Source organism: Ruegeria sp. BE3 (assembly GCF_056538865.1).
This window is the reverse complement of sequence record NZ_JBQFTW010000006.1, coordinates 169925-226028: the sequence shown is the minus strand read 5'-3', so window position 1 is coordinate 226028 and position 56104 is coordinate 169925. Positions and strand designations below refer to the sequence as shown.

The 56104-nt window shown below is 58.4% G+C and carries 55 protein-coding genes, 1 tRNA gene, 3 pseudogenes and 1 riboswitch (2 of these 60 cut by a window edge); of the genes and pseudogenes, 40 read left to right on the top strand and 19 right to left on the bottom strand.

Annotated features, from left to right (window positions below; genetic code table 11):
• Positions 1-891: the 5' portion of a Gfo/Idh/MocA family protein gene (locus ACR0AZ_RS15345; RefSeq protein ID WP_480667798.1), read on the bottom strand. Its footprint begins 213 nt before the window's first position; 891 of the gene's 1104 nt are visible here — the first part of the coding sequence; it begins with the start codon at positions 889-891; its stop codon lies beyond the left edge, outside the window.
• A 129-nt stretch (positions 892-1020) separates the two neighbouring features.
• On the opposite strand from ACR0AZ_RS15345, the gene iolD reads away from it, so the two are divergent.
• The 9 genes and pseudogenes from iolD to ACR0AZ_RS15300 form a co-directional block, all read left to right on the top strand.
• Positions 1021-2889: a 3D-(3,5/4)-trihydroxycyclohexane-1,2-dione acylhydrolase (decyclizing) gene (gene iolD / locus ACR0AZ_RS15340; RefSeq protein WP_480667797.1), complete on the top strand. Its 1869-nt coding sequence runs from the start codon at positions 1021-1023 to the stop codon at positions 2887-2889.
• Positions 2889-3728, top strand: a complete 840-nt coding sequence (locus tag ACR0AZ_RS15335) for a phytanoyl-CoA dioxygenase family protein (RefSeq protein WP_480471494.1) — start codon at positions 2889-2891, stop codon at positions 3726-3728. The genes iolD and ACR0AZ_RS15335 overlap by 1 nt, the downstream gene beginning before the upstream one ends.
• Entirely contained in the window at positions 3725-4702 is a 978-nt protein-coding gene (gene iolC, locus ACR0AZ_RS15330; RefSeq protein WP_480667796.1) for a 5-dehydro-2-deoxygluconokinase, read from the top strand. The genes ACR0AZ_RS15335 and iolC overlap by 4 nt, the downstream gene beginning before the upstream one ends.
• Before the next feature lie 12 nt (positions 4703-4714).
• A complete protein-coding gene (locus tag ACR0AZ_RS15325) occupies positions 4715-5572 on the top strand; it encodes a 5-deoxy-glucuronate isomerase (RefSeq protein WP_480471492.1) in 858 nt (285 codons plus the stop codon).
• Complete coding sequence (locus ACR0AZ_RS15320) at positions 5569-6399, top strand: class II fructose-bisphosphate aldolase (RefSeq protein WP_480667795.1); 831 nt, start codon at positions 5569-5571, stop codon at positions 6397-6399. Before ACR0AZ_RS15325 ends, ACR0AZ_RS15320 begins: the two co-directional genes overlap by 4 nt.
• Position 6400: 1 nt before the next feature.
• Positions 6401-7390: an inositol 2-dehydrogenase gene (gene iolG, locus ACR0AZ_RS15315; protein ID WP_480667794.1), complete on the top strand. Its 990-nt coding sequence runs from the start codon at positions 6401-6403 to the stop codon at positions 7388-7390.
• A 376-nt stretch (positions 7391-7766) separates the two neighbouring features.
• A complete protein-coding gene (locus tag ACR0AZ_RS15310) occupies positions 7767-9737 on the top strand; it encodes a glycosyltransferase family 2 protein (RefSeq protein ID WP_480667793.1) in 1971 nt (656 codons plus the stop codon).
• Positions 9688-9975, top strand: a pseudogene (locus ACR0AZ_RS15305) (integrase core domain-containing protein); the annotation flags it as partial. The gene ACR0AZ_RS15310 and the pseudogene ACR0AZ_RS15305, both read left to right, overlap by 50 nt.
• Positions 9976-10029: 54 nt before the next feature.
• A pseudogene (locus tag ACR0AZ_RS15300) lies at positions 10030-10351 on the top strand (transposase family protein); the annotation flags it as partial.
• Positions 10352-10375: 24 nt separating this feature from the next.
• On the opposite strand, the gene ACR0AZ_RS15295 reads toward ACR0AZ_RS15300, so the two are convergent.
• Positions 10376-11833: a stealth family protein gene (locus tag ACR0AZ_RS15295; RefSeq protein ID WP_480471488.1), complete on the bottom strand. Its 1458-nt coding sequence runs from the start codon at positions 11831-11833 to the stop codon at positions 10376-10378.
• Positions 11834-12098: 265 nt separating this feature from the next.
• Between ACR0AZ_RS15295 and ACR0AZ_RS15290 the strand changes: the two are divergent.
• Positions 12099-12413 (top strand): annotated as a pseudogene (locus tag ACR0AZ_RS15290) (transposase family protein); the annotation flags it as partial.
• A 413-nt stretch (positions 12414-12826) separates the two neighbouring features.
• Here the strand turns inward: ACR0AZ_RS15290 and ACR0AZ_RS15285 are convergent.
• Positions 12827-12902, bottom strand: a tRNA-Lys gene (locus ACR0AZ_RS15285).
• Positions 12903-13113: 211 nt separating this feature from the next.
• On the opposite strand from ACR0AZ_RS15285, the gene dapF reads away from it, so the two are divergent.
• Positions 13114-13956 (top strand): diaminopimelate epimerase, encoded by an 843-nt coding sequence (gene dapF / locus ACR0AZ_RS15280; RefSeq protein ID WP_480471941.1) that lies wholly within the window; start codon positions 13114-13116, stop codon positions 13954-13956.
• On the top strand, positions 13953-15209 hold the full coding sequence (gene mtaB / locus ACR0AZ_RS15275; RefSeq protein WP_480660693.1) for a tRNA (N(6)-L-threonylcarbamoyladenosine(37)-C(2))-methylthiotransferase MtaB: 1257 nt from the start codon (positions 13953-13955) through the stop codon (positions 15207-15209). Before dapF ends, mtaB begins: the two co-directional genes overlap by 4 nt.
• 141 nt (positions 15210-15350) lie before the next feature.
• Here mtaB and ACR0AZ_RS15270 read toward each other — a convergent pair whose 3' ends face one another.
• From ACR0AZ_RS15270 to petA, 3 genes are read right to left on the bottom strand one after another with little or no spacing between them, the layout of a single operon-like run.
• Positions 15351-16136, bottom strand: a complete 786-nt coding sequence (locus ACR0AZ_RS15270; RefSeq protein WP_480667792.1) for a cytochrome c1 — start codon at positions 16134-16136, stop codon at positions 15351-15353.
• Positions 16137-16153: 17 nt separating this feature from the next.
• The gene (gene petB / locus ACR0AZ_RS15265) at positions 16154-17485 is read right to left on the bottom strand and encodes a cytochrome b (protein WP_480667791.1); all 1332 of its coding nucleotides are present in this window, start codon (positions 17483-17485) and stop codon (positions 16154-16156) included.
• 14 nt (positions 17486-17499) lie between these two features.
• Complete coding sequence (petA, locus tag ACR0AZ_RS15260; protein WP_480471484.1) at positions 17500-18084, bottom strand: ubiquinol-cytochrome c reductase iron-sulfur subunit; 585 nt, start codon at positions 18082-18084, stop codon at positions 17500-17502.
• A 458-nt stretch (positions 18085-18542) separates the two neighbouring features.
• Here petA and ACR0AZ_RS15255 point away from each other — a divergent pair, with 458 nt between their 5' ends.
• Positions 18543-18989, top strand: coding sequence for a c-type cytochrome (locus tag ACR0AZ_RS15255; protein ID WP_480471483.1), 447 nt, complete (start codon positions 18543-18545; stop codon positions 18987-18989).
• 13 nt (positions 18990-19002) lie between these two features.
• Here ACR0AZ_RS15255 and ACR0AZ_RS15250 read toward each other — a convergent pair whose 3' ends face one another.
• Together ACR0AZ_RS15250 and ACR0AZ_RS15245 are read right to left on the bottom strand one after the other, a co-directional pair.
• Positions 19003-19611: a glutathione S-transferase gene (locus ACR0AZ_RS15250; RefSeq protein WP_480471482.1), complete on the bottom strand. Its 609-nt coding sequence runs from the start codon at positions 19609-19611 to the stop codon at positions 19003-19005.
• 56 nt (positions 19612-19667) lie between these two features.
• Complete coding sequence (locus ACR0AZ_RS15245; protein ID WP_480471481.1) at positions 19668-20291, bottom strand: FMN-binding negative transcriptional regulator; 624 nt, start codon at positions 20289-20291, stop codon at positions 19668-19670.
• A 55-nt stretch (positions 20292-20346) separates the two neighbouring features.
• A riboswitch (FMN riboswitch) is annotated at positions 20347-20546 on the top strand.
• Positions 20547-20673: 127 nt separating this feature from the next.
• On the opposite strand from ACR0AZ_RS15245, the gene ACR0AZ_RS15240 reads away from it, so the two are divergent.
• The 5 genes from ACR0AZ_RS15240 to cobO all read left to right on the top strand — a co-directional run bounded on the left by ACR0AZ_RS15240 (position 20674) and on the right by cobO (position 24602).
• Entirely contained in the window at positions 20674-21114 is a 441-nt protein-coding gene (locus ACR0AZ_RS15240; protein ID WP_480471480.1) for a 6,7-dimethyl-8-ribityllumazine synthase, read from the top strand.
• A 94-nt stretch (positions 21115-21208) separates the two neighbouring features.
• Positions 21209-22309, top strand: a complete 1101-nt coding sequence (gene aroC / locus ACR0AZ_RS15235) for a chorismate synthase (RefSeq protein ID WP_480667790.1) — start codon at positions 21209-21211, stop codon at positions 22307-22309.
• A complete protein-coding gene (locus ACR0AZ_RS15230) occupies positions 22293-22955 on the top strand; it encodes an HD domain-containing protein (RefSeq protein ID WP_480667789.1) in 663 nt (220 codons plus the stop codon). The genes aroC and ACR0AZ_RS15230 overlap by 17 nt, the downstream gene beginning before the upstream one ends.
• A gap of 54 nt (positions 22956-23009) precedes the next feature.
• Positions 23010-23945, top strand: coding sequence for a DMT family transporter (locus ACR0AZ_RS15225; protein ID WP_480471477.1), 936 nt, complete (start codon positions 23010-23012; stop codon positions 23943-23945).
• Positions 23946-24002: 57 nt separating this feature from the next.
• Complete coding sequence (gene cobO, locus ACR0AZ_RS15220) at positions 24003-24602, top strand: cob(I)yrinic acid a,c-diamide adenosyltransferase (RefSeq protein ID WP_480471476.1); 600 nt, start codon at positions 24003-24005, stop codon at positions 24600-24602.
• Positions 24603-25055: 453 nt separating this feature from the next.
• Here the strand turns inward: cobO and ACR0AZ_RS15215 are convergent, their stop codons facing one another.
• From ACR0AZ_RS15215 to ACR0AZ_RS15205, 3 genes are all read right to left on the bottom strand, one after another.
• Complete coding sequence (locus tag ACR0AZ_RS15215) at positions 25056-25421, bottom strand: SPW repeat domain-containing protein (protein ID WP_480471475.1); 366 nt, start codon at positions 25419-25421, stop codon at positions 25056-25058.
• A gap of 111 nt (positions 25422-25532) precedes the next feature.
• Positions 25533-26483, bottom strand: coding sequence for an AraC family transcriptional regulator (locus ACR0AZ_RS15210; protein WP_480667788.1), 951 nt, complete (start codon positions 26481-26483; stop codon positions 25533-25535).
• Between the two features lie 115 nt (positions 26484-26598).
• Positions 26599-27465, bottom strand: coding sequence for a branched-chain amino acid aminotransferase (locus ACR0AZ_RS15205; RefSeq protein WP_480471473.1), 867 nt, complete (start codon positions 27463-27465; stop codon positions 26599-26601).
• Positions 27466-27623: 158 nt separating this feature from the next.
• On the opposite strand from ACR0AZ_RS15205, the gene ACR0AZ_RS15200 reads away from it, so the two are divergent.
• From ACR0AZ_RS15200 to ACR0AZ_RS15135, 14 genes are all read left to right on the top strand, one after another.
• Entirely contained in the window at positions 27624-28136 is a 513-nt protein-coding gene (locus ACR0AZ_RS15200) for a MarR family winged helix-turn-helix transcriptional regulator (protein WP_480471472.1), read from the top strand.
• Positions 28133-28834 carry a response regulator gene (locus ACR0AZ_RS15195; protein ID WP_480667787.1) on the top strand — a complete coding sequence of 234 codons (702 nt, stop codon included), beginning with the start codon at positions 28133-28135 and terminating at the stop codon, positions 28832-28834. The genes ACR0AZ_RS15200 and ACR0AZ_RS15195 overlap by 4 nt, the downstream gene beginning before the upstream one ends.
• Positions 28835-28900: 66 nt before the next feature.
• Positions 28901-29827 carry a histone deacetylase family protein gene (locus tag ACR0AZ_RS15190; protein ID WP_480667786.1) on the top strand — a complete coding sequence of 309 codons (927 nt, stop codon included), beginning with the start codon at positions 28901-28903 and terminating at the stop codon, positions 29825-29827.
• Positions 29824-30066: an exodeoxyribonuclease VII small subunit gene (locus tag ACR0AZ_RS15185; RefSeq protein ID WP_170484940.1), complete on the top strand. Its 243-nt coding sequence runs from the start codon at positions 29824-29826 to the stop codon at positions 30064-30066. Before ACR0AZ_RS15190 ends, ACR0AZ_RS15185 begins: the two co-directional genes overlap by 4 nt.
• Complete coding sequence (locus ACR0AZ_RS15180; protein ID WP_480471469.1) at positions 30067-30933, top strand: polyprenyl synthetase family protein; 867 nt, start codon at positions 30067-30069, stop codon at positions 30931-30933.
• A 14-nt stretch (positions 30934-30947) separates the two neighbouring features.
• On the top strand, positions 30948-32876 hold the full coding sequence (gene dxs, locus ACR0AZ_RS15175; RefSeq protein ID WP_480471468.1) for a 1-deoxy-D-xylulose-5-phosphate synthase: 1929 nt from the start codon (positions 30948-30950) through the stop codon (positions 32874-32876).
• 140 nt (positions 32877-33016) lie between these two features.
• Complete coding sequence (gene napF, locus ACR0AZ_RS15170; RefSeq protein ID WP_480667785.1) at positions 33017-33526, top strand: ferredoxin-type protein NapF; 510 nt, start codon at positions 33017-33019, stop codon at positions 33524-33526.
• Complete coding sequence (locus tag ACR0AZ_RS15165; RefSeq protein ID WP_480471466.1) at positions 33523-33795, top strand: chaperone NapD; 273 nt, start codon at positions 33523-33525, stop codon at positions 33793-33795. The genes napF and ACR0AZ_RS15165 overlap by 4 nt, the downstream gene beginning before the upstream one ends.
• 17 nt (positions 33796-33812) lie before the next feature.
• Positions 33813-36305 (top strand): nitrate reductase catalytic subunit NapA, encoded by a 2493-nt coding sequence (napA, locus tag ACR0AZ_RS15160; RefSeq protein ID WP_480667784.1) that lies wholly within the window; start codon positions 33813-33815, stop codon positions 36303-36305.
• 27 nt (positions 36306-36332) lie between these two features.
• On the top strand, positions 36333-37151 hold the full coding sequence (gene napG / locus ACR0AZ_RS15155) for a ferredoxin-type protein NapG (RefSeq protein ID WP_480471464.1): 819 nt from the start codon (positions 36333-36335) through the stop codon (positions 37149-37151).
• Positions 37148-38059 carry a quinol dehydrogenase ferredoxin subunit NapH gene (napH, locus tag ACR0AZ_RS15150; protein ID WP_480471463.1) on the top strand — a complete coding sequence of 304 codons (912 nt, stop codon included), beginning with the start codon at positions 37148-37150 and terminating at the stop codon, positions 38057-38059. Before napG ends, napH begins: the two co-directional genes overlap by 4 nt.
• A gap of 12 nt (positions 38060-38071) precedes the next feature.
• Positions 38072-38506, top strand: a complete 435-nt coding sequence (locus ACR0AZ_RS15145) for a nitrate reductase cytochrome c-type subunit (RefSeq protein ID WP_170398181.1) — start codon at positions 38072-38074, stop codon at positions 38504-38506.
• Positions 38507-38532: 26 nt separating this feature from the next.
• Positions 38533-39225, top strand: a complete 693-nt coding sequence (locus tag ACR0AZ_RS15140; protein ID WP_480471462.1) for a NapC/NirT family cytochrome c — start codon at positions 38533-38535, stop codon at positions 39223-39225.
• Positions 39226-39238: 13 nt separating this feature from the next.
• Positions 39239-39496 carry a hypothetical protein gene (locus ACR0AZ_RS15135; RefSeq protein ID WP_480471461.1) on the top strand — a complete coding sequence of 86 codons (258 nt, stop codon included), beginning with the start codon at positions 39239-39241 and terminating at the stop codon, positions 39494-39496.
• Between the two features lie 27 nt (positions 39497-39523).
• Here the strand turns inward: ACR0AZ_RS15135 and ACR0AZ_RS15130 are convergent, their stop codons facing one another.
• Positions 39524-40225 carry a Crp/Fnr family transcriptional regulator gene (locus tag ACR0AZ_RS15130; RefSeq protein WP_480471460.1) on the bottom strand — a complete coding sequence of 234 codons (702 nt, stop codon included), beginning with the start codon at positions 40223-40225 and terminating at the stop codon, positions 39524-39526.
• Positions 40226-40411: 186 nt separating this feature from the next.
• Between ACR0AZ_RS15130 and hemA the strand changes: the two genes are divergently transcribed.
• Positions 40412-41635, top strand: coding sequence for a 5-aminolevulinate synthase (gene hemA / locus ACR0AZ_RS15125; RefSeq protein ID WP_480471459.1), 1224 nt, complete (start codon positions 40412-40414; stop codon positions 41633-41635).
• A 55-nt stretch (positions 41636-41690) separates the two neighbouring features.
• On the opposite strand, the gene ACR0AZ_RS15120 is transcribed toward hemA, so the two are convergent.
• The 7 genes from ACR0AZ_RS15120 to ACR0AZ_RS15090 form a co-directional block, all read right to left on the bottom strand.
• Complete coding sequence (locus ACR0AZ_RS15120) at positions 41691-41933, bottom strand: cytochrome C oxidase subunit IV family protein (protein WP_480471458.1); 243 nt, start codon at positions 41931-41933, stop codon at positions 41691-41693.
• A gap of 50 nt (positions 41934-41983) precedes the next feature.
• The gene (locus tag ACR0AZ_RS15115; RefSeq protein WP_480471457.1) at positions 41984-42532 is read right to left on the bottom strand and encodes a cytochrome c oxidase subunit 3; all 549 of its coding nucleotides are present in this window, start codon (positions 42530-42532) and stop codon (positions 41984-41986) included.
• Complete coding sequence (locus tag ACR0AZ_RS15110) at positions 42529-44451, bottom strand: nitric oxide reductase activation protein NorD (RefSeq protein WP_480471456.1); 1923 nt, start codon at positions 44449-44451, stop codon at positions 42529-42531. Before ACR0AZ_RS15110 ends, ACR0AZ_RS15115 begins: the two co-directional genes overlap by 4 nt.
• A 9-nt stretch (positions 44452-44460) precedes the next feature.
• Positions 44461-45276 (bottom strand): AAA family ATPase, encoded by an 816-nt coding sequence (locus ACR0AZ_RS15105; RefSeq protein WP_480471455.1) that lies wholly within the window; start codon positions 45274-45276, stop codon positions 44461-44463.
• A complete protein-coding gene (locus ACR0AZ_RS15100; protein ID WP_480471454.1) occupies positions 45276-46643 on the bottom strand; it encodes a cbb3-type cytochrome c oxidase subunit I in 1368 nt (455 codons plus the stop codon). The genes ACR0AZ_RS15105 and ACR0AZ_RS15100 overlap by 1 nt, the downstream gene beginning before the upstream one ends.
• Positions 46644-46658: 15 nt before the next feature.
• The gene (locus tag ACR0AZ_RS15095) at positions 46659-47108 is read right to left on the bottom strand and encodes a c-type cytochrome (RefSeq protein ID WP_480471453.1); all 450 of its coding nucleotides are present in this window, start codon (positions 47106-47108) and stop codon (positions 46659-46661) included.
• A gap of 121 nt (positions 47109-47229) precedes the next feature.
• Positions 47230-48417, bottom strand: coding sequence for an NnrS family protein (locus ACR0AZ_RS15090; protein ID WP_480667783.1), 1188 nt, complete (start codon positions 48415-48417; stop codon positions 47230-47232).
• Positions 48418-48648: 231 nt separating this feature from the next.
• Between ACR0AZ_RS15090 and ACR0AZ_RS15085 the strand changes: the two genes are divergently transcribed.
• From ACR0AZ_RS15085 to ahbB, 7 genes are all read left to right on the top strand, one after another.
• Positions 48649-50325 carry a cytochrome D1 domain-containing protein gene (locus ACR0AZ_RS15085; RefSeq protein WP_480471451.1) on the top strand — a complete coding sequence of 559 codons (1677 nt, stop codon included), beginning with the start codon at positions 48649-48651 and terminating at the stop codon, positions 50323-50325.
• A 124-nt stretch (positions 50326-50449) separates the two neighbouring features.
• A complete protein-coding gene (locus tag ACR0AZ_RS15080; protein ID WP_480667782.1) occupies positions 50450-52234 on the top strand; it encodes a NapC/NirT family cytochrome c in 1785 nt (594 codons plus the stop codon).
• Positions 52235-52288: 54 nt separating this feature from the next.
• Positions 52289-52690, top strand: a complete 402-nt coding sequence (locus ACR0AZ_RS15075; protein WP_480667781.1) for a cupredoxin domain-containing protein — start codon at positions 52289-52291, stop codon at positions 52688-52690.
• A gap of 189 nt (positions 52691-52879) precedes the next feature.
• A complete protein-coding gene (gene cobA, locus ACR0AZ_RS15070; RefSeq protein ID WP_480660756.1) occupies positions 52880-53641 on the top strand; it encodes a uroporphyrinogen-III C-methyltransferase in 762 nt (253 codons plus the stop codon).
• Positions 53634-54005, top strand: coding sequence for a c-type cytochrome (locus tag ACR0AZ_RS15065; protein ID WP_480667780.1), 372 nt, complete (start codon positions 53634-53636; stop codon positions 54003-54005). Before cobA ends, ACR0AZ_RS15065 begins: the two co-directional genes overlap by 8 nt.
• Positions 54002-55147, top strand: coding sequence for a cytochrome D1 domain-containing protein (locus ACR0AZ_RS15060; protein ID WP_480667779.1), 1146 nt, complete (start codon positions 54002-54004; stop codon positions 55145-55147). The genes ACR0AZ_RS15065 and ACR0AZ_RS15060 overlap by 4 nt, the downstream gene beginning before the upstream one ends.
• 1 nt (position 55148) lies before the next feature.
• Positions 55149-56104: the 5' portion of a siroheme decarboxylase subunit beta gene (gene ahbB / locus ACR0AZ_RS15055; RefSeq protein WP_480667778.1), read on the top strand. It continues 34 nt past the right edge of the window; the window shows 956 of its 990 coding nt (coding positions 1-956); its start codon is at positions 55149-55151; the stop codon falls past the right edge of the window.

Genomic DNA, 56104 nt, shown 5'->3' with positions numbered 1-56104 from the left:
AGCGGGGCCGGTCAGAATCTTGCAAAATCCACGCTCAGCCTCGGGGCCATCCATGCGATAAAGCCACAATGCGTTCTGATCCTCCTGATCAAAACGTATCGCACCTTTGGTGCCGCTGACCTCATATGCGTAACCCATCTTACGCCCGGTCGCGATACGGCTGAAATACATCGATCCCATCGCGCCGTTCGAAAAGCGCACCATCATCTGAGCGTGGTCGTCGTTATCAACCTCACCACCCGGGCGGCTTTTGTGCACGGTTTCGACCTCTGCCATCACGCGCTTAATAGGCCCAATCAGCGCCAACGCCGCGTTGATCATATGAGGCGCCAGATCGCCAATCGTTCCGTTCGACATTCCCGTCGTGCGCCATGTCGCCGAGGCCTGCGGGTCGGCATAGAAATCTTCGGTATGCTCGCCCCTAAACCATGTTACGTCACCAATCTCTCCATCGGCGATCAACTGGCGGGCATATTGGCTGGCGGGGGTGCGAATATAGTTGAAACCAACCATGTTGGCCATGCCCGAGACCTCGGCCGCTGCTGACATCGCGGCGCCATCTTCCATCGACGCGCCCAATGGTTTTTCACACAGCACCGACTTGCCTAACGCAAAGGCCGCCAGAGCAATTTCGCGATGCGTTTCCTGAGGGGTGGCAATCACGATGGCCTCGACCTTCGGGTCATTCACAAGCACACGCCAGTCATCCGTCGCGCGTGCGAACCCATAGGCCTGACGATACCGTTCAGCGCTTTCTGGCGAGGATGCACACACCATCTCCAGCCGTGGACGCAAGGCCGTGTTGAACACCGCCCCGACCGAGGACATGGCGACCGCATGGGCCTTACCCATATATCCGCCGCCCAGAATGCCAATGCCGATTTCTGCCATTCCGACGCCCTCCCTCGCTTTTTCTTGAAAACCATTTGCAACCGGTTGCAAAACTTGTATCGTGAGAATAGGACTCTCGCAAGCTGCATTCGGCACTGCATCTCAATTTTCCTAAAGGAGCCCGCAGACATGTCCGCGCAACACGACACTGTTTACCTGACAACGGCGCAGGCGATCATTCGCTGGCTGTCGAACCAGTTCATCGAGATCGATGGTCAGGAATATCGCCTATGTGGCGGGGGTTTCGGGATTTTCGGCCATGGCAATGTGACCTGTCTGGGCGAGGCGCTGAATACGGTGCGGGATGAGCTGCCGCTCTATCGTGGACAGAACGAACAGAGCATGGGATTCGCCGCCGCCGGATATGCCAAACAGTGGCTGCGTCAGCGATTCATGTTCTGCACCGCCAGCGCAGGACCCGGCACTGCGAATCTGCTGACCGCCGCCGGACTGGCCCATGCCAACCGTCTGCCCATGCTAATGCTGTGTGGAGATACCTTCATCACGCGCCTACCTGACCCGGTTCTTCAACAGATGGAGAACTACTACGACCCGACTTTCGGCGTGAATGACGCTTTCAAGCCGGTCAGCCGCTATTGGGATCGCATCACACATCCGGCGCAGGTCATTCAATCTCTGCCCGCCGCCATTGCGACGATGCTGGACCCGGGCGATTGCGGGCCTGCGTTCCTCGGGTTACCGCAAGACGTGCAAGGGTGGACCTATGATTACCCGGTGAAGTTCTTCGAGAAAAAAGTGCATCGCATTCGCCGGCAAGCGCCTGATGCGGATGAAATTGCAGACGCGGCAAGTGCTCTGGCTGGGGCGAAACGCCCGATGATCATTGCAGGTGGTGGCGTTCAGTATTCCAAAGCTGTGGCCGAGCTGACCGATTTTGCCGTGAAACATCAGATTCCAGTGGTCGAAACCATCGCGGGCCGTGCCAATATGCTGGCAACCCATCCGCTGAACATTGGCCCGATCGGTGTCACCGGTTCGGACAGCGCCAACGCAATTGCGGAACAGGCGGATGTGATCGTTGCCATCGGAACCCGGCTACAGGATTTCACAACTGGATCTTGGACGGCCTTTGCGAAGGACGCTCAGTTCATCTCAATCAATGCCGCACGACATGATGCGGGCAAACATATGTCTTTGCCGATTGTTGGAGATGCCAAGTTGTCGATTCAAGCTCTAACGCAAGCAGTTGACTATGCGGCCTCATCCGATTGGGTCTCGCTCGCGCAGGAGGAACGGCGCAAGTGGGACGCCTATGTGGCCGAGAATGTGTCTTACGGGAACCGTCAGAACTCTTACGCGCAAGCCATCGGTGTAGTGAACGAATTGTGTGACACGCGCGACCGCGTGGTCGCCGCCGCCGGGGGCCTGCCCGCAGAAGTCACCGCCAACTGGCGTACATTGGATATCGGCACGGTCGATGTGGAATTCGGCTTTTCCTGCATGGGCTATGAGATCGCAGGCGCCTGGGGCGCGCGCATTGCCCAATCCGAGCGGGAGCCGGAGAAGGACACCATCACCTTCTGCGGTGACGGCTCTTATCTGATGCTGAATTCGGACATCTATTCTTCGGTTCTAAGCCGTAAGAAGATGATCGTTCTGGTGCTCGACAATGGCGGCTTTGCGGTCATCAACAAGCTGCAGAACAATACCGGCAATGAAAGCTTCAACAACCTACTGGAAGATTGCCCGACGATCCCCGAAGCCTTCGGCGTCGATATCGTGGCCCACGCGGCCTCGATGGGGGCAACCAGCGAAAAGGTTGCGAACCCGGCAGAACTATCTGAGGCCTTCAAGCGCGCCAAGGCCAGCGACAAAACCTATGTGATCGTGATGGATGTGGACGCCTATGAAGGCTGGACCACTGAAGGCCACGCATGGTGGGAAGTTGGTACACCCCATACCTCGTCGGATGAGAGAGTTCGCGATGCGCATGTCGAGTGGGAATCCACCCGCGAAAAACAACGCAAGGGCATCTGATGAAACGGTTCACGGCAGAAACATCTAATCCTGAGGTCATCGTCGATGAGCTGCTGAATGGTGGCGGAGCTGTTACCATCTCGGGCCTGTTCACGCCCGAGGAAGTCGCCGAAGCCCGCGCGATCATCATGGAACATTCGGAAGCTGCGGCTGAGAAGGTGACCCACTTTCAGGGGGCAGCCGAAGAAGATGGCAAGCTGAACCTACAACGAAGGGTTTGGAATCTGTTGGCCAAGGGTGACGTATTTTCCCGCATGGCCGCACATCCAGTTCTGATGGATATCCTCCGCAAATTTCTGGGAACAGAGTTCATCATGGGCTCGATCGCTGCCAATCGCATCCTGCCGGGCGGGCCGGGGCAGGAGCCGCATGTCGACTATCCCTATTGGGACTTTCACAGCCCCGAAACGCATCCCGTCGGTCTGAATGGTTCATTTCCAATGAATGCACAGGTCTCGGTTTTGCTGGACCCGTTCACCAAAGAAAGCGGCGCGACGGGCTATGTGCCGGGATCGCAGAAAGAGCTGCGGTATCCCACGCCCGAAGACAAGTTCTATGACAAATGCGAGCAGATGACCGGTGAGCCTGGCGATGTTGCTCTGTTCTATGGCGTGACGTGGCATTGCGCGATGCCGAACAAAGCGGATCACGACCGCAGCGCGATTCTGATCCAATACCTGCCCAAATGGGTCAAACCGATGGAAGATATGCCCGCTGCGCTACCGCAGGATTTCCTCGATCAGGCAAGTCCCGATATGCGGCAGTTGCTGGGTCTGCACTATCCCTACCCCGAGGTGCTTGATGCCGCCCGGGCAGGCAATACTGAGGGACGCACGTGACTCTGATCGAAGGGATAAAAGGCAATCGCTTTGCCGTGTTTGGCCGAGCCGGGATGGACATGTTCGCAGATCCGGTCGGGACCAAAAGCGAAGATGCTAAGGTCTTTCGCGCCGATCTGGGCGGTTCGAGCGCCAACATTTGTGCGGGACTGGTTAAACTGGGATCGCAAGCGGCGCTGGTCACATCAGTCTCGGATGACGCAGTGGGGCGGTTCTGCGTGAACCGTCTGCAGGACTATGGCGTAGAAACGCGATATGTCCGCGCTGTGGGTGGCGAGGCGCGCACCTCTCTGGCCGTTTACGAAAGCTGCATCGAGGATTTCCAGAACGTCATCTATCGCAACGGTGCCGCCGATTTCCAAGTGACCGAGGCGGATATGGATGAGGTGGACTACAGCGCCTTCTCAGCCCTGATCACGGCGGGCACGGTGTTTGCGGCGGAGCCTTCACGCTCGGCCACGTTCCGCGCGTTTGAAAACGCGCGCACCGCAGGTCTGCCAGTGATCTTCGACATCGATTACCGGCCTTATAGCTGGCCGTCGCCGGAAGTGGCCTCGGAGGTTCTGACCCGCGCAGGTAGCGAAAGCGATCTGATCGTCGGAAATGACGAAGAGTTCGGCTTTATGGCGGGCGGCATCGAAAAGAGCCTCGACAAAGCCCGCGAGCTGGCCGCCAATGGAAAAACGGTGATCTACAAGATGGGTCACGAAGGGGCCATCACGCTGACCGATGGGCAGGAGATTCGTACCGGTATCTATCCGGTCACCGCGGTGAAACCCAACGGCGCAGGCGACAGTTTTCTGGCCGGCCTGCTGGCCTCAATCGCGGCGGGGCATGACCTGCGCGAAGCTGTGCTGCGCGGTTCGGCCTGTGCCTCGATCGTGGTCTCGCAGCCCGGCTGCGCCGGGGCCATGCCCACCACGCCCCAGCTTGACGATTTTCTGGCCCAGCACCCGGGCCCCACGGATACCTGAAAGGAGACGCAGATGCATATCGCGCCCCATGACAACCAGAACAAACCCATCGTTGATGCCGACCATGATCTGGTGCCGCTGAACTATTTCAACATCGTCAAACTGAAAAAGGGCGAGGTGTTCGAATATGCCGTACCGGGCTATGAGACCTGCATCGTGCCCGCCACCGGCACCGTGGATGTCGATGTGGATGGGGCAGTGTTTACCAATCTGGGCAACCGCACCATCGACGTCTGGGATGGTGAACCCGAAGGCGTCTATGTTCCCGTCGGCGCAAAGGTGCGTATCACCTGCGTGACGGATGAAACCGAAACTTTCATCGCGGGCGCAAAATTCGACCGTGTGCTTGAACCTTTTGACGTCCGCGTGCCCGAGCTGGATCTGGTACAATACGGCTCGGACGACACCAAAACCCACCGCAAGATCAAACATATCCTTGGGGCAAACCATCACGACAAGGTGGGCCGCCTGCTGGTGTCCGAGCTTTACACCGTCGGTCAGGGCGGCTGGTCCGGATTTCCCAGCCACAAGCACGACACCGACCGCAAAGGCGACGATGGCGATATGATCGAGACTCGCCATGACGAGACGTATAACTTCCGCTTCCGTCCGAACTATGGCTCGGGTGTTCAGATGCTGCAGCGCGAGGATAACAAGCCGGGTGATGCTTATCACATCATGGATGGCTCAACGATCCTACTGGACAAGGGCTATCACCCCTGCGCGGTTCTGCCGGGGTACGAGATGTATTATTTCACCATCCTCGGCGGGCTTAGCCAGCGCTCGCTAAAGCAGTATTTCCAGCCGACCCATGCGGATCAGTTGCACACGATCCCGGGTATCATGGACATGGTGGCCAAGTTCAAATGAGCCTCGTGACATTATCGGACGTGCTGCAACCCGCGCTGCGTGACGGATATGCCGTGGCCGGTTTGGTAACGCTGGGTTGGGAGGATATGCGTGCCTATGTAGCCGCGGCCGAAGCCGAAGGCGTGCCCATCATCCTGCAAGCCGGACCATCCTGCCGCGAACACACGCCGCTGCCAGTTCTGGGCAAAATGTTCCGCCATCTGGCCGAAGGAGCCAGCGTTCCTGTCGTGGCCCATCTGGACCATGGCTACACTCATGAGGAGTGCCGCGTCGCCATCGACAGCGGCTTCACCTCTGTCATGTTCGATGGCTCGCGCAAGCCTTTGGAACAGAATATCGCTGAAACCGCTGCGATTGCCGAGATCGCCCATACCGCTGGTGTCTCCTGCGAGGGGGAAATCGGTTTTGTCGGCTATTCGGGTGGTGAAGGTTCGGACGGGACCACTCCGGAGGAAGCCGCGCAATTCGCCCGAGAGACCGGCGTGGATGCAATGGCGATCTCGGTTGGAAATGTCCATCTGCAGCAAAACAAGGAAGGCGGTCTGGACGAAGCCCGTATCCGCGCGATAGAAGCCGTGACCGAGATACCTCTGGTGATCCATGGCGGCTCGGGCGTGCCGGTTGCGCAACGTGCTGCACTGGCACGTGGATCGAAAATCTGCAAATTCAACATCGGAACCGAATTGCGGATGGCCTTTGGGAATGCCCTGCGCGCTGCCGTAAACGCCGACCCGGACAGGTTCGACCGAGTTCTTATTCTTAAAGACACACATGAGCCGGTTGTCGAGGCGACCCGCCGGGTTCTGCAAGCGTTCAAAGGGGCATGACATGCTGAATATCGGGCTATTGGGGTGCGGACGCATCGGGCAAGTCCATGCACGCTCAATCGGGCAGATCGACGGAGCTCGGGTCAGCGCTGTGGCAGACGCATTTGCGGAGCCGGCCCGGATGCTGGCCGACAAATCCGGCGCACAGGTTCTGCCGGCAGAAGACCTGATCGAAAGCGCTGATGTCGATGCGGTGATCATCGGAACCCCAACCGACACGCATTACGAACTGATCCATCAGGCCGCGCGTGCAGGCAAGGCGATCTTCTGTGAGAAGCCTGTGGAAATGTCCGCCGACCGTATCCGCGACTGCATCAAGGTGGTCGAGACCGCAGGCGTTCCCTTCATGACCGCCTTCAACCGCCGCTTTGACCCAAATTTCGCCAATATTCAGTCCCGAATCGCTGCTGGTGAGATTGGTGACGTCGAAATCGTGACCATTCTGTCCCGCGACCCCTCGCCGCCGCCGATCAGCTATATCGAAAGCTCGGGCGGGTTGTTCCGCGACATGATGATCCACGACCTGGACATGGCGCGCTTCCTGCTGGGCGAGGAACCCGTCAGCGTCTATGCGGTCGGCTCTTCTCTGGTCGACCCCGAGATCGGCAAGGCCGGAGACGTCGACACTGCCGCCGTCACCCTGACCACCGCCAGCGGCAAGATCTGCCAGATATCCAACTCGCGCCGCGCCAGCTATGGCTATGACCAGCGGATCGAGGTGCATGGCGAAAAAGGCATGTTGCGGGCTGAAAACATGTTAGAAAACACGGTCGAGAGCGCCACTCCGGCAGGCTTCCGAAAAGCGCCCGCGCAGCATTTCTTTCTTGAGCGCTATGAGGCTGCGTATCGCCACGAGATGGCTCATTTCATCGCCGCAGTAGGCGGAGCTGAAACGCTATCACCCGGAATCATTGACGGCTTGCGTGCTCAGATACTGGCCGACGCAGCAGACGCATCTTTGAAACAGGGAACAGTAGTGAGCCTCACCTGAGACACCAACCATGCCGTCAGGTTTAAAGGTACGGCGCGCCAAAACTCGTACCCCCTCAAGAAATCGTCAGACATCTTCTCGACGCGCCGCAGTTGCTTGGTATCTGCATGAGATGTCCGGAATGTGTCTGACAGATTAAATTTCTTGAAGACGCGAAGTGTATTTGATTGTTGGTGCGCATTGCATATGGAGCAACGCTATCGTACCAAACTGGGTGCATGAGGTACCTGTCACACTCTCAGCATGTTCAATGGAAGACCGTTGAGCGGAACCTCTGCAAGAGCGGTGACAACAGGCTTACGACCCTGCATCGTACGATCATGAAACTCTATATGCAGGCCACCATCAGGACTGATGCAAAATTCGAGAGCGTGACTTGACTTTGAAACCTATATCCGGGCTTTGGGTTGGCGGACCTCTTACGTATCTCGAGAAGCTGTGTCTGAAATCATTCCTCACTGCTGGACATGAGTTTCACCTTTATACTTACGGGCCGGTTTCAGGTGTGCCGAACGGCGTAGAGATCAAAGATGCCAAGGCGATCCTGCGGCTCGAAAGCGATCCTGCCGACTATACCTATAACCAAATTGAGGTTCTTGCGGATCGATTTAAATATCAGCTACTGTTGCAGGCTGCGACGATCTGGGCGGATCTGGATATGTATTGCCTCAAGCCCTGGGATTTTCCATCGGGGCTGATTTGCGCCTGGCAGAAGAGTGAGAGGGTCGTCGGCGCTGCAGTTTTAGGTTCAGACAAAGAGAGCACCCTAATCTCTGAACTTAATCGATTTGCGCAACAAGAGGCTCCCACTCCTCCTTGGATGAATGAGCACGACATCCAGGATATCAGAGAACGGCGCGTGAGCGGGCAAAAGGTCGATGCCGCCGATCTGAAACGCGGTTCGCTCGGCGTTCATGCATTGAGTTACTTCGTCAAGAAACTGAGCCTTACACAGGAAGTGATGGCGAGGAACAGCTTTTACCCGGTCGAATTCAGCGACCGCGGTCTTCTCACCCAACCCGAAGACACCCTGACCGATTTGCTTGGCGAAGAAGTTTATGGCGTACACCTTTGGGGCAGACGGCTTAGGCGTAGTATTTCTTCAGGTGAGATGCGAATCCCGCCAGCGACGTCTTTCGTCGGAAAACAGCTTGAAAACCACCAGATCAGCGTAGATGAGGCGACGACCGATAACGCGACCGATGCGGGATTGATCAAGCAGAATACTGATGTAAGCGCGCTTGATATCATCGAGCTAAAGCGCTCGATGGCGGAGCTGGAGAAGAAGGCCGCTCGGAAATTCCCAAAGCTTGCGCCGCCCGAGCAGATACCGAAAGCTGATCCGGAGATTCTTGTGATCTCATCGATGAAGAACGAAGGTCCATTCATCCTGGAATGGATCGCCTATCATCTGTCCGTCGGCGTGACTAAATTCCTGATCTACACGAACGACTGTAGTGACGGAACAGATCAAATTCTTGATCGCTTGCAAGCGCTTGGCATCGTTGTTCACCTGCCGAATCCCTATAAGAAGGACAAAGGGCAAAAACCGCAGCGCGGTGCCTTGAATGATGCCGTTCTGCAACCCTGTTACGCCCAGGCGGACTGGACGGTCTGCATAGATGTTGATGAGTTCATCAATATTCATACCGGCGATGGCACGATCCCGGAACTGATCGAAGCTTCGGGTTATCCAAATGTTATTTCAATGACGTGGCGGTTCTTTGGCAACCAGAACGTCCCGAAGTATATGGATGAATTCATAACCGAGCAGTTTACAAGATGCGCCCCGGAGTATCTGCCAAAGCCCCGATTGGGTTGGGGGTTCAAAACGTTGATCTCGAAAGGGGCGCCCTATCAGAAACTGGGTGTTCATCGTCCTTTGCAGATCGAGCCGAACAGCGTCGAAAAAGTCCGGTGGACCAACGGCTCTGGCCGCGTCATGCCCGAGATGCTGCTGACTGGTAACGGTTGGAGATCAACCAAGCGGTCGATCGGCTATGACCTCGTGACGCTGAATCACTATGTCCTTCGCTCTGCAGAGAGCTTTCTCGTGAAACGTGAACGCGGCAGGATCAATCATGTAGATCAAGACCAAGGACTCGAATATTGGCGCGCCCGAAACTACGTCACGGATTTTGATGATCGAATTATTTCCCGGTTACCGAAAGCAAAAGAGACTTGGCGTCAGTTGATGGAAGACTCTGAGCTGGCTGCGCTTCACGATGCCGCAACCGCGTGGCACGCAAACAGGATAGCGGACTTGCTTCAACAACCGGACTATCAAACCTTGTTCGATGCTATTGCTTCAGACAACTCAGGCGCACCCGAATCTGAGATGGGCTAAGTCACTAAATGTACCGAGTTACCAACAGAGACACTTGCTCCCCAACCAATACCACGATGCGGGAGTAGTCGAATTCTCTACTCTTTATCATCAACAACGTAGGGAAGAGATAGAATTGGAGCGAAGCTCACTGCAATCGCGACCACTTTGGGAATCCGAATACAACGAACGGTTCAATGAAACACTGCGACGGGAGTTCTTGAATACCCTGTGGTTTGCAACGACGCAACAAGCTCAGATCGTCATCAATCGCTGGATCAAGCAGTATAGTCACACCCATCCGCACCAGGCGCTCAACCTGTTCGTGACTGTGGGACAGATTAGCGATTACATCGGGCATGGGCATTGTTGAATAGCCTGCTGGATGTAGAGCGGTTACATGGGGATCGCGGCTATAACGCGGATTGGTTCAGAGAAGCATCAGGCGGCAAAGGTATGTGCGCGTGATCCCTCGTAGCAAACAGCCCAAGGCACCGGTGACGCACGAAAAGCGCAGTTGTAAATGGCGCAACTGGATTGAGATCATGTTCAGCAGGTTCAAGGATTGGAGGCATGTCGCAATCCGCTACGACAGGTGCATTAAAGTGCTCCTGCCCGCCCTCATCATTTTCTAGTTACGGGTTGTGAGCCCGGGCATTCTATTTTTCAAATTTGCTTTTAATTGGAAAGTAGGACTCTAAGAATGAGCTCACCATTTGGTCAACTTTGTCTTTCCTTTCTTCGGGCACAGCCGCATCATTCAGGCATATATATTTTTTACGTTTTTCTACCTTCATTTGCTCACTAAGAGAGAGTTCCAATTTTGGCGAAAAGAGTGGTATATAGCAATGATCAGCCTCACAACAAACAGCCCGCCCAGTCATCAGTGCATAGTGGGAATAAAGGAAAGAGATTGGTGGTATATCACTTGGTTCTCTAAATTTGTTTGACGAAGTCACCGCAAACTCTTCCACATATCGCTGCTGCAATTCGTACATAACAGAGCGCTGAGTAGCATAAGGTACATGCTTAATCATGGAGGAAGGAGAAACACCAAAGTCTCTCCGGAAAATCTTTACGACTTTGGCACTCGCCTTGATGAAGCTGTGATCCCTATCTTCGAGGAGTTCTGGGATCACAAACATGTTATCCGTATAAACCTTCGCAATCCCATTCGGATCAAAAAAATCATCTTGCGAAGCTAGCTTTCCAGCCATCATGTCGTCATTAAAGTAGATAAAGTGCTCCGAAAGATCTTCAATCTCATGGAGATGAGATTCAATACTATGGGAGTTAAAAGTTGGAAGGTGATCTATATCGGAGAAGATCTCTTCGTGGTTAACCAGCCTGACACGATTATAATTCGTGTCTAACCAATCTGGTGTCTGCCCTGCAGTGACAATAAATACTTTCCGCACAAATGGCATAAACATCTCGATTGACCGAAGTGCGTATCGAAGCTCATCGCGACTTTTGAACCTCTCGCCTATTGCCCCCGGATGAGCACCGTGCTGAGCGGCATACTCTGCCTTTTGTTTCCTCCATTCACTATCGTCTCCATCCACCCACGTAAATACGACATCTACCGGGAAGTTAGGTTTAGTCGTATCGGTAAACTCGCTATTGATATTATCAATCGTGTCCAAACCCTTGAACAAACCAAAATGTGGAACGCGGGAGACAACGCTAGAAGGTCGATTTACTGAGAGAAATTTTCGTCCATATCGCTCCATCTCGCGCCAGATTGCAATTTCAACCAATGAAACATAGTCGTGCAAATCGTCGGAATACCTAATAATCGCGACATCATATGCCACCCGCATCCCGCGTTTTCTTAGTTTACGGCCTGAAATGGGTTTGTTTTCTTTGTATAAAAATCGAATACTCTCATCATCCGCACAGTCTTTCAAAACCACTGCTAGGAATTTTTCGGCCTCACTCTCTGGTATATTTATTCTAGAGACACCTTCCTCCACAGCCCCACCCAAAATCGGGTTTAGATTCCGCACTCGCGCGAGACCAACTAATCTTTCGGCCATGTTCTTATTTTGCTCGGAGTCAGCTATTACTACCACAGGTTTATTTTTATTGAATATTCTTAATTTAGGTGGTTTCATGAGGATAAAAATCTTTGTGCAGATTAAATCGGTCAAGCGCACCGAGTTGGCGACTTTGCGGCTTCGCCCTATTTGACGTATCCGCCTGTGAAGTTCAAGCCAAAGCATGAGGGGTGTCGAACGGATATGAAACCTAGAATGTAGATATGTACGGACTCTCGGGAGCTTCCGATAACATCCCAGTTTTGGGAAGGAGGGAGTTTTCATGACAGGCGATCAACTAGAGATTCAGCGTAAGCTTCGTGTTCTGCAGTGTGTCTAAAAGATCAGATGTGTGAGCAAGACCTGCCGGTATTTTGGCATTGGTCAATCCAGCTTTTATCGATAGCGTGCGACATACCGAGAATTTGGAGAAGAAGGGTTGAAGAGTGGCAAAACCATTCCGAAGTATCCTGTCAATCAAACACCGCCAGAAATTGTTGAGAAGGTTCTTCACCTGCGGCGGAACTACCATCTGGGACCAATTCACATCGTTTGGTACCTGGCTCGTTATCACGGCATCAAGATCTTCGATGCAGGCGTCTATCGCTTTCTCCGGCGCTATGACCTGAACCGGCTTCCACAAAGAACTAGGGGACGCGTTTCGGTGGGCTCTGCACTTCTGGCCACACAAGGTCTCGGATCTTTCCCTCTGATACCAATCTGAGCGTGAAACTCAACATCTCAGGTGCCCTGCGCTACAGATGACGTAAGTTTGACTATTCGCGTGGGTCAAACTGCAGCCATTTGATGTTTTGTCTTCCGACAATGGCTCTGGGCTAACCCCACGGCTTGCGAAGCCTTTGCATAGTAGATGGCTATTGATGAGGGAGTAAAATCAAAACGAACGTCAAAAAACTGACCACTGAGTTATTGACTCCAACAGAAAATAGAGCAAACGAATGTGCTCCTGCAGGCACACTTCAAACTTTGTCACAGTGCTTCCGGTAAGCTACACGTCATGAAGCGCACTCTACACATGAATTCTCAAACAATTGTTTTTATTGAAAAAAGTGGTGAGCCGTGCAGGATTCGAACCTGCGACCCACTGATTAAAAGTCAGTTGCTCTACCAACTGAGCTAACGGCCCACTCTTTTGTTCGGATCTTAATGATCCGTGGCGCTCTGTAAGGCATTTTCCCAACCGGGTTCAAGACCTTATTTGCACCGCGTTCCACCGGTTTCCTAGACAGGATCGGCGTCCCGATAGGCGGCCTAATTAGGCAGGTGGCGCAGGGGGGTCAACCCCTTTTTTCAGGAATCTGCGCGATAGGGTGGATTCATCTTCTGACCGGGGTTATATGCCCGCCATGCAACGTATTAACGACACCGGTTTGCCCTTCATGAAGATGCACGGGCTGGGCAATGACTTTGTCATTGTGGATGCGCGCGCGCAGGCGGTTTCGATCACTCCTGCACAGGTTGAGGGAATCGGGCATCGTCAATTCGGTGTCGGCTTTGATCAGCTGGCCGTGATTGAAAACGGCCAGGCCGATGCGCATCTGGTGTTCTACAATTCCGATGGCTCGACCTCGGCCGCCTGCGGAAACGCGACCCGGTGCATTGCACGGTTCCTGATGGATGAGACAGGCAAATCCGAGTTGACCCTGACGACCGAGCGTGGAACGCTCTATGCGCGGGATGCAGGCGACGGCCTGACCTCGGTCAATATGGGACATCCGCAAACGGACTGGCAGGACATTCCCTTGGCCGAGGATGTGGATACGCTGGAATTGCCCATCGAAGGCGGCCCGACCGCCACAGGTATGGGTAACCCGCATTGTACCTTCTTCGTTGAAAATGCCGAAGCGATCCCGCTGGCCGAATTTGGCGCGCGGTATGAATATCATCCGCTTTATCCCGAGCGGACCAATGTGCAGGTCGCGCAGGTAATCGGCCCGGACCATATCCGCATGCGTGTCTGGGAACGCGGCGTTGGAATTACGCTCGCCTCCGGCTCGTCCTCTTGTGCCACTGCGGTGGCGGCTGCACGGCGGGGTCTAACCGGGCGGAAGGTGCAGATCGATCTGGATGGCGGCACCATCTGGATTGACTGGCGCGAGGATGGTGTTTGGATGACCGGACCAACGGCTCATGTCTTCTCGGGCACGCTGACGCCGGAGTTTCTGGGGTCGCTGGGATGAACCCGCCAAAGTTTGCCACTCTGGGCTGCCGCCTGAACGCCTACGAGACCGAGGCGATGAAAGAGCTGTCGCAGCAAGCCGGCTTGACGGATGCAGTTGTCGTCAACACCTGTGCCGTGACCGCCGAGGCGGTCCGCAAGGCCCGTCAGGAGATCCGCAAGCTGAGGCGCGAGAATCCCAATGCACGACTGATCGTCACGGGGTGCGCCGCACAGACCGAACCTCAGACCTTTGCCGAAATGGATGAGGTTGACGCAGTTATTGGCAACACCGAAAAGATGCAGCCTGAGACCTGGAAGGGCATGGCCGCGGACTTCATCGGCGAGACCGAGACGGTACAGGTCGACGACATCATGTCCGTCACGGAAACGGCGGGCCACCTGATCGATGGCTTTGGCACACGCTCCCGCGCTTATGTACAGGTCCAGAACGGATGTGACCACCGCTGCACGTTCTGCATCATTCCATATGGCCGAGGAAACTCGCGCAGCGTCCCTGCGGGCGTCGTGGTGGATCAGATCAAACGGCTGGTGGACAAGGGTTACAACGAAGTGGTCCTGACCGGCGTGGACCTGACCTCCTGGGGTGCCGATCTGCCCGCGCAACCCAGACTGGGCGATCTGGTGATGCGGATCCTTAAGCTGGTGCCCGACCTGCCGCGCCTGCGTATCAGCTCGATCGACTCGATCGAAGTGGATGAGAACCTGATGCAGGCCATCGCGACCGAGTCCCGACTGATGCCCCATCTGCACTTGTCCCTGCAACATGGCGATGATTTGATCCTGAAACGGATGAAACGCCGCCATCTGCGCGACGATGCGATCCACTTTGCCGAAGAGGTCCGCAAGCTGCGCCCCGATATGACCTTCGGTGCCGATATCATTGCAGGCTTCCCCACTGAAACGGACGCACATTTTGAGAACTCGCTGAAACTCGTCAAAGAGTGCGACCTGACCTGGTTGCATGTCTTCCCGTATTCGAAACGCGAAGGCACCCCAGCGGCCCGCATACCGCAGCAGGTCAACGGAAACATCATCAAAGAGCGCGCCGCCCGCCTGCGCGCCGCCGGAGAATCTCAGGTTACCAAGCATCTGTCCGCCCAGATCGGCAAAACCCACAACATCCTGATGGAGAACCCGATGATGGGCCGCACTGAACAATTCACCGAAGTGACCTTCGACACGGCCCAACCCGAAGGCCAGATCATAACCGCCACGATCCAGGGGCACACGACCACGCAATTACGAGCCTGATCCGCCCTTCATTTGGCTAAAAATATCTCGGGGTTGAATTGGCCGCAGGCCAAGAAGGGGCTGGCCCCGTCAGCATCGCCGCAACAAAAAACCCCCCGCCACCCAAAGGGCGCGGGGGTCATCAGCTTAATTTTCCTGAACTCAGTCCAGACGCTTACCCTTTACAGGTGCCCACAGGCGCTTGTTCACAAGGTACAGCAGCACCGACAGAACGGTCAGGAACAGAACACCTACGAAACCGGCATTCTTACGCTCCATCATCTTCGGTTCGGCAGTCCACATCAGGAAGGCCGCGATGTCCTCGGACATGGCTTCAACCGTGGCCGGGTGACCATCGGCGAACTCAACCTGATCCTCAGACAGAGGCGGAGCCATCGAGATCCAGCCTCCCGGGAAGGCCGTGTTTTCGTACAGGATGGTACCTGCCTCTTCTTTTTCCTTACCGGTATAGCCATCCATCAACGAGGCGATGTATTCCGCCCCACCCATGCCTTTGACCAACTGGTTGATGCCCAGACCATAGGGACCGTGGAAGCCCGCACGAGCCTTGGCCATCAGGCTCAGGTCCGGTGCGCCAACGCCGTCATTGGCCGGGAAGTGGTCGGTTGGGATCGCCGGGCGGAAATCGTCCTGCTCGGGGTCGAACACTTCGAAGTTGCCAGCAGCATAGGCGATCACTTCTTCTTCCGAATACCCCAGCGCTTCCAGATCGCGCAGCGGCACGTATTTCAGGCCGTGGCAAGCTGCACAGACTTCGGTGTAAACCTGAAGGCCGCGCTGAAGCTGGTTCTGATCCCAGGTGCCAAAAGGCCCTTCGAACGAAAACTGAAAGTCTTCGATGTGCTGCTCATATGCGCCTGCCGCCTGTGATGCGGCAGGAGCGATAGCCAAAGCAAAGGCGGCACCGATTGCAAGTTTCTTGAACATGTTTCCGGTCCCTCTTCTTACTCGGCCGGCGTGGCGTCGGCGTCAGCCTTGCCATAATGCGCGTTGAAGTCTTCTTCGATGGTTTCCGGCTGAGCGTCGGGTTTTTCGATAACACCCAGGATCGGCAGGATCACGAAGAAATAGGCGAACCAGTAGGCGGACGCGATCAGCGAGAAGGTCGCATAAGGCTCTTCTGCGGGCATCGCACCCAGCCACATCAGGGCGAAGAAGTCGATGATCAGCAAGTAGAACCACCACTTGAACATCGGACGGTACTTGCCCGAGCGCACGCTCGAGGTGTCCAGCCAGGGCGCCAGAGCCATGGCCAGGATCGCACCGAACATCGCAATCACACCAAAGAACTTGGCGTCGACGATGCCGCCGGTGATGAAGCTGGCGAACTGCACGACCCAGACCTCACCGGTGAAGGCGCGCAGGATCGCGTAGAACGGCAGGAAGTACCATTCGGGCACGATATGTGCGGGCGTAACCAGCGGGTTGGCTTCAATATAGTTGTCCGGGTGGCCCAGATAGTTCGGCATGAAGCCGACAACCGCCCAAAACACCACAAGGATCACGGCCAGTGCGAACAGGTCCTTGATCACGAAGTAGGGCCAGAAGGGCAGCGTGTCTTTCTCGGCCTCGGCTTTCGAACCACGGCGCACTTCAACACCTGTCGGGTTGTTGTTGCCGGTGGTGTGGAAGGCCCAGATGTGCACGATGACCAGCGCCGCGATAACGAATGGCAGCAGATAGTGCAGCGAGAAGAAGCGGTTCAGCGTCGCGTTGTCCACTGCAGGTCCGCCCAGCAGCCAGGTCTGGATCGCTTCACCCACAAACGGGATTGCGCCAAACAGGCCGGTGATCACGGTCGCACCCCAGAAGGACATCTGACCCCAGGGCAGAACGTAGCCCATGAAGGCGGTGCCCATCATCATCAGGTAGATCAGCATACCGATGATCCACGTGATTTCACGCGGGGCTTTGTACGAGCCGTAGAACAGGCCACGGAAGATGTGGATGTAGACTGCAACAAAGAACAGCGATGCGCCGTTCATGTGCAGGTAGCGCAGCATATAGCCGCCATTCACGTTGCGCATGATGTGTTCGATGCTGGCGAAAGCCAGATCAACATGCGGGGTATAGTGCATCACCAGAACAATACCGGTGACGATTTGCAGCGCCAGGCAGAACGCCAGGACGATGCCCCAGATCCACCACCAGTTCAGGTTCTTGGGGGTGGGGATCATGATGGTGTCGTAAATCAGGCCGACGATGGGCAGACGGCTGTTCAGCCACTTCTCGCCGTTTGTCTTCGGCTCGTAATGATCGTGGGGAATTCCGGACATACGTGGGGTCTCCCTTAGCCGAGTTTAATGGTTGTTGCGTCGACCCATTCGGCGGGCGGAACAGGCAGGTTTTCAGGCGCGGGTCCTTTGCGGATCCGACCAGCCAGATCGTAGTGCGACCCGTGGCAAGGGCAGAACCAGCCACCAAAGTCGCCAGCATCGCCCAGCGGCACGCAGCCGAGGTGTGTACAAACGCCCATCTGAACGATCCATGCACCCGCTGCTTCGCCTTCGGGCGAAGGCATCACGCGGTTTGCATCCGTTGCCGGCGCGTCTGCGTTGATGTTGAAGTTGCGAGCGAGCGGGTCAGGCAGGTTGCCCACCGCTTCTTCGTCCTGCTGCTGCGCTTCGGCAATCTCGGCGCCGGTGCGGTGACGGATAAAGACCGGTTTACCCAGCCACTTAACGGTCAGCTGCGTTCCTGGCTCTACCCCGCTCACGTCGGTGCGGATCGAGGACAGCGCCTGAACGTCTGCCGACGGGTTCATTTGGTTGATCAGGGGCCATACGGCTGCACCGGTCGCAACAACACCTGCGCCGCCAGCGACGTAATACAGGAAATCTCTGCGGGTGCCTTCGTGGTCTTCTGCGTGGGACACGAGGTTTTCTCCGATTGTCTGGCGCCCGCGGACGGGCAAATAGCTCGCGCACCGCACGAATGCGGTGTCTTAACCGCGCTGTCTATCGGGGAGATTAGTGTTCGTCTAGCGGTCATAAACGCGCAATACGCCGCATCTGGGTTTTTTATCACAGCGCACCTGACATTTTTGATGTTTCAGCGCCGCATCTTTCCCCGAGCCTTCGAATCGAAAGGTTTGATTCGGGCGTCGGCGTAGTGCCCAAGCAGAATCAGGGCTGAGGGCGTTCAGATGGCATCCTTCGCACTGGATTGACGCGGAACCGTGTAAAATCCCGGGCGCAGAATCGACTTTGTTCACCTGTAAATGACAGGTCTGAAATAGATCATTAATTCCGGAAGATACTAAGCCATTTCCTATTGCACTTTTTACGCGAATGCCGGAAATCGCGGCGCGCGAACGTTGAACAGGAGATCCCGATGTCAAAGACCCCCTTGGCCGCCGTTCTGTTAACAATTGCACTGTCCACGCAGGTCGCCGCCGCTGGTGACCCTGCCAAAGGCAAACAGCTTTACAACCGCTGCTCATCTTGCCATGCGATCATCAAAGATGGTGAGGTTTTGGTGAAAGGCGGCATCACCGGGCCGAATCTCTATGGCGTGGTCGGTCGCATTGCCGGAACCGAGAACGACTACCTGAACGGCAGTGAACGCCTGCCTATCGGGATGTTCACGGATGACATGATCCGCGCCGGGCAAGAAGGTCTTGTCTGGACCGAAGAAAATGTCGCCAGCTATTCCGAAGATCCTGTCGGGTTCATTCAGGATTATCTGGGCGATGAAACTGCGCGCCCGAACATGAGCGTCAAACTGAAGAAAGGAGCCGCAGATATTGCGGCCTATCTGGCCACTTTCAGCACGCCATAAGCACCACGCAGGCTCAGCCTGGTGGCCGCGTCGCCATCATGCTGGGCCGTTCACTGAAGGCGGCATACCAAGTCGCCAGCGCATCATTGCCTCTGCGCCACCCTCGCGCGTCGTGGCGCAAGTCGAGATAGCCCAGTGCGCACCCAACCGCGATCTGACCCATATCCAAAGGGCCTGAAAGATGCGCCATCCAGCGCTGGTTCAGCGTAGCGCAGGCGCGTTCGATCTTACTCCACTGCGCGTCAACCCAATCGTCCCACTGCTTGTCCTCGGGCCGCAAACGGCTTTCATAAGTCATCAGCAGTGCCGCATCCAGAATCCCATCCGCCAGCGCCTCTAGCGTCAGCACATCCCAATGCCGGGATCCCTCGGGATAGAGCCCTGCTTGCGCCCGCGCATCCAGAAAAGCGCAGATCACCCGGCTGTCGAACAGCGTTGGTCCATCGGGACGCTCAAGCGCGGGGACCTTGGTCAACGGTGCTTTTCCGATCAGCGGCTCAGCCGGAGAGACAGGCGTGCTCGCAACAGTTTCCAGCACGACATCCTCAAGCTGGCCAGTCTCATGCAACAGCACCGTGACTTTGCGCACGTAAGGTGAAGTCGGGCTGTGGTAAAGCTTCATGTCCTGTCTCCTTGTTTGCGGTGCAGACTACAGAAGCCAGATCAAAACAAAACCCGTCAGGGTTCGGCTGCGCCCCTCATCAAATCCCTCAGCGCGTGCAGTTCAGCCCCAAGCCCATCCTCGGCAATCCGGTCTGCTGCGCTCAGGCGGGCCGCATCGGGCTTGTTCTGGTTCAGCTTCCACGTCCCGTCGATCTCGCTGATCCGCAACCGACAAGGCACGATCATCCTCAGGAACCGCTCCATCACATCGTCGGACAGTTTCGACACTAACCAAGGTGGTTTCGGCAGCAACCGGTTCTCAAAGAACGCGCTCTGCCGGTCCAACAGATCCCGCAACTCCTCCTGCGGACGCAGCTCAAGCTCGCCCGTCAAATGAACCGCCACATAATTCCATGTCGGTACCTGATCTTCGATCCCGTACCAGTCAGGCGAGACATACCCATCCGGCCCGGAAACCGCGATCCGCGCCGCTTGCGGCTGTTTCAGCGCCCGCACGATTGGGTTGGAGCGGACCAGATGCAACTCAGCCCAGGACGCGTCCGCGCTCAGCAGAAACGGCACATGGCTCATGAGCGGGGCGGAATCGGTCGACACTGCCAGCACTCCGAAGGCACGGTCGCGGGCAAAGGCAATGTGACGCTCAGCGGCTTCGGCCCGAAAGGCGGGATTGGGGTGCATGATGATCCTCCTGCCAATTTCTCTTGCAGAAGCGACGCGCCCTTGGCAAGGTCCGCGTTGTTCTCAGGGCGGGGCGAAATTCCCCACCGGCGGTATGCGGGCCACGACCCGTAAGCCCGCGAGCGGCTCGGCCGTGTCCACGATCCGAAGAGCGGGAAGCGGTTTTCGGACAAATTGTGGAACCACGCACGAGTGATAGCAGATCTGGTGAGAGGCCAGAGCCGACGGTTACAGTCCGGATGGAAGAGAACGTGCAGCGTGCCGCAAGCCGGTGCGCCTGCTCGTGATCGCCTTGGGTGACGTGTCATGCCGGGCTGGCAGCGAAAAGTGGGAACCGGTTTTCGCAATTGCCAGCAGGCCACCAAACTGAAAGGAGATCATGATGACACACACCCGCTATGCTTTTATCAAAGCCAACTGGCATTCCGATATCGTTGATCGCGCGCTGGACGGGTTTCTGGAGCTTATCCCCGCCGAGCAGGTTGATGTGTTAGACGTGCCCGGTGCATTTGAGATGCCCCTGCTGGCGCACGACCTGGCCCAGACCGGACGCTATGCCGCCGTGGCCTGCGCTGCCTTCGTTGTGGATGGGGGCATCTATCGACATGATTTCGTGGCCCAAGCCGTGGTCGATGGCCTGATGCGCGCCAGTCTCGATACTGGCGTTCCGGTCCTGTCAGTCTCACTGACGCCGCATCAGTACCAGGAGACCGAGCATCACAACGCGATCTACCGCACCCATTTCGTGGAAAAGGGGCGCGAAGCTGCACGCGCCGCGCTGAAAATCATCGAGACCCGCACGACACTGAGCCGTGCAGCGTAAGCACAACAGGTTGGGGCACCCCTGCCCCAACCGCAAATCCGCTTGAGACTGCGGCCCTTGCCCGCTAATCACATCGCGCAAAGGAGCACGCCCCATGTCGATGAACAGCTTTGGACACCTCTTCCGCGTCACCACCTGGGGCGAAAGCCACGGGCCTGCATTGGGTGCCACCGTCGACGGCTGCCCTCCGGGCGTGACGATTGACGAGGGCATGATCCAGCACTGGCTGGACAAGCGCAAACCGGGGCAGAACAAGTTCACGACCCAGCGGCGCGAACCCGATCAGGTGAAAATCCTTTCGGGCGTGTTCGAGGGCCAGACCACTGGCACCCCCGTGCAACTGATGATCGAGAACACCGATCAGCGTTCGAAAGACTACGGCGATATCATGGACAAGTTCCGCCCGGGTCATGCCGATATCACCTATTGGCAGAAATACGGCATCCGTGATTATCGCGGCGGCGGGCGCAGCTCGGCCCGGGAAACCGCCTCGCGTGTCGCGGCAGGCGGGCTGGCACGCGAGGCCATCAAACAGATCGCACCGAATGTGCAGATCACCGGCTATATGACCCAGATCGGCCCGCACAAAATCGACCGCGGTAATTTCGATTGGTCGCAGATCGAACAGAACCCGTTCTGGACCCCGGATGCGCAAGCTGCCGAGGGCTGGGCCACTTACCTGGATGACCTACGCAAGTCCGGGAACTCGGTCGGCGCCGTGGTTGAGGTCGTCGCACGCGGCGTTCCTGCTGGGCTTGGTGCTCCTGTATATGCCAAGTTAGACACTGATCTGGCTGCCGCAATGATGTCGATTAACGCTGTCAAAGGCGTTGAGATCGGCGAAGGGATGGCCGCCGCTGAACTGACCGGCGAAGCCAACGCGGACGAGATCTTCATGGGGCAGGACGGCCCCCAATACAGCTCCAACCACGCGGGCGGCATTCTGGGCGGCATTTCGACCGGGCAAGACGTCGTGGTACGGTTCGCGGTCAAGCCGACCTCGTCGATCCTGACCACGCGCAAAACCATCACCAAATCCGGTGAAGAGACCGAGATCATCACTAAGGGCCGTCACGACCCCTGTGTTGGTATCCGTGCCGTCCCGGTGGGTGAGGCAATGATGGCCTGCGTGATCCTCGATCACCTGCTGCTGCATCGCGGTCAGATTGGCGAGAACCGTGGACATATCGGCTGATCTGCGCACGCGGCTGCGCAGCATCGTCGCGCAGCATATGCAGACCGACCCGGCGCATGATCTGGCCCATCTGGATCGCGTCTGGGTGAACGCGCAAGCCATGGCGGACGAACAGACCGACAGATCGGTGCTGCTGGCCGCCTGCTATCTGCACGATCTGGTCAACCTGCCCAAGGATTCGCCTGATCGGCATCTGGCGTCGCGCCAATCCGCTGCTGAATCAGAGTCTATTCTTCAGGATTTGGGCTTCAACCCAACCAAGATCAGTGCCACACAACACGCCATCGCAGCGCATAGCTATTCGGCCAACATCCCGCCCGAAACGTCCGAGGCACGGATACTGCGCGATGCCGACCGGCTGGATGCGCTTGGTGCGATCGGCATCGCACGCACATTCTCGGTGTCGGGCGCATTGGGCCGGGTTCTTTACGATCCGGCCGATCCCTTTGCGGATGCGCGGCCCCTGGACGATCTGCGGTTCTCGCTGGACCACTGGAAGGTTAAGCTGCTGAACCTGCCAGATGAGATGCTGACAGACACGGGCCGCCAGATCGCGCGACAACGCGCTGACCGCATGATCCGGTTTCTGGAAGAGTTTGGCGACGAGATCGGTCACAAGCTGCCCGGCCACTGGAAATCGACCTGATTGGTACAATCCTGTCGTTGATCTTTTGCCGCCAAAGGCGCAGGGTCGCGGCCAATGGCAAAATCGTTAACATCGCATCGACCCGTACTGGCCGTGGGTCTGAAACTCAGCGCGCTGATGTTGTTCACATCAATGTCCGCGCTGGTCAAAGCGTTGTCGACCGATTTTCCTCCGGGCGAGCTGGTGTTTTTCCGGTCGCTCTTCGCCATTCCGGTGATCATCGCGTGGCTCGTCTGGCGTGGTGAACTGGCACAAGGCTTTGTGGTCAAGAAACCGATGGGTCATTTCTGGCGCGGCGTATTGGGCACCAGCGCCATGGGGCTGACCTTTACAGGCCTCAGCCTGCTCCCCCTGCCTGAGGTTACTGCCATTGGCTATGCCACGCCGATCTTCACCCTGATTCTGGCAGCGGCGATCTTGGGCGAACGCATTCGCATGATCCGAATCGGAGCGGTGGCATTGGGTTTGCTCGGGGTGCTGATCATGATCTGGCCACGGCTCGGCAGCACGCAGATGGAAGTGGCGGCGACCATGGGTGCATTATGCGTGCTCGCAGCGACCTTCGCCCGCGCCTTTGTTCAGATCCATATCCGGCAGTTGGTCAAGGTCGACCACCCCGCCGCAATCGTTTTCTATTTCTCAATGACTGCTACCTTGCTTTCAAGCCTGACGGCATTCTGGGGGTGGACAATACCCACGATAAATCAGGCTCTAATACTGGTCACTATGGGGTTGATTGGTGGAATCGCGCAGATACTCGTCACCTCGTCTTATCGCTTCGGGCAGGCCTCGATGTTGGCGCCTTATGACTATTCGACCATGCTGTTTGCAATTGTCATTGGCTATGTCTGGTTCGACGAACTGCCGACGGTGGCGATCCTGATCGGGGCGGTGCTGGTGATCGCGGGCAATGTTGTCGTGATCTGGCGCGAGCATCAGTTGGGGCTGGAACGAGGCAAGGCGCGCGCCGTCACCGATCCCAAAGCCTGACCTTTACCTTTCGCAGACTTCGCCTAGGTTGGGCCGGGCAATGAAAGAGGTTTCCAGATGAGCGACGCGCAGGATCACAAGGAAAAGATGCAGAAGGTGCAGGCCCAGCACCGCAAGAAAGTGTCCGAGGCCGTTGACCCGGGTCGCGGTCTGGTGCTGATCAACACCGGCAAGGGCAAGGGCAAATCATCTGCCGCCTTTGGTGTGGTGATCCGCGCATTGGGTTGGGGTCAAAAGGTTGCCGTAGTCCAGTTCATCAAGGGCAAGTGGAAAACCGGCGAGCGGCGTTTCTTTGAAGAGCGGGATCTGGTCACCTGGCACACGATGGGTGAGGGCTTCACCTGGGACACCCAAGACCGCGAGCGCGACATTGCAGCGGCCACCTCGGCCTTTGGCAAGGCCTGTGATCTGATGGCCAGTGGTGAGTATGATCTTGTCGTTCTCGACGAAATCAATATCGCCCTGCGTTATGAATATCTTTCTGTAGAGAGTGTTATCGAAGGTCTGAAAGCCCGATCGGACAAGACCAGCGTATTCTTGACGGGCCGCGATGCGCCGCAAGCGCTGCGCGATTATGCCGATCTGGTAACGGAAATGACCGAAGAAAAACACCCGTTCCAAGCCGGGATCAAGGCCCAGCGCGGCGTGGATTTCTAACGCTGAAAACTGTTTTCATTCAGGCTGCGTGTCGATACGCGGCCTGCCAGTGTCGTCGGGGTTTGCAAGTCGAGCCTCCGGCACCTCTCCGCATCGCAGGTTTTGCGATCGAGATAGACCTCAACCTCTGAGCTCAGCGCGTCGCAATCACAAGAAGCGCAGCAAGGATCTGACATCAGCTCTTCGAATCGAGTGCGCATGGGACCTCCGCTGATCGTTTCCAGGACGGCGGCGGGTCTTCACTGTGTTGCTTGCAGAGCCACAGATCGCCCCGGAACCTAGTGTCTAATATTGTCATCCGGCGTTACTATTATCTGAGTTTTTTCATTAGTCTTTTCAAGCCTGAAAACACTCACCACATCTAGCTTGAACTGCTGATACATAAAACATTGCCTAACAAAGGGAAAACCGCGCGAAATCGCGCGGCTTGATTCTTTCAGGCGACAGAAATAATCAGGCGGTCGCGGTCTGCTCGGGTGCGCTGAGCGAGATCACAGCTACCACCGCAGCACCATTCAGCCAGTAGAACCACGCATCAATCCCCGAGAATCCAAGCAGGCTGGGGGCCAGCAGGAAGGTGATGCCGACGATCAGGTCCACGGCCAGATGAAACTTGTAAGGCAGAACCCGCCAAATGCCCAAGTGATGGTCGGTCAGAACCGTCAGAACAAAAGCTGCGACGCCGGTGACAACCGACAACCAGAGCGCCAGCGGATTGGATTGACCCAATCCCAAAACAAAGGGCAGCACCATCAACGCAATGGCGACCGGATAGTCGAGATACGCATGAACAGTGCGGGTGACGAAACGCAGGGACATCTGAACTTCCTTTCCTCAATCAGTGATGGACTAAGGATAGGTGTCCGACTGCGAACGTAGCAGCCCAGATCGTTTACGAGATATTGCAGATCGTTCAGAAGTTAGGGTGGATCAGTGCATGGCCCTGTAAGCAGCGGGCGACACGCCAACCTGCTTCTTGAATACACGCGAGAACGCGGCTTCTGAGGCGTATCCAACCTCAGCCGCGGCATCGGCCACATTCCAACGGCTTTCAGTTAGACCGTGGCAGGCAATCTGCATGCGCCAATCTGTCAGGTATTGCATCGGGGTGGTGCCCATCTTCTCGGCAAAGAGCTGGGCAAAGGCCGTGCGCGACATGGCCGCCTCGCGCGCAAGGGTCGCGACGCTCCATTCCTGTGCCGGAGACTGGTGGAACGCTGTCAACGCGCGTGAGATGCGTGAGTCGGCAAATCCGGCAAGGGCGGCTTCATCAGGGCTTTGGTGTTCCAGATAGGCACGGATCGCCTGCGCAAACAGAACCTCGGACAATTTCAGGGCAATCAGATCACCGCCGATCCGAGCGCCTGACACTTCCGAGCCAATCATGCGCAGCGTGGCCTCGATCCACGATCCCGCCTCTTCCCCATAGTTCTGAATCAGGATGTAAGGCGGCAGCCGATCAATCAGCATATGCCCCGTGCCACCCCGGCCAGCGGGGCCAATGAATGAGAAATGACCGCAGATCAGCTGCGTATCCCGCTCCTCATCCGCACCGCCATAGACCAATACGCCATCGCCCCGATATCCCGCGATCTCAAGCACCTGTTCCAGTGGCAGCGCATCAAACGGCTGAACTTCAGCGCACAGCAACGCATGCGGCGCTCCATGTGGGATCAGAATCAGATCGCCTTGTTTCAGGCGCAGAGTGTCACCCGTCGTCGGAATATGCACCTTCAACTCGCCGCGCTGGACGAAGTGAAACCGGGCGACGTTTTCGAATCCGGGCACCTGAACGCCAAAGGGCGGGGTAAAGGACGTGCGGAAATAGAAAGTACCGCGCAAAGACAGGCGGGTGAGGATATCGCTGAGAAGGTCCAACATCGTGCAAAGATATCGAGCGGTTCAGACAAGTCCACAGGTTGGAACGATCTGCACAAAGAATTGCACGTTCTGCAACAAAAACCCCCGCCGAAGCGAGGGTTTCAGAAGCTTCTGATTACGAGCGGACCAGTTTCTCATAATCCTCGGCGATCTCGCGGGTCAGGTCGCCAACTTCGAATGTGTATTCGCCGATCTGCCCAACGGGCGTCACTTCGGCGGCGGTGCCGGTCAGCCAGCATTGTTCGAAATCGGCCATCTCTTCGGGCTTGATGCGGCGCTCATGAACGGTGATGCCCTTGTCTTTCAGCATCTTGATCACGGTCTGGCGGGTGATGCCGTTCAGAAAGCAATCGGCCAGCGGAGTATGCACCTCACCATCCTTGACAAAGAACACGTTTGCACCGGTCGCTTCGGCCACATAACCGCGCCAGTCCATGAACAGGGCATCCGAACACCCCTTGGCCTCGGCCTTGTGTTTCGAGATGGTGCAGATCATGTATAAACCTGCCGCCTTGGCGTGAACCGGGATGGTTTCGGGGCTGGGGCGTTTCCATTCCGCGATATCCAGCTTGGCCCCCTGCATCTTTGCATCGCCATAGTAGGCACCCCAGGGCCAAACCGCGACGGCCATACGAACCGGGTTCTTGGCCGAGGCAACACCCATGTCCTCGCCCGAACCACGCCAGACGAGCACGCGTACATAGGCATCTTTCAAGCCGCTGGCTTTCAGCGTCTCTTCCTTGGCCGCTTCGATGTCATCCACCGAGTAGGGCATCGGCATGTCCAAAGCCTCGGCCGACGCTATCAAACGCTTGGAATGTTCGCGGCTTTTGAAGATCTTGCCGTTATAGGCGCGCTCACCCTCAAACACAGACGAGGCATAGTGCATCGCGTGGGTCAGGATGTGCACATTCGCTTCACGCCAGGGCACCAGTTTACCGTCTAGCCAGATGGTACCATCACGATCATCATACCCCGCCATGCGAAACCTCCTGAACCGGGTCAATTTTCCGAATATTGCGCCAGATAGGTCCGCATCGGACACATTGTTGCGCAAAAACTGCGATTCGATACCTGTGCGCTCTTGGAATGTCAATAAGGCTGACATAAACTCGAACCGTATTGCGAATGAGGCCCGTTATGTCCGAAATCCGTCCTGCCCCGGTCTTTGGCGGAGAAAGCCTGTTATTTCTGACGGATGAGCAGTTGCGGCAAGGTATCGAAGCGATGTTCTTTGCCTATCGCGGCTTCACCGCCGATCCCGACCGCATCCTGTCCGAAATGGCCTATGGCCGCGCCCATCACCGGGCGGTTCACTTCATCAATCGCGCGCCCGGCACGACGGTAAACAACCTTCTGGGCATCCTGGGGGTAACAAAACAGTCTCTAAATAGGGTTCTGCGCACCCTGATCGAGGACGGTTTGGTGGAAAGCCGTGTGGGAAAGGTGGACAAACGCGAACGCCACCTATTTCTAACAGACAAGGGCAAGGCGTTGGAGGCTACGCTGTCCGATGCGCAGCGAGCCCGGATGCGCGCGGCATTCAAGGATGCAGGCCCCGAAGCGGTGGCCGGTTTTCGCAAAGTGCTTGAAGCGATGATGGATGCTGATATGCGTCGTGCATATACGAAACTGCGGGATACAACTTCATGAGCGATATGGACGCCCATCTTCTGATCGTCGACGACGACGAACGCATTCGCGATCTGCTCAAGAAATTCCTGATGCGAAACGGGTTTCTGGTAACCGCAGCGCGAGACGCAGCGCATGCAAGGCGGGTGCTGTCGGGGCTGGATTTCGATCTGATCGTGCTGGATGTCATGATGCCGGGCGAGGATGGGGTAAGCCTGACCAAGGCGCTGCGCGAGACCCATACAACACCGATCCTGCTGCTGACCGCAAAAGGCGAAACCGAGCATCGCATCGCGGGGCTCGAAGCCGGTGCCGATGATTACCTCGCCAAGCCTTTTGAGCCGAAAGAACTGCTGCTGAGGATCAACGCCATCTTGCGCCGCATGCCCGAAGCCCCCGCGCAGGAGACAGCCGCGAAATTCCTGACACTCGGCCCGATCCGCTATGACATCGAGCGTGGCGAGATGTGGCAGGGAGAAGATCCCGTGCGTCTGACCGCGACCGAAAGCCAGTTGATGAAGATCTTCTCGGCCCAGCCGGGAGAGCCGATCAGCCGGGCCAAACTGGTTGAGGATCTGGGGCGCGACAAGGGACAAGCGCAGGAACGCGCGGTAGACGTGCAGATCACGCGCTTGCGGCGCAAGATTGAGCAAGATCCGAAGCAGCCCCGGTATCTGCAGACTGTGCGGGGTGCGGGGTATATGTTGGCCCCCGACTGATTTGCCGTTGTGCGGCGACTTTGCCTTCGGCGAAGGTATCTATAGCCAGATGAAGATAGGACCCCGATGACGACTGCCCTTTTGACCCATGCCGATTGTTTAGGCCATGTGACACCTGACGGGCATCCGGAGCGGGTGGCGCGATTGGAGCATGTTTTACATGCGCTGGAAGGCCTGGATCTGAAACGGGTCACTGCTCCGATGGCCGCAGATGATGATCTGTTGCGGGTTCACCCATCCAGTCACATCGATGATATCCGAAGCAGCAAGCCCTCTGAAGGGTTTCGACAAATCGATGGGGACACGTTCATGTCTCCGGGGTCGGTCGATGCTGCTTATCGCGCAGCGGGGGCGGCGGTACGGGCGGTTGATCTGGTTTTGAGCGGTGAGGCCTCGAACGCGTTCTGCGCCATCCGCCCGCCAGGGCATCATGCGGAATCCGAGACAGCGATGGGGTTTTGTCTGTTCGGCAACGCGGCGCTGGCGGCGAAGCATGCGCTGGATCATCACGGGTTGAACCGCGTGGCGGTGGTGGATTTCGATGTACATCATGGCAATGGCACGCAGGATCTGCTGTGGGATGAGCCACGGGCGCTGGTGATTACCAGCCAGCAGATGCCGTTGTGGCCCGGAACAGGGCGCGCGGATGAAACCGGCGCCTATGAGACGGTGCTGAATATTCCATTAGCCCCCGGCACGGGCGGGGCCGAGATGCGCGCTGCCTACGAGGCGCAGGCCTTTCCGCGGCTGCGCGCATTCAAGCCGGAACTGATCATCATTTCGGCGGGATTCGATGCGCATCAGGATGACCCACTGGCCAACCTCAACTGGTCCACGGGTGATTTCGCCTGGATCACAGCCGAGCTGTGCAAGATCGCCGATGAGGTCTGTGCAGGCCGTATCGTCTCGACTCTGGAAGGCGGGTATGATCTGAACGCACTGGCCGAGGCGACACGAGCCCATGTGGAAGAACTGATAAAGGCAGCACGATGACCGATACTCCAGTCGAACAGATGACGTTTGAACAGGCGATGAAAGAGCTTGAGGCGGTAGTGGGCCAGCTGGAACGCGGGGATGTGGCCTTGGATCAGTCTATTGCTCTCTATGAACGCGGCGCGGCTTTGAAGAAGCGTTGCGAAGATGAGTTGAAGCGGGCCGAAGAAAAAGTCGCAGCGATCACTCTGGATGCGAGTGGACAACCGACCGGGACAACGCCTGTCGAAGGTCAGTAAATGTTTCGTGAAAAGCTGGCGCAGGATGCGGCGCTGATTCAGAGCCATTTCGATCTGGTTCTGGGGGCGTTGGACGATCTGGATGTGACACGGGCGATGGCCTATGCCACCGAAGGCGGCAAGCGGCTGCGTGGGTTTCTGGTTTTGGAAAGCGCGCGGTTGCATGGCGTTGACGCGACGCAAGCGATCTGGCCAGCGACCGCGATTGAGGCGCTGCATGCATACTCGCTTGTTCATGATGACCTGCCCTGCATGGATGACGATGATTTGCGGCGCGGGCGCCCGACTGTGCATGTGAAATGGGATGAGGGCACCGCTGTCCTCGCGGGCGATGCGTTGCAGACGCTGGCATTTGAACTTTGCACGCGACCCGAGGCCGGGAGCGCGGAAATTCGCGCAGATTTGGGTCTAACACTGGCAAAAGCGAGCGGCGCACAGGGTATGGTTTTGGGCCAGGCGCTGGATATCGCGGCGGAAACAGCGGCAGAGCCCTTGACGCTGGATCAGATCACGCAGCTGCAAGCGGGTAAAACCGGTGCGTTGATCGAATGGTCCGCTTGCGCGGGCGCACGATTGGCACAGGCCGATCCCGAACCCTTGCGCCAATATGCCCAAGCCCTTGGCCTTGCTTTTCAAATCGCCGATGACATCTTGGATGTCGAAGGAGATGCCGAAAAGGCCGGAAAGCGGCTGCAGAAGGATGCTGAGGCGGGCAAGGCAACCTTTGTCTCGCTGCTGGGTCTGGAGGCCGCGAAATCCCGTGCTGCCGCGTTGGCGGATCAGGCCTGCGCAGCACTGGACGGGTATGGCCCTAAAGCTGAAACCTTGAAGCAAGCTGCCCGCTTCGTTATTGCCCGGGACAGCTAAGCCAGGAACGCCATATGTCTGACCGCCCGAATACGCCTCTGTTGGACCTTGTGAACCGCCCTGCGGATCTCAAGCAATTCTCGGATGCGCAACTACATCAGGTCGCACATGAATTGCGGTCCGAGACGATCTCGGCCGTTTCTGTGACTGGGGGACATCTGGGTGCGGGTCTTGGCGTAGTCGAACTGACCACGGCGCTGCATGCGGTGTTCGATACTCCGCGCGACAAGATCATCTGGGACGTGGGGCACCAGTGCTACCCGCACAAGATCCTGACCGAGCGCCGCGACCGTATCCGCACCTTGCGCATGAAGGATGGCCTGAGCGGCTTCACCAAGCGCAGCGAAAGCCCCTATGACCCGTTTGGCGCGGCGCATTCGAGCACCTCGATCAGCGCCGCACTTGGGTTTGCCGTGGCGCGTGATCTGGGTGGTGTGACACCCGAGGGGCTGGGCGATGCAATTGCGGTGATCGGCGATGGCTCGATGTCTGCGGGCATGGCCTTTGAGGCGATGAACAACGCGGGTCATCTAAAAAAACGCCTGATCGTCATCCTCAACGACAATGAAATGAGCATTGCGCCGCCCGTCGGGGCCTTGTCCAACTACCTGTCGCGCATCTATGCCGAGGAACCGTTCCACGACCTGAAAGCTGCCGCCAAAGGCGCGGTATCGCTGCTGCCCGAACCGTTCCGCGAAGGGGCAAAGCGCGCCAAGGATATGCTGAAAGGCATGGCCATGGGCGGGACGCTGTTTGAAGAGCTGGGCTTTTCCTACCTCGGCCCCATCGACGGGCATGATCTGGATCAGTTGCTGCCGGTTCTGCGTGCGGTCAAGGCGAAGGCAAGCGGGCCGATTCTGATCCACGTGCTGACCAAGAAGGGTAAGGGCTATGCCCCTGCCGAACAGGCCCGCGACAAAGGTCACGCAACCGCCAAGTTCGATGTGGTGACGGGCGAGCAGAAAAAGGCGCCTTCGAACGCGCCATCCTATACCTCGGTCTTTGGCAAGACACTGGTCGATGAAGCAGCGCGGGATGACAAGATCGTAGCCGTCACTGCCGCGATGCCGGATGGTACCGGGCTCAACCTGTTTGCCGAGCGCTATCCGTCGCGCTGTTTCGATGTGGCGATTGCCGAACAGCATGGCGTGACCTTCTCGGCCGCGCTGGCGGCGGGCGGGATGAAGCCATTCTGCGCCATGTATTCGACCTTCCTGCAGCGTGGGTATGATCAGGTGGTGCATGATGTGGCGATCCAGCGCCTGCCGGTACGCTTTGCCATCGATCGCGCGGGTCTGGTGGGCGCAGATGGCGCGACCCATGCTGGATCGTTCGATATCGCCTACCTGGCCAACCTGCCCGGCATGGTCGTCATGGCCGCCGCAGACGAGGCTGAACTGATGCACATGGTTGCCACTGCAGTGGCCCATGACGATGGCCCTATCGCCTTCCGCTATCCGCGCGGCGAAGGGGTGGGTGTTGACCTGCCCGAGCGCGGCGAAGCGCTGGAGATCGGCAAGGGTCGACTGATCCAAAAAGGTGCCCGCGTGGCGCTGCTGTCCTTCGGCACGCGGCTCGCCGAAGTGCAGAAGGCGGCAGAGGCCCTGTCTGCGCGCGGGATCACGCCCACCATCGCGGATGCGCGCTTTGCCAAGCCGCTCGACCAGGACCTGATCCTTGACCTCGCCGCGAACCACGAGGCGCTGATCACCATCGAAGAAGGGGCCGTGGGTGGCTTTGGCAGCCACGTGGCGCAACTGCTGGCGGATGAGGGTGTGTTTGATGAAGGGCTGAAGTATCGCTCGATGGTGCTGCCGGACATCTTCATCGACCAGGCCAGCCCGGCCGATATGTACGCCGTCGCAGGGATGAACGCAGAACAGATCGAGGCCAAGGTGCTTTCGGTTCTCGGCGTACCCTCAATCGGCGAGAAACGTGCCTGATATTTTTGCAGCCTTCAGTCTGAACATCGGAAAAATAAGCAAATTTAAAATGACATAGGTCAAATCCTTACGCACTGTGATACGCTAACACCCGAGTCAGGCAGACCAACTCCTTCCGGACACTCGAGGGTCGCAAGCGAATGAACAAGCTAGCAAGCCGACGCGCTTTCTTGCGTGGCAAGATGCTGCAAGGGGATAGATCAGCCATCCGCCCGCCGGGCGCGGAGGCGGAGTTTCTTGAACTGTGTACACAGTGCGACGAATGCCAGGTGGCCTGCCCCGAAGACATCATCCGTTTTGACGCACAAGGCTGGCCCGTGGTTCAGTTGGACGTTGGTCCCTGCACCCTTTGCGGCGATTGCGCCAACGCCTGCCCGACTGGAGCGCTGAATCCTGAACGCGTAGCCGACTGGCCTTGGCGCGCTGCAATATCTGCATCATGCCTGTCGATGAACGGCGTCAGTTGCCGGATCTGTCAGGACGTCTGTGACCACAGCGCGATCCGCTTCAAACTGCAACCCGGTGGTCGCGCCGAACCCCAACTCGATATCGACAAATGTACCGGCTGCGGAGCTTGCGCCAGCGCCTGCCCCGCCGGTTCCATCAGTTTTGAACGCCACACCCCGCCCACTCAGGAGGTTGCCTTATGAACATCTGTGGTTGCCTCGTCCATGTAAGCCCGGAAACCACCCAAAGCGCGCAGGACGCGATTGCGCGCACAGACGGGGCCGAGGTTCACGCGGCGGCCGAAGATGGCCGTCTTGTTGTTGTGGTCGAGGATACGCCGGAAAAACTGGCGTCCGAGACGATCATGGATCTGCATCAGATCCCGGGCGTGATCTCTCTGACCCTGACCTTTCACCATTTCGAAGACCTCGCGGAGACCCGTCCGCACCTTACCGCTTCTCGCCAGATATAAAGCCGGAGACCCATGTCATGACCATCTCTGAATCCCGCCGGACCTTTTTGAAATCAACCGCCGCCGCTGCGACAGCCTCGGCGGCAGGTCTGCCGCTTGCCACCGGACAAGCCAACGCTCAGGCCGCTACCCCAGATATCCGCTGGGACAAAGCCGCCTGCCGGTTCTGCGGCACTGGCTGCTCGGTTCTTGTTGGCACCAAAGACGGGCGCGTAGTTGCCACGCAGGGCGACCCGGACGCGCCCGTGAACCGCGGCCTGAACTGCATCAAGGGCTATTTCCTGTCCAAGATCATGTACGGCAAAGACCGTCTGACCACGCCGATGCTGCGCAAAACCAACGGCGAATACGACAAGAACGGTGAATTCGAGCCCGTCAGCTGGGACGAAGCCTTCGACGTCATGGCCGCCAAATGGAAAGAGGCCCTAGCCAAGAAAGGGCCGACCAGCGTGGGCATGTTCGGCTCGGGCCAGTGGACGGTTTGGGAAGGCTATGCCGCTGCCAAGATGATGAAAGCTGGTTTCCGGTCCAACAACATCGATCCCAACGCGCGCCACTGTATGGCCTCGGCGGTTGTCGGCTTCATGCGTACATTTGGCATTGACGAGCCGATGGGCTGCTATGACGATTTCGAGCACGCAGACACCTTCGTGCTCTGGGGCTCGAACATGGCCGAAATGCACCCCATCCTGTGGTCACGCCTGACCGACACGCGTCTGACCAAGCCCGGATCCGAAGTGCATGTGCTGTCGACCTATGAACACCGCTCGTTCGAGCTGGCCGACAATGGCATGGTCTTTGCGCCGCAGACCGATCTGGCGATCCTGAACTACATCGCCAACTACATCATCCAGAACGGCGCGGTGAACGAAGAGTTCGTCAAGAACCACGTCAACATCACCAAGACCGCTACAGACATCGGTTATGGCCTGCGTGACAACAACCCGCTGCAGCAAGAGGCTGAAAACCCGAACTCGGGTAAATTGGAACCGATCAGCTTCGAGGAATATGCCGAGGCGGTTTCGGAATACACGCTGGAATACACATCGGAACTGTCCGGCGTTCCTGCCTCTCAGCTTGAGCGTCTGGCCCAGCAATATGCAGATCCAAACCGCAAGGTGATGAGCCTGTGGACCATGGGCTTCAACCAGCACACCCGCGGATCGTGGGTAAACTCGCTGATGTATAACGTGCACCTGCTGGTCGGTAAAATTTCGGAACCCGGCAACTCGCCCTTCTCGCTGACCGGTCAGCCTTCGGCCTGTGGTACAGCGCGTGAGGTCGGGACCTTTGCCCACCGTCTGCCCGCCGATATGGTTGTGGCAAACGACAAGCACCGCGAGATTTGCGAAACTGCGTGGAAAATCCCTGCGGGCACCATCCCGCCCAAACCCGGCTTCCACGCCGTATTGCAGCACCGGAAACTGAAAGACGGTGATCTGAACGCCTATTGGGTGCAGTGCACCAACAACATGCAGGCCGCACCAAACATCAACGAAGAAGGCTATCCCGGTTATCGCAACCCGGAGAACTTCATTGCCGTGTCCGATCCCTACCCGACCGTAACGGCTCTGTCTGCTGATCTGATCCTGCCCACCGCTATGTGGGTCGAGAAGGAAGGCGCCTATGGCAACGCCGAGCGTCGCACGCAATTCTGGCGGCAGCAGGTTAAGGCTCCGGGTGAGGCGAAATCGGACCTCTGGCAGCTGATGGAGTTCTCCAAGCGCTTCACCGTCGAAGAGGTTTGGGGCGAGGAACTGCTGGCCACCATGCCCGAACATCGCGGCAAGACCATGTATGAGGTGCTGTTCGCAAATGGCACGATCGACCAGTTCCCGCTGTCTGAAACCGCCGAAGGGTTCGACAACGACGAGTCCGAGCACTTTGGCTACTATGTACAGAAGGGCTTGTTCGAGGAATATGCCGAGTTCGGCCGCGGACATGCGCACGATCTGGCACCGTTCGAAACTTACCATCAGGCCCGCGGCCTTCGCTGGCCGGTCGTGGACGGCAAAGAGACGCTTTATCGCTTCCGTGAAGGCTATGATCCTTACGTGCCCGAAGGTGCAGATGTGAAGTTCTATGGCCATAAGGATGGCAAGGCCAAGATCATCTTTGCCCCATATGAACCCGCTGCCGAGGAACCGGATGCGGAATTCGATTTGTGGCTCTGCACCGGTCGCGTGCTGGAACATTGGCACTCGGGCTCTATGACCCGCCGCGTGCCCGAACTGCACCGCGCCTATCCGGCCGCAGTGGTCTACATGCATCCCGAAGACGCGCGTGACCGTGGTCTGCGCCGCGGGCAGGAGATCATTCTGTCCACTCGTCGCGGCGAAGTCACCAGCCGGGTCGAGACCCGGGGTCGGAACAAAGTGCCGCGCGGTCTGGTCTTCATGCCATGGTTTGACGAAGGCCAGCTGACCAACAAGCTGACGCTGGACGCGACTTGCCCGCTGTCGAAAGAGACCGACTTCAAGAAATGCGCCTGTAAGATCGAGCGCGCATAACGGGCTGGCAAGGCAAAGGTAAGACCCATGTCTCGTGTTGGCTCCCCCTTATCGCCGCAGCGGCGCCGGTTCCTGCAGGACTCGGCGCGCGCGGCGGGCGGCTGCGTCGCCGCCGGGTCCTTGCTGGCCTGGCTGGCGCGGGACGCACGGGCGTTGCCAGCCGAGGCCTTGCGCCCCCCCGGAGCCCTACCGGAACAAGACTTCCTGTCCGCCTGCATCCGCTGTGGTCTGTGCGTACGGGAGTGTCCCTATGACACGCTGAAACTGGCCGAGCTGGGTGTCGATGCCGTGGCCACCGGCACGCCCTATTTCACCGCCCGCGATGTGCCTTGCGAGATGTGTGACGACATCCCCTGCGTCGCAGCCTGCCCGACCGGGGCGTTAGATCCTGCGCTGGAAAATATCGACGACGCCGAAATGGGCGTGGCCGTTCTGGTCGATCAGGAGAATTGCCTGAATTTCCTCGGCCTGCGCTGCGATGTTTGCTATCGCGTCTGCCCCGTCATCGACGAAGCCATCACGCTGGAAACTGAACACAATGCCCGCTCAGGCAGTCATGCAATCTTCATTCCAACCGTTCATGCCGATCACTGCACCGGCTGTGGCATGTGCGAGAAGAGCTGCGTTCTGCCCGAAGCCGCGATCAAGGTTCTTCCCGCCCGGCTAGCCCGTGGCAGCAGCGCCGATCACTACCGCAAGGGCTGGGAAGAGAAAGAGGCAAAGGGCGCGCCGGTCGTAGAAGGCATCATCGACTTGCCCGACCGTCTGCCGGGACCGGGCACAGATAACCTCGCCGCGCCGGGCGGGTTTGAGCCTAGCTTCAAATTGCCAGAGGTCACCCCATGACCGCCCGCACACATATGCCACTGGGGCAAGAGGCCATTGCCACCAAAGGCTGGCTGGGTGCCCATAAATACCTGCTGCTGCGTCGCGTCAGCCAGCTGTTTTTTCTGGTCCTGTTCCTGCTGGGCCCTTGGTTCGGGATCTGGATCGTGCAGGGCACACTGGCCGGGTCGCTGACGTTGGGCGTGCTGCCCCTGACCGACCCGTTTGTCTTTCTGCAAAGCCTGATCGCCGGGCACTGGCCCGAGCTGATCGCCGCCATCGGTGCCGCCATCGTTCTAGTTGCTTACGCCCTGATCGGAGGTCGCGTCTATTGTTCCTGGGTTTGCCCGATCAATCCGGTCACCGACGGCGCGCATTGGTTGCACCGCAAGCTGGGCCTGCAAAAGGGCTGGCAGCCCAAGCGCCGCACACGGTTGTGGATCATGGCAACCGTTCTGATCGTGACCGGCCTGACCGGCACAATCGCGTGGGAGCTGGTTAACCCGATCACCATGCTGCATCGCGGGCTGATCTTTGGCATGGGCTTCGTCTGGGCGATGATCGCCGCGATCTTCCTGTTCGATCTGTTTGTCTCACGCCATGGATGGTGCGGCCATGTTTGTCCCGTTGGCGCGTTCTACGGACTGGTGGGCAATAAAGCGATGCTGCGGGTCAGCGCCACCAATCGCGCCGCCTGTGACGACTGTATGGATTGCTACGCGGTCTGCCCGGAAAACCAAGTCATCTCTCCGGCGCTGAAAGGCAAAGACACCCCGCTGATCCTGTCGCCCGACTGCACCAATTGCGGTCGCTGCATCGATGTCTGCGCCGAAGACGTATTCAAATTCACCCATCGGTTCGACGACCTGACCGTCGCACCACCGGAACCAACCGCCGCGCCGCAGCCGCGCGCCTCAAGACCTTTTTGAAGGAGTGAGAAGATGAAAAAGCCGATCCTAGTGGGCCTTGCCCTGATCCCGCCGCTACTCCTCGGTGGCCTGGCCCTTGCGCAGTCTGCCGGGGTCAACAGCCTGCGCGGTGCCGAGGTTGATGAACCTGCTGTTCTAGATCAGGTTCACCGCACGGTCGAAGGCCGCATGCAGCGAAACTATCGCCAGCAGCCACCGCTGATCCCACATTCGATCGAACAGTACCAGATCGACCTGCGCACCAACCAGTGCCTGTCCTGCCATGACTGGACCAAAGCAGGTGAGCGCAACGCACCAACATTGTCGATGACCCACTATCTGGACCGCGAAGGCCGCGAGTTGGATCAGATCGCAGGTACCCGGTATTTCTGCAACCAGTGTCACGTGCCGCAAGCGGATGCGTTGCCACTGGTCGACAACACTTTTGAACCTTCCTCCGGCAACTGAACTCAGGTCAAAAAGGAGAGCGCGATATGTCCGACTCCCAAGAAAAACAAGGGCTCATCCGACGCCTCTGGACCTGGTTCTGGAGCCCGATCGCCGTCCTCAGCGTTGGTTTCACTTTGCTGGCCGGGTTTCTGGCGGGCATCCTGTTCTGGGGTGGCTTCCACTGGGCACTGGAGCTGACGAATACCGAAGAATTCTGCACCTCGTGCCACACGATGGAGGTTAATCTCGGCGAATACCGTGAAACGATCCACTACAACAACCACTCAGGCGTCCGTGCGATCTGTTCGGACTGTCACGTCCCGGACGAGTGGAACCACAAGATCAAAGCCAAGATCATGGCGGTGAAGGATGTCTATCACGAGCTGGCAGGCACGATCAGCACACCCGAGAAATACGAGGATCATCGTCTCGCCATGGCGACGGCCGTTTGGAAGAAGATGAAAGCATCCGACAGCCGCGAATGCCGCAACTGTCACAACTTCGACTATATGGACTTCACGATTCAGGAAACCCGTGCTGCTAGCGAACACCAGCGCGCAATTGATACCGGCATGACCTGCATTGATTGCCACCAGGGTATCGCGCACAGCCTGCCGCCCAACTATCTGGAAGCATATCAGGAGATCGCGGACGCGGTGGATGGCGAAGTTCTGCAGAAACACGCAGCGGCGTCAGGGGACGATATCCGCTCGTTCCTGAACAAAAGCTCGGATTAAGGCGGGGACAGAGATGTTAGAGATACTTGGAACCATCGGCGGCAACGTATTGGGCCTGCCCGGCATTCTGGGCCTGGCACTGGGCATGATGACCCGCCAGTTGTGGCTTGGCGCCCTGCTGGGTGGCATAGTTGGTCTGATCGCGCCCCTGCTTTTTGCCGGATGGCAGTTTTCCCATGTCGGAACGATGGCGCTCGTGATTGCGATTGTTGTCGGGGTCTGCGCCGGCAGCCTCGGCACCGCCATTCGCCGCAAAGGCGCAACAGTCTGAGTGACCTGACCCGGCAGAAATGCCGGGTTACCGCCCCCAGTTCTCCGCCGGATCGCTTTCGGCGTAATCCCGCAGCAGTGCGATATCTGAAATCTCGGCGTGGTTGCGGTTGATCTTTACACCCACTGCTTTGAGCCGTGAGAATGCCCGGCTCAGGCTTTCGGGCTTCATCCCCAGACGACCCGCGATCAGCATCTTGTCGTACGGCAGGGACACTTCGCACTCACCTGCATCGCTGTCACAGAGGTTCAGCAGAAACTCGGCCACGCGCTGCGCACCGGTTTGCGCCTTGAGTTGTTCAAGTTGAGCGACCAGAGAATGCAGATGGGTAAATGTCGCGGCCAGGATCGAGATCCCGATTTCCGGGTCTTCCTTCATCAAAGAGATCAGGATCGGGCTGGGAATGTGCATCACTTCGCAGGCCGATACGGCCTCGGCTGAGACGGGATAGGGCACGTTACGCAGTGCCACCGCCTCGCCAAAGCTATCGCCGCGCTTAAAGACGCTCACCACGGCCTCGGCCCCAGTGGGTGTCATGCGGAAGAGTTTAACCCAGCCTTCCAGAACCACGTGAACGGCCTGCGCCTCTTCTTCCTGCAGGAAGATCGTCTCGCCCCGGTCGTACCGACGCCAGATCGCGTGGCTCAGCAATGTCTCGACATGCTGATCCGGCAGACTGCGCAGCAACAGCGACTGACGTGCGATTGCCTTTTGTGTTTCATGAGACATGAAAACACCCCCGTTTATTCCTGCCGACACGTTGGTTCGGTCGGTCCATCCCAACCCCACGCTATGCCAAAGCCCGCCAGCTTGCACCATCCTTTTTTACCGGTACGAACTTGACAATAGTCATGTCTGAGGCACCGAGGCTGCCATAAACTCAGCCCATAGCCAGTATGTCGGGGAGCAAGCAAGATGAATTACGAGCGTTTCTTCAGCCAAAGTCTTGAGGACCTTCAGAACGAAGGGAACTATCGTGTTTTCATCGACTTGCAACGTCGCTGCGGGTCTTTCCCCAACGCGCGTCAAACAGACGGCCCTGTGCAGCGGGACGTGCGGATCTGGTGTTCAAACGACTATCTCGGCATGGGTCAACACCCATCAGTTATCGGTGCGATGCACGACGCATTGGACCGCTGCGGCGCGGGGGCCGGGGGTACGCGGAACATATCGGGCACCACTCACGACCACGTGCTGCTTGAGGCCGAACTGGCCGATCTGCACGGAAAAGAAGCCGCGCTTCTCTTTACTTCCGGATATGTTTCGAATTGGGCGGCCCTTGGCACCCTCGCCGCAAAAATCCCAGGCCTGATTGTATTTTCTGATGCCTTGAACCATGCCTCGATGATCGAAGGCATCCGCCATTCGCGGGCGCGGAAGGTGATCTGGAAGCACAATGACCTGGAAGATCTTGAGGCGAAACTGGCCGCAGCCGATCCCGATGCGCCCAAGATGATCGCATTTGAGTCGGTCTATTCGATGGACGGTGATATCGCCCCCATCAAAGAGATCTGCGATCTGGCCGACAAATACGGTGCGATGACTTATCTGGATGAGGTCCACGCCGTTGGTCTTTATGGCCCGCGCGGCGGCGGCATCGCTGAGCGCGAAGGCCTGATGGATCGCCTGACGGTGATCGAAGGGACGCTTGGCAAAGCCTTTGGTGTGGTCGGGGGCTACATCGCTGCCTCGGCTGCACTGTGCGATTTCGTGCGCAGCTTTGCCAGTGGGTTCATCTTTACCACCGCCCTGCCGCCCTCGATTGCCGCCGGTGCTGCGGCGTCGATCCGGCATCTGAAACAGTCCAAATCCGAGCGTGATTTGCAAAAGGCCCGCGTGGCGCAGGTGCGCGCGCGCTTGGATGCGGAAGGTATTCCCCATATCCCCAACCCCAGCCACATCATCCCGGTGATGGTCGGCGATCCGGTGAAATGCAAGTTCATCTCGGACACGCTGCTGGAAGAGTTCGGCATCTATATCCAGCCGATCAACTATCCCACCGTGCCAAAAGGGACCGAGCGCCTGCGTATCACGCCGTCTCCGGTTCATACGGATGAGGATATCGACCATCTGGTCAATGCGCTGTCGGCCCTGTGGCAACGCTGCCAGATCGCGCGGATGCCGATGGCTGCTCAGTAATCAAAAAGCGCCCCCTTGCGTGATACCTCGCCGTCTCTCCGGAGGCGGCGTTTTTTCATATCAAGTAGAGGGCAAAGATGACGACCGCAAAGCCGATCAGCACCATCGTGAAACCGCGCAGCCATGTCGGGCTGGTTGCAAGGTCCAGATAGCGGGCAAGGATCACCCGGGATTTTGCAAGCGCAAGAATAAGGATGCCGCCGCCCAACAGCGCGGATGGGATGGGCAGCACCGTCAGTATCGCGGATGCGACGCTGAGCGCCAGAAGAGCGAGCCAGGCACGTGTGAGCGCGTTCAAGCGCGCCCGGCGGGAGATTCTGGGAAAAGATGAAGGTGCAGGCATCGTCATCACCCCAGCAGGTAGATCACAGGGAAGAGCATGATCCAGACCAGATCAACCATGTGCCAGAACTGTGCGCCTGCCTCGATATGGCGTGGGTCATCGCGCCAGGCGACCAGCAACAGGACGCCGACGCCTGCGAGAACATGCGCGGCGTGAAATCCGGTCAACAGGTAGTAGAACAGGAAGAACGGGTGGGTTTCATAGGTGATCCCCTGCGCGGCTTTACCTGCATATTCCACACCTTTGATGATCAGAAACACGACGCCCAGCGCGGCGGCGGCGATCAGCGCTATTCGAGCCGCAGTGTGACGCGCGACCTTCCGCCAATGCAGCGCCTGCGCGGCCAGATAACCTGAGGTGACCAGCACCGCCGTATTAAGCGCCGCTCCGGTGCGGTAGAGATGCGATTGCGCTTCGGCAAATCCGGTGGGATCGGTCAGGCGCACACCCATGAAGGCAATCAAGCCTGCGCCGAACACCAGCAGTTCCGAGATGATCAGCACCCACATCAGCAACTCGCCCGGAAGCTCGTCGATCAGAGAGGTGTCGGTCATGCGCCGACCAGCTGGCGGTAGATCTGCGGCAGGGCCATGGTTAAACGGTGCGGGTCGGGGATGACAGCGAAGCCACCTTGGCCGAACATGCGCGGGAACCAGCTTTTGCCGGTTTTGTCGATGGTGACGCCGAATACCGATTGCCCTGCGCGGCGCGCCTCGCGGATGGCTTGCCGTGTGTCTTCGATGCCGTGGCGACCCTCATAGTGGTCCAGATCGTTGGGCTTGCCATCGGTGATGACCAGCAACAACCGGCGTTTGCGCGATTGACCGGCCAGATTGGCCGAGCAATGCCGGATCGCAGCGCCGAGTCTGGTATAGTGACCGGGGCGCAGGGAAGCGATGCGTTGTTCGACCAATCCCCCCATCGGCTCATCGAACCGTTTGCACCGCTGCACATAAACACGGTGGCGTTTCAGCGAGCTGAAGGCGTGAATGGCGAAATCGTCGCCGCAGGCATTCAGACCCCAGGCGAGCGCGGCCAGCGCCTCGCGTTCGATGTCGATCACGGCGCGGCCTGTGACTGCGCTTTCGGTCGAGCGACTGACATCCAGCAGGATCGATACCGCCAGATCGCGCGCCTCGGGGCGGGATTGCATCCAGATGCGTTCGGTGCCTTCGCCATTGGCGCAGCGATCCACCTGCGCCCGGACGGCGGCCTCGATGTCCAGCTGATCGCCATCCAGATGGCCGCGCGTCATCACACGGCCCGGACGCAACGCCTCGAACTGGCGTTTCACGGCGCGGATGCGGCGGGCAGTGGCGGGGTCCTTGCCAAACTCGGCAGAATCTTCGCGGATGTCGGCATCCGAAGTCAGAACGTTGACATGATCGGGAAGGTATTGCCCTGTGCGCACATCCCATTCGGGATAGAGAACCCGACCGGACAGACGCTCGCGGTTCACATCCTCCGGAGCCAGATCCAGATGCAGTTTCAGCTTGGTCGGCGGCGCCTTCGAGATCTGCCCAAGGCCAATCTCTTCCTGATCGTCGGCCGCTTTCTTGGCGTTGTCGGGATCGTCGTCGTCGATGCGGCGGTTGATATTCAGAAACTCGGCCCAGCTGAGGATCGCTTCGAACTTGTGCAGAATGAAACTGTCGCTGCGGGATGCCTGATCCGATTTGCGGCGGCGGGCACGATGGGTTTTCTCTCCGGTTTCCTCGGGCGGGCCTTCTGTGTCGGGGTTTTCGACCTCGTTATGTTCGGAAAGTCCGACGGGACGCAGCGCGGGCCACAACGGGATAGGGCGGAAATGCTGATATCCGCGCGGGGCAGAAAGGTCGTCATCCAGTGTCAGAAGCTGCGCGGCCTGCGGTGACAGGGGCGCTGGGTCGCCCAGCAAGTGGCGGATGATCTCTTCAACTGCCGCCTCCACGGGTGGCAAACCGGGGATGTCGCGGTAATGCAGAACGCCTTTGCAGAGTTCGGTGTAAAGTGCGCGCAAACCGGGGGCATTGTCCAATGTCGCTTCGACCATGTGTCGGGCGGCGATTAGCGCGTGCAAATCGGCGCGCAGCGGGTCGTCTTCGTCGATGCGGGTGCTGGCATGGGCCGCGGCGGCGGCCAGCCAGACGTAAAGCGCACCATTTGCTTCACGTGCAGGAAAAACGGCCAGCCGGTCCGGCAGGCGCAGAACTTCACCGTCAAAGGACGCGCGCGGTATCAGCTCGGCCTCGGTCGCCAGACGGCGGCGCCACCCCAGACGGTGGCGTGAAACCTCGGGTGAGACCGGGCGCAATTCTACGCCCGGACTACCCCCAAGTCCTCGGAAGAGGACAGCCAGCCGCCCCGCGACCTCTGAGAGGTCGACCGCGGCTCCATCATGCACCTCAGGTGCATCGAGGCGGCTGGCAAGGGTGTGCCACAGTTTCCCGATCGTTTCTTCGGGTTCCCATGGCTCAAAATCGATCCTGACCATCGGCCGGCCTCACCCAAAGACAGCCGTGACAAGATCGAGGAGCCCGCGTTTGATATCCTCGTCATCAGTCAGAGGTTCAATCATAGCGGCAAGGATGGCGCGGTCGGTGGACATGCCTTGTGCGATCAATGTCGCGGCATAGACGACCAGACGGGTGGAAACGCCTTCCTCAAGGTCCTGACCCTTGAGCCCTCGCAGTTTGTTCGCCAGACGGATCAGCGGCTTGCAGCGCTCCAGCGGCAGTCCGCTTTCCTGGGAGACAACTTCGGCCTCCATTTCAGGTGACGGGAAGTCGAACTCCAGCGAGATGAACCGCTGCCGGGTCGAGGGTTTCAGGGTTTTCAGGATATTCTGATATCCGGGGTTATAGGATGCGACCAGCATGAAGCCGGGCGCGGCCTCAAGTTCTTCACCCGTGCGGTCGATCGGCAAAATGCGCCGGTCGTCTGTCAGCGGGTGCAGCACGACGGTGACGTCCTTGCGGGCCTCGACCACCTCGTCGAGATAGCAAATCGCACCTTCGCGTACCGCCCGGGTCAGGGGGCCATCGACCCAGACGGTTTCACCACCTTTCAACAGGTAACGCCCGATCAGATCAGCGGCGGCCAGGTCATCGTGGCAGGCCACGGTATAAAGCGGGCGGCCAAGACGCGCAGCCATATGGGCCACAAATCGGGTCTTGCCGCAGCCTGTCGGGCCTTTCAGCAGAACCGGCAGATCATTGTTGTAAGCGGCGCAGAACACATCACATTCATCGCCTTGGGCGAGGTAGAAGGGGGCGTTTGCCGCCCCCTCATTCAGTTTCATGGAGCCGTCCATATTCATCACTCCGCAGGGGTTTCGATCTTGCCGGGTTCAATCACCTCTTTCCGGGGCACCCAGATCGAGTAGATGAACAACAGCGCACCAAGCACCACGACGACACCCGAACCGAAGCGCATCCAGTAGAAGATGGCGATCTGGTCCTGCACGTCCATGTAGTAGTCGCCCACCACACGCTGCATATGCGTCTGCACGGTTCCGGCAAAGGTCAGAACGAAGGTCATGAACACCATGCCGCCGGTCATCAGCCAGAACGAAGCCATGTTCAGCACCTGATTATACGGATCACGGTTTTTCAGGATCGGCATGGCATAGCTGAAGATGGCGCAGTTCAGGGCGACATAAGCACCGTAGAAGGCCAGGTGACCGTGGGCCGCTGTGATCTGCGTACCGTGGGTATAGTAGTTCACCCCGTGCAGCGTGTGCAGGAAGCCCCAGACACCGGCACCGAAGAAGGCAAGCGTGGCACAGCCCAGCGACCACAGCAGCGCGGCCTTGTTGGGATGGTCACGACGGCCTTTCCAGACCATGACGAAGGCAAAGGCCATCATTGCGAAGAACGGGATCACCTCGAGGCTTGAGAAGATCGAGCCGATCCACTGCCAATACGCGGGCGTACCGATCCAGTAGTAGTGGTGCCCTGTGCCAAGGATGCCCGAGAACAGAGCGGCGGCGACGATGACATAAAGCCATTTCTCGACGATCTCACGGTCCACACCCGTCAGCTTCAGCATCAGGTAGGCCAGGATCGAGGCCATGATCAGCTCCCACACACCTTCGACCCACAGGTGGACGACATACCACCAGTATTGCTTGTCCAGAGACAGGTTGCCCGGATTGTAGAAGGCGAACAGGAACAGCAGCGCCAGACCCCAAAGGCCCAGAACAAGGATGTTCGAAATCGCGGTTTTCTTACCCTTCAGCACCGTCATCGAGATGTTGTAAAGGAAGATCAGCGCCGCCACGACGATGCCCGCCTTGACCCATTTGGGCTGTTCAAGGAACTCGCGCCCCTCTTTGCCCAGCAGCCAGTTACCTTCGAACAGGTTGAAGGTATAGGTCAGCACCGCACCCAGCGTACCGACCACAAGGATCAGCAGCTGCAGATAAGCCAGCTTGGTCGAGTGGATCTCGCGTTCGGTTTCTTCCGGGACCAGAAAATAGGCCGCTCCAAAGAAGCCGGTGATCAGCCAGACGATCAGCGCGTTGGTGTGCAGCATGCGGATGATGTTGAACGGCAACAACTCGCTGAGCGTGTTGGGCATGACATAGACCCAGCCCGCCAGCAGTCCGCCCAGCACCTGGATCGCAAACAGCGCCATGGCCACGGCAAAGTAGGCCAGCGCAATTTTTTGGGATTCGTATTTCATTGCTCTGTTCCTTCCTTAACCGGCTTCGTTCGGTGGCCAGTCCTGAGCATCGATATTGTCGGTCCAGATCAGGAAGTTGGTCAGGTCGCGAAGCTCTTCGTCGCTGAGGTTGAAATTGGGCATCTGCCGACGGCCGGGAATGCCGGTGGGTTGCGCCTCCATCCAGCCCTTGAGCGATTCAAAGGCTGATTCCGGGTCGTCGAGGACGCCCCAGCGGGTCATTACATTGCCGACTTCGGGGGCGAAATAGGCACCTTCACCCAGGATCGAGTGACAGTTGATACAGGCGTGTTTTTCCCAGATGTGCTTACCGCGGACCACACTCTCATCCAGTTTCGCCGAATTCTCGGAATTGACGATGTACCAGTGCGAATGGGCCGACAGGGCCAGGAAAATGAGGATGAAGAACAGTGACCCGCCATAGAATATGTTGCGAGCCATGCTCTTTGTCATGACTTCTCGCATTGCGCTCTCCTTTGCGCAGATTAGCTAGTGTGACGACAATGGCGGCTGGGTGGCGGGGCTGCCTTAACGAAAGTCAAGACAGTTCGTAGGAAAGAGTAAGCTATTTGAATAACTTTATTTTTCAGGCCGCGCGCGGACCGGTCAGTGCCGACCACATGGCGATCAGATAGAGCGCAAACGCTCCGATCCATAGCCCATCGACAACCAGCATCGCCGTCAGGTAGCCGGTGCTCAGATCCGATCCAACCCATCTGAGAATCGCGGCCAGTGCCATCAACCCGTAGGCCACCGCCATCGGCGTTGGCGCAACCAACGCCCGCCCGCTATGACCGAGCGCGGCGCGGCTCATGATCGCCAGGGTCATGCCGCCGACACAACCGATGCCCAGCACATGCAGCGCCGCAATCTCATTGCCGATGCCCAACAGGGACAGGCCCCACAAGATCAGGCCAAGCGCAAGCATTCCAAGCCCAACATGCAAGGCTATGAGAATCGGCTGCCGCATGGCCCAGAGCGACCGCCAGCGCGCCATGCGAAGGATCTGCACAACGCCAAGGATCAGCGCCACCAGCCCGGTCACCATGCTGATCCCAAGGATCAGCGCGCTGATTGGCAGGAGCAAAGCGACGACCATGCCTGCCTTATCGAGTGCGGCAACAGAAACCGGCCACGCCTCTTCCGGCGCACCCTCGCGCTTCATCGCGTTACGGGTGAAAGACGGCGTGATCCGCCCCCCCAGAATCGCGATCATGGAACATAAGGTCAGCAGCCCAACACGCAGGCCGGTATCGAGCGTGTCATTGGTGATCCCGATCCATTGCAAGTGAGTCAGCAGGTTGGCGATCCAGATCAGGCTGAGCAGCAGCAGAAACACCATGTTCTGCGGTTTAGGACGTCGGATCAGCTGAGTCGCGATCTTCGCGGCCAGGATCGGCACAAAGGCGAGATCAAGCACGGCAACCAGAACAGGCGACAGCGCAGCCGAATACCACATGGCCAGACGCCCCAGAAGCCAAAGACCCGCCGCCAGCATTATGAACCGCGCTCGCGCGTCGGGTGCACCGGTCCAGTTCGGCACGGCGGTCAGAAAGAACCCGCCCAGCGCGGCGGTGGCATAGCCGAAAATCATCTCATGCGCGTGCCACATCGGTGGGGTCATCGCATAGCTCGTGCCCGAATAAGAAACCGCGCCGGTCTGGACCATCAACCAGACACCCCAGACACCGCCAACGAACAGACCGTATAAACCGGCTGACAGGAAAAAGACCCGAAATCCTTCGCCAAAAACCCGCGCGATGACTGCCGACATGTCTGCTCTCCTCGGCTCTGATGCCCTCTGGGTGAGAACCTAGCGAGCTTCAGTTCCAGCTCACTTAACAGAAATCAAGCAGGCGAAAAGATGCCTCCGAAACCCTTATTTTATTGGTGGAAATATTGCCTTTCGGCGCAGTTTGCAGGCCTTCCGTTGACTTTCGTCAAGGATGACAAACGCGTGATGTCTCACCCTTGGACCTGCCTCACCAGCAAATGGAGAGTGATCATGTCACTTGGAATCAGCTACAACAGAACTGGCCGCGCCTTCGGGGTCGGTTTGGCGATGCTGCTGGGCAGCGTCGCTGCGCCAGCCTTTGCAGAAGAGCCAACCCTGAGCAAGGAAGCCTTTGAATCATCAAAACAACTTTACTTTGAACGCTGCGCCGGTTGCCACGGCGTGCTGCGCAAAGGGGCGACAGGTAAAAGCCTTGAGCCTTTGGTTGAAACAAAGAACGACGATGGCACCGTGACCGAGTCCGGCACCCTGAAACTGGGACAGGACCGGCTTGAGAAGATCATCGCATGGGGCACCGAGGGCGGTATGAACAACTTCTCGGATGTGATGTCCGAAGAAGAAATCCGCGATATGGCGACCTACATCCAGATGGAGCCGCCCAAGCCGCCGGAGATGTCGCTTGAGCAGATGATGGCGACCCGCAAGGTCTATGTCGAACCGCAGGATTACCCGACCGAGCCGCTGCATGGCCGCAACTGGGAAAACTTCTTCGTGGTCATCGAACGTGACGTGGGTAAGGTGGCCGTGATCGACGGCGACACCAAGGAAGTGCTGGCGCATATCCCGACCGGTTATGCCGTGCACGTCCTGAAAGCGTCCGAGCACCATAAACTGGAAGAGCCGGAGAATCCGGGCCGCTTCTGGTACACTATGGGCCGCGACGGCAAGATGACCAAGATCGACCTGTGGCAGAACCCCGAGAACATGCTCGTGGCCGAGGTCACCATTGGTTATGACGCCCGCGACGTGGCCGTTTCGGGTGACGGTAAATACGTGATCGGTGGGGCTTATTGGCCGCCGCACTTCGCCATCGTCGACGCCGAAACCATGGAGCCGAAAAAGGTCGTCTCGACCCGCGGTTACAACGTGGACGGGGATTATGTGGAAGAGGCTCGCGTGGCCGCCATCTACACCACTCCGAACGAGCCCACATGGATCGTGGCCGTCAAAGAACTCGGTCAGCTCTGGCAGGTGGACTACTCCGATCTGGACAACCTGCGGATCGACAAGATCGACAGCGCCAAGTTCCTGCATGACGGGTTCTTTGATCCGACCGGTCGTTACTTCCAGATCGCCGCGAACGCGTCGAACAAGATGGTCGTGGTCGATACCGAGACCCACAAGCTGGAAGCTCTGATCGACACCGCGCCGCTGCCGCACCCCGGCCCGGGCGCCAACTGGGATGACCCGAATTGCGGTCCTGTTGCCGGTACAACCCACCTGGGCGAAGGCACGGTCACCGTTTGGGGCAACGACCCCGAAGGTCGCCCGGACGATGCCTGGAAGGTCTGCTATGAGGTGGAAACCGACGGACCCGGCCTGTTCATTCGGACGCACCCGGAATCGGATTACATCTGGGCCGACCAGACCAAGCATCCCGAGCCTGAGATTCAGCAATCGGTGCAGGTCATCGACAAGGCAACCGGTGAGATCGTGAAAACGATCCAGATCACCGAAGAGGAAGGCAATGTCGCCGTCCACTTCGAGTTCAACCAGGACGGCTCCGAGGTTTGGGTGTCCAAGTGGAACCGCTCGACCTCGAAAGAGGCCAATGGTGAGATCGTGATCTTCGACGCCAAGACGCTGGAAGAGATCGGTCGTGTGAAAGGTCTGTTTGCCCCGACCGGTAAGTTCAACGTCTACAACCGGTCGAACCACGTCACCTGACGGGTTTGTACTCAGCACCGGAAAGGGCGGGCCCCTCGCCCGCCCTTTCCTCGTTTGACTCATCAGCCAAATCCACAGGCCTGACATCCAGGGCCAGAGAAAGAAGCCAAAACGGAGACCGGATATGACCTCCGAACCGGAAAAGAAAAAACCAATCTGGCGCCGGTATTTCCTGTGGGGAATGCCCGTGGCCGGGATCGCTGCGGCCTTTGCCGCCGGCATCATCTTCTGGGGCGGGTTCAACACCGCCATGGAAGCCACCAACACCAAGGAATTCTGCGTCTCGTGCCACGAGATGCGTGATTTCGTATATGAAGAATACACCGGCACGATCCACGACGTGAACCGTTCAGGTGTGGGCGCGGTCTGTTCGGACTGCCACGTGCCCAAGGACTGGACCCACAAGATCATTCGCAAGATCAAGGCGTCCAAAGAGCTGTATGGCAAGATGGTCGGCACCATCAACACCCGCGAAAAGTTTGAAGCCAAGCGTGTGCATCTGGCTATGAATGAATGGGAACGGATGAAGGCCACCGACTCGCGCGAGTGTCGCAACTGCCATGACTTCGAGTCGATGATGCCCGAGTTCCAGAAACCCCGCGCCCGTCAGCAGCACCTGAACGCGATGACCGTTGGTCAGACCTGTATTGACTGCCACAAGGGGATCGCACACTCGGATGCCCGCGACCGGGCCGATGAAGAATATCTGGAAAAACTTGAAGCGCCGAATCCCGATTTCATCCGCGAGATCCCTGCCGAATATCTGGCCAGTCTGGAGCGGATCGAAGCTAAGGAAGCCGCCGATGCTGAGGCTGAGAAAGCCGCGCGTGTTGCCCAGCAAGAGGCCGTACAGGCCCAGATCGCAGCGGCAGTTGACGCAGCTGTCGCGGAAGAGCGTGCCAAAGCCTCTGGCGAAGAAGCTGCAGCCCCTGCAGGTGGCGGAAGCGATGTTGCCACGAATATCGATTGGGCCGCTGTCCCCGGTGCAGATATGAAACTGTTCTATCCCGGTCAGGCCTCGTTCGAGTGGGTTCAGAACGGCAGATCCCACGGCGGTGCCCGTCCGTTGACCAAGGGCGGAGACCAATGCACGACCTGCCACGCTGCCGAACTAGATGCGATCGGCAACAAAATCGTGGCTGGTGGCGATCTGGAACCCACCCCGATCCCGGGCAAACGCGGCGTGATCGACGCAACCGTGCAGGCCGCTCATGATGATGAGAACCTGTACATCCGCCTGCAATGGCCGGATGCGGGCCACAACCCCGCCCCCTTCGTCGATGGCGGCAAGATGGACCCCGACAACCAGATCAAGGTGGCCATGATGATCACTGGCACAGGGATCGAATTGGGTGATCAAGTGGGTTGCTGGGCCTCGTGCCACGCGGACAACTCCTATATGCCCTTTGATCCGGGTGCCGATGCGATTGCCGCGAATGGCGATGTCTCTGGCCGTCTGAGCACGCAAGATACGGTGACCAAATACATCAGCGAAAGTCGGACCGGGGTCGAAATCAAAGGCCGTCGCGGCAAGGCCCTGGGTGGCTGGGACAAGCTGCACGCCGCCGATCAGATCGAGCAGTATCTGGCTGACGGCACCTATCTGGACCTGATGCGTGTCTATGCGGACGGCAGTGCCACCAATGGCTATCTTCTGGAACAGCGCGTGGTCAATGACGGCGAAATCGCCGCCTCGGCCAGTCTGGATGCGGGCATGTGGACTGTGGTCTTCACCCGTCCGCTGAACTCCGGCGCGCCTGGGGATATCCCGCTGGAGGCCGGGCAGACCTATACCGTCGGCTTTGCCATCCACGATGACTTTGCCGCCGCACGGTTCCACCATGTGACGCTGGATACCAGCCTGGCGCTGGACGACGACAGCGCCTTCATCAACGTGGTCAAACAATAAGGGAGAGGGGCCGGGCGATCCGGCCCCTTCCGCTTAGAAGAGGAGACTTGGACGATGAAATCCCAACACCTTCTTCCCGCGCTGCTGCTTCTGGCCACACCCGCCTGGGCGGACGAAACCGCCGAGCTGTGTGCAGAAGCAGAAGAGCGCTATGTCGAGCTGTTTGGTCAGCCCTCATCCGCCGTTGAGGATGCCGAGGTTGTTCTGATGTACAAATACACGTTCTGCCCGGTCGAATTGACCTTGAATCCGGGCACAACGGTGCGCTGGGTGAACGTGGACAAACGCACCAGTCACTCGGTCTTGCTGAAAGACGGCAGCGAACCCGAAAGCGACCGGCTGTTTCCTGAGGAGTCGGTTGACCTGACCTTCCTCACCCCCGGCCCGCAGGAATACCTGTGCGGGCCACATTGGGAGACACAGAACATGATCGGCATGATCACTGTCGAACCCTGAGCCGAGGCAATCATACAGGCAAGCAAAAAGGAGCGCGGGGCAATTCCCGCGCTCCTTAACTTTAGTCAAGGAGGTTCCTTTTCGATTGCGGCAGTCTGGCCCCATGACACGCCCGGCTCACCCAGCAACGTCACCTGATCGCGCAGGAACTCCGGGTTCCGAAGACATTCAGACCAAGCGAGTTTGCACATGAGCGGTAAGGTTTTTCTGATTGGCGCAGGCCCCGGCGACCCCGAACTGATGACCCTGCGCGCGCTGCGGATGCTGCAAGAAGCGGATGTGGTGGTTTATGACCGTCTGGTCTCGGCCGATATTCTCAATCTGCACGCTGATGGCGCACGGCTGATCCCGGTTGGGAAGGCGCCCAAATGTCATACGGTGCCGCAGGATCGCATCAACGAAATCCTCGTCGAAGAAGCCAGCGCCGGTCACACCGTTGCCCGCCTCAAGGGGGGTGATCCGATGATCTTCGGGCGCGGCTCGGAAGAGGCTGCGCATCTGATGGCAAACGGCATCCCGGTCGAATACGCGCCCGGCATCACCGCTGCACAGGGCGCATCCTGTTCCACCGGCGTGCCACTGACCCATCGTGGGCTGGCGACCTCGGTGCAATATGTCACCGGACACCGGCAGGCCGACAAGGTGCTGGACCTGGATTGGAAACGTCTGGCCGATCCAGACTCGACGCTGGTCGTCTATATGGGCGTCGCCAATATCGGCCAGATTGCCATGGGGCTGATGACCGAAAACCTGCCCGGCTCGACCCCCGTTCTGGCGGTTGGCAAAGCGACCACGTCGGACGAGCGCCGCATGGTATCCCGACTGGATCGGCTGGCGGCGGACGTCCGCGAGGCAGAGTTGAGCGCGCCCACGCTGTTTATCATCGGCAAGGTTGTATCGCTTTACGCTGAACGGCCCCTGGCTGAATTGCTGGAGCAGGCGCATGGCTAAGCTGGGTTCCAGAAGGCCTACGCGGCGACCGTCTGCGGGAGGGCGCAAGGGTTGGACCGCGCGCGCTGTCCTTTCTACAGCCGTCCTTGTGGCCACCACGGCTTTCGCCGCAGACACGCTCGATCCGAGCGCGCTGAAGCGTCTTGTCCATCAGGACTGCGGCTCATGCCATGGCCTGTCATTGAAAGGCGGCCTTGGCCCCGATCTGCGGTCCGAAACGCTGGACCACTACGACGCAGAGGTTCTGACCGGCGTGATCCTCGACGGCATCCCCGACACCGCGATGCCCCCCTGGCGGCCTCTGATCAGTGAAGAAGAGGCCGAATGGATCGCACGTTACCTGCTGGCACAGGAGGCACAATGAAACAGCTCGTCCTTACCCTTGCCGCCACCCTGTTGATGACCACCGCGCAGGCTGAGCCCACCGCGACCGGGGACCTCGGCCTTGTGATCGAACGGGCCAAAGGCTCGGTCTTGCTGGTGGATCAATCCGACCGTGCTGCACTGGCCCGGATCGAAGGGCTGGGCGACCTGTCCCATGCCTCGCTGGTCTACTCACCCGATGAACGCTTTGCCTATGTTTTCGGGCGTGACGGTGGGCTGACCAAAGTAGACATCGTCACCCGTCAGATCGTGAATCGCGTCGTACAGGCGGGCAATGCCATTGGCGGCGCGATTTCGGACGATGGCAAGCTGGTCGCCGTGTCGAACTATGAACCCGGCGGTGTGCGCGTGTTCGATGCGGACACGTTAGAGATGGTCGCCGACATCCCAACTGACAGCAAAACCATCGGTCTGGTCGACGCACCGGGCCGTCGGTTTGTCTTTACCATGTGGGATTCGGGCGAGACCTGGATCGCCGATTTCTCCAACGGAGATCCCGCGATCACCAAGATCCCCGACATGGGCAAAAACCCCTATGACGCGCTGATTACTGCCAATGGCCGCACCTATATCACCGGTCTGTTTGGTGAAGACGGCCTGACCGCGCTGGACCTGTGGGCTGAGACGCCCGAACCCATCCGCGTGCTGCCCGATTACGGGCGCGGACAGGAAGAGATGCCGGTCTACAAAATGCCTCACCTCGAAGGCTGGGCGTTAACGGGTCGTGAGTTCGTTCTGCCCGCCGTCGGCCATCACGAGGTTCTGTGGATCGATTCCGACACCCTGACCGAGACCGGGCGCACGCAGACCCACGGCCAGCCGGTTTTTGCCATGGCCCGACCCGACGGACGGCAGGTCTGGGTGAATTTTGCGCACCCGCTGAACGATACAATTCAGGTCATCGACAGCGTCAGCAAGGAGATCATCCACGAGTTCAAACCCGGCCCCGCCGTGCTGCATATGGAATTCACGCCACGCGGGCATGAAGTCTGGATCAGCGTGCGCGATGCCAACAAGGTCATGGTCTACGACACGCAAACATTTGAAAAGCTGCGTGAGATTGAGGCCGACAGCCCATCCGGCATCTTCTTCACCGCCCGTGCGCACAGAACGGGGCTTTGACATGCAGCACATCACCGATCCCATCGACCGCCGTCTGCTGGACGAGTTTCAGCGCGATTTTCCCATAACCGAGCGCCCGTTTCAGGTCCTGGCGGACGCGCTGGGTCTGGATGAGGCCGAAGTGCTCGACCGTCTGGCCCGGATGCGCAAGACTGGGCGTATCACGCGGGTTGGCGCAACGATTGCACCCGGCGCGGTTTCGGCCAGTACGCTGGCAGCTGTGGCGGCTCCGGAAGAACGGCTGGAAGAGGTCGCGGCGCTGATCGATGCCGAACCTGGTGTGAACCACAATTACCAGCGCGAGGATGACTGGAACCTTTGGTTCGTGGCCACCGGTCCAGACCGGGCGCATGTGAACGACACCCTCGCCCGGATCTCGCAACGCTCGGGGCTGCGGGTTCTGGATTTGCGGCTGGTTCGGCCGTTCAATATTGATCTGGGCTTTCGTATGTCAGGCGAGACCCGCAATACTCTTGGCCCTCGGAAAGTTGATCGTTCGGCCATGCGTGAAGGCGACCGGCCGCTGTTACAAGCCTTAAGTTCCGGGCTGTCGCTGGTTGCTGAGCCTTATGCTGCTCTGGCCCGGACCCTGAACCGCAGCCCAGATGACATAATGGAACGCATCGCTGCTTTGCACCAAGCCGGGATCATCTCGCGCCTCGGCGTCATTGTGCGCCACCGCGCCCTGGGTTGGTCCGCCAATGCGATGGTGGTCTGGGACATGCCGCCAGAGCAGGTCGACACTGCCGGGCCAGCGCTGGCGGCCCATCCCGGCGTGACGCTTTGCTATGAGCGCAATCCGGTCGAGGATGTCTGGCCCTATCGCCTCTATTCGATGATCCACGCACGCTCGCGCCCCGAGGCGATGGAGGTCCTGGCCGGGGCCGCCGCCCTGCCTGAACTTTTTGGTGCGCAGCGCAAAGTATTGTTCTCGACCCGCTGCTTCAAACAGACCGG

Excerpts from the sequence above, each read along its gene's own strand:
- iolD (WP_480667797.1), top strand. The coding sequence starts at position 1,021 with ATGTCCGCGCAACACGACACTGTTTACCTGACAACGGCGCAGGCGATC.
- ACR0AZ_RS15335 (WP_480471494.1), top strand. The coding sequence starts at position 2,889 with ATGAAACGGTTCACGGCAGAAACATCTAATCCTGAGGTCATCGTCGAT.
- ACR0AZ_RS15325 (WP_480471492.1), top strand. The coding sequence starts at position 4,715 with ATGCATATCGCGCCCCATGACAACCAGAACAAACCCATCGTTGATGCC.
- ACR0AZ_RS15320 (WP_480667795.1), top strand. The coding sequence starts at position 5,569 with ATGAGCCTCGTGACATTATCGGACGTGCTGCAACCCGCGCTGCGTGAC.
- iolG (WP_480667794.1), top strand. The coding sequence starts at position 6,401 with ATGCTGAATATCGGGCTATTGGGGTGCGGACGCATCGGGCAAGTCCAT.
- ACR0AZ_RS15295 (WP_480471488.1), bottom strand. The coding sequence starts at position 11,833 with ATGAAACCACCTAAATTAAGAATATTCAATAAAAATAAACCTGTGGTA.
- dapF (WP_480471941.1), top strand. The coding sequence starts at position 13,114 with ATGCCCGCCATGCAACGTATTAACGACACCGGTTTGCCCTTCATGAAG.
- mtaB (WP_480660693.1), top strand. The coding sequence starts at position 13,953 with ATGAACCCGCCAAAGTTTGCCACTCTGGGCTGCCGCCTGAACGCCTAC.
- ACR0AZ_RS15270 (WP_480667792.1), bottom strand. The coding sequence starts at position 16,136 with ATGTTCAAGAAACTTGCAATCGGTGCCGCCTTTGCTTTGGCTATCGCT.
- petB (WP_480667791.1), bottom strand. The coding sequence starts at position 17,485 with ATGTCCGGAATTCCCCACGATCATTACGAGCCGAAGACAAACGGCGAG.
- ACR0AZ_RS15255 (WP_480471483.1), top strand. The coding sequence starts at position 18,543 with ATGTCAAAGACCCCCTTGGCCGCCGTTCTGTTAACAATTGCACTGTCC.
- ACR0AZ_RS15250 (WP_480471482.1), bottom strand. The coding sequence starts at position 19,611 with ATGAAGCTTTACCACAGCCCGACTTCACCTTACGTGCGCAAAGTCACG.
- ACR0AZ_RS15245 (WP_480471481.1), bottom strand. The coding sequence starts at position 20,291 with ATGCACCCCAATCCCGCCTTTCGGGCCGAAGCCGCTGAGCGTCACATT.
- ACR0AZ_RS15240 (WP_480471480.1), top strand. The coding sequence starts at position 20,674 with ATGACACACACCCGCTATGCTTTTATCAAAGCCAACTGGCATTCCGAT.
- aroC (WP_480667790.1), top strand. The coding sequence starts at position 21,209 with ATGTCGATGAACAGCTTTGGACACCTCTTCCGCGTCACCACCTGGGGC.
- ACR0AZ_RS15225 (WP_480471477.1), top strand. The coding sequence starts at position 23,010 with ATGGCAAAATCGTTAACATCGCATCGACCCGTACTGGCCGTGGGTCTG.
- cobO (WP_480471476.1), top strand. The coding sequence starts at position 24,003 with ATGAGCGACGCGCAGGATCACAAGGAAAAGATGCAGAAGGTGCAGGCC.
- ACR0AZ_RS15215 (WP_480471475.1), bottom strand. The coding sequence starts at position 25,421 with ATGTCCCTGCGTTTCGTCACCCGCACTGTTCATGCGTATCTCGACTAT.
- ACR0AZ_RS15210 (WP_480667788.1), bottom strand. The coding sequence starts at position 26,483 with ATGTTGGACCTTCTCAGCGATATCCTCACCCGCCTGTCTTTGCGCGGT.
- ACR0AZ_RS15205 (WP_480471473.1), bottom strand. The coding sequence starts at position 27,465 with ATGGCGGGGTATGATGATCGTGATGGTACCATCTGGCTAGACGGTAAA.
- ACR0AZ_RS15200 (WP_480471472.1), top strand. The coding sequence starts at position 27,624 with ATGTCCGAAATCCGTCCTGCCCCGGTCTTTGGCGGAGAAAGCCTGTTA.
- ACR0AZ_RS15195 (WP_480667787.1), top strand. The coding sequence starts at position 28,133 with ATGAGCGATATGGACGCCCATCTTCTGATCGTCGACGACGACGAACGC.
- ACR0AZ_RS15190 (WP_480667786.1), top strand. The coding sequence starts at position 28,901 with ATGACGACTGCCCTTTTGACCCATGCCGATTGTTTAGGCCATGTGACA.
- ACR0AZ_RS15185 (WP_170484940.1), top strand. The coding sequence starts at position 29,824 with ATGACCGATACTCCAGTCGAACAGATGACGTTTGAACAGGCGATGAAA.
- ACR0AZ_RS15180 (WP_480471469.1), top strand. The coding sequence starts at position 30,067 with ATGTTTCGTGAAAAGCTGGCGCAGGATGCGGCGCTGATTCAGAGCCAT.
- dxs (WP_480471468.1), top strand. The coding sequence starts at position 30,948 with ATGTCTGACCGCCCGAATACGCCTCTGTTGGACCTTGTGAACCGCCCT.
- napF (WP_480667785.1), top strand. The coding sequence starts at position 33,017 with ATGAACAAGCTAGCAAGCCGACGCGCTTTCTTGCGTGGCAAGATGCTG.
- ACR0AZ_RS15165 (WP_480471466.1), top strand. The coding sequence starts at position 33,523 with ATGAACATCTGTGGTTGCCTCGTCCATGTAAGCCCGGAAACCACCCAA.
- napA (WP_480667784.1), top strand. The coding sequence starts at position 33,813 with ATGACCATCTCTGAATCCCGCCGGACCTTTTTGAAATCAACCGCCGCC.
- napG (WP_480471464.1), top strand. The coding sequence starts at position 36,333 with ATGTCTCGTGTTGGCTCCCCCTTATCGCCGCAGCGGCGCCGGTTCCTG.
- napH (WP_480471463.1), top strand. The coding sequence starts at position 37,148 with ATGACCGCCCGCACACATATGCCACTGGGGCAAGAGGCCATTGCCACC.
- ACR0AZ_RS15145 (WP_170398181.1), top strand. The coding sequence starts at position 38,072 with ATGAAAAAGCCGATCCTAGTGGGCCTTGCCCTGATCCCGCCGCTACTC.
- ACR0AZ_RS15140 (WP_480471462.1), top strand. The coding sequence starts at position 38,533 with ATGTCCGACTCCCAAGAAAAACAAGGGCTCATCCGACGCCTCTGGACC.
- ACR0AZ_RS15135 (WP_480471461.1), top strand. The coding sequence starts at position 39,239 with ATGTTAGAGATACTTGGAACCATCGGCGGCAACGTATTGGGCCTGCCC.
- ACR0AZ_RS15130 (WP_480471460.1), bottom strand. The coding sequence starts at position 40,225 with ATGTCTCATGAAACACAAAAGGCAATCGCACGTCAGTCGCTGTTGCTG.
- hemA (WP_480471459.1), top strand. The coding sequence starts at position 40,412 with ATGAATTACGAGCGTTTCTTCAGCCAAAGTCTTGAGGACCTTCAGAAC.
- ACR0AZ_RS15115 (WP_480471457.1), bottom strand. The coding sequence starts at position 42,532 with ATGACCGACACCTCTCTGATCGACGAGCTTCCGGGCGAGTTGCTGATG.
- ACR0AZ_RS15110 (WP_480471456.1), bottom strand. The coding sequence starts at position 44,451 with ATGGTCAGGATCGATTTTGAGCCATGGGAACCCGAAGAAACGATCGGG.
- ACR0AZ_RS15105 (WP_480471455.1), bottom strand. The coding sequence starts at position 45,276 with ATGAATATGGACGGCTCCATGAAACTGAATGAGGGGGCGGCAAACGCC.
- ACR0AZ_RS15100 (WP_480471454.1), bottom strand. The coding sequence starts at position 46,643 with ATGAAATACGAATCCCAAAAAATTGCGCTGGCCTACTTTGCCGTGGCC.
- ACR0AZ_RS15095 (WP_480471453.1), bottom strand. The coding sequence starts at position 47,108 with ATGCGAGAAGTCATGACAAAGAGCATGGCTCGCAACATATTCTATGGC.
- ACR0AZ_RS15090 (WP_480667783.1), bottom strand. The coding sequence starts at position 48,417 with ATGTCGGCAGTCATCGCGCGGGTTTTTGGCGAAGGATTTCGGGTCTTT.
- ACR0AZ_RS15085 (WP_480471451.1), top strand. The coding sequence starts at position 48,649 with ATGTCACTTGGAATCAGCTACAACAGAACTGGCCGCGCCTTCGGGGTC.
- ACR0AZ_RS15080 (WP_480667782.1), top strand. The coding sequence starts at position 50,450 with ATGACCTCCGAACCGGAAAAGAAAAAACCAATCTGGCGCCGGTATTTC.
- ACR0AZ_RS15075 (WP_480667781.1), top strand. The coding sequence starts at position 52,289 with ATGAAATCCCAACACCTTCTTCCCGCGCTGCTGCTTCTGGCCACACCC.
- cobA (WP_480660756.1), top strand. The coding sequence starts at position 52,880 with ATGAGCGGTAAGGTTTTTCTGATTGGCGCAGGCCCCGGCGACCCCGAA.
- ACR0AZ_RS15065 (WP_480667780.1), top strand. The coding sequence starts at position 53,634 with ATGGCTAAGCTGGGTTCCAGAAGGCCTACGCGGCGACCGTCTGCGGGA.
- ACR0AZ_RS15060 (WP_480667779.1), top strand. The coding sequence starts at position 54,002 with ATGAAACAGCTCGTCCTTACCCTTGCCGCCACCCTGTTGATGACCACC.